This is a genomic window from Butyricicoccus porcorum (assembly GCF_002157465.1).
Classification (GTDB): domain Bacteria; phylum Bacillota; class Clostridia; order Oscillospirales; family Butyricicoccaceae; genus Butyricicoccus_A; species Butyricicoccus_A porcorum.
The window spans coordinates 1-53,329 of sequence record NZ_NHOC01000014.1 but is presented as its reverse complement, the minus strand read 5'-3'; the positions used below and the strand labels follow the sequence as shown (position 1 = coordinate 53,329).

Genomic DNA, 53,329 nt, shown 5'->3' with positions numbered 1-53,329 from the left:
TCTTCAGGACTACCTCGGCAGATACCAGGATSKKSGTGATGAATGGAAACGCAAACGTGAGGAAGAAGGCGGTGATAGCACCGACATCACAGACGATATTGTATTTGAAGTTGAACTCATCAAGCAGATTGAAATCAACATCGACTATATCCTCATGCTCGTGAAGAAGTATCACGATACCCATTGTGAGGATAAGGAAGTCCTTATCACCATCAAAAAGGCTATCGATGCCAGCCCTGAGCTGCGTAGCAAGAAGGCGCTTATTGAAACCTTCATCGCAGGTATCAATGATGTTGAAGATGTCATGACCGAATGGCATGATTTCGTTGCAGAACAGCGTGAACAGGATCTGGTTGCCATCATCAAGGAAGAAAAGCTGAAAGAGGCTGAAACCCGTAAGTTCCTCGATAACTCTTTCCGAGAAGGTGAAATCAAGATTGTCGGTACGGACATCGAAAAAATCCTTCCTCCTGTCAGCCGTTTCGGTGGCGGTAACAGAGCAAAGAAAAAGAAGGTGTAATCAGCAAGCTGAAAGCTTTCTTTGAGAAATACTTCGGTATTGGTGGTTCTGTTAAGTTCTCCGATGAACCGTAAGAGAAAAGGTTATTACATACGATTTTGCTCCACAGGCACCGCTTATGGTTGCGGATGGAAAAACTCCGTATGGTGCAAAAAAGGAGGATTAAAGAATGGATTTTGATGCGTTAAAAAACTTATCAGCATCTTTCAAACCTATTGACATATCACGTATTGCTATGCCTGAACCGATATATCCTAAAATTGAAATGCCTGAACTTCCAATTATAGATCCGGAAGATACTATAATGGGTGATATTAAAAGGAAAATCGAGGAGCAAAATAATCTTACAACTCAGCAGATAAATATACTTGTTGAACAGAATAAACTGCTGGCTGATAATTATAATAAATTAAAGGAAATGTATGATGCTCAGGCGGAGTCATACAAAGCTGCTCAAGAGGATTTGAAAAGCAGTAGAAGATACAATACTATCATGATGATTATCGCAGCTGTCGCTATGATTGCTGCGATTACAGGCCCAATAGTAACGATACTCGTAAGTCAATAATAACGAAAATGACCACAACAGAGGCGATTGCCAATGCTGTGGTCATTCTTTTTGCTCCGCTTGAGGGCTGTCAGCACTCATATTTTACTTGTTCTGTAAAATCCCTGTGTTGAACGCCCTTTTGGGCGTCTGCTTTTTTGCGCGGATTACGTGGCGAGGTGCATCGTGCGGACGGCGTCCATCAGTTCGATCACCTCGGCAGGCAGGCTGCTGGTATCGGTGCCCAGCGTGCCCGAATAGCGGACAAAATAGCCGCTGTCGGTGATGGCAAAGCCATCGCGCTCGCTCTGTTTCAGTGTTTCTACGTCGGGATACAGCACGAATTTATCGGCATACGGCGTGAAGCCGAAGGGGCACAGGCTTGCACAATTGCCGCAGTCGTTGCACGGGCCGTCCAGATGGATGACCTTTTTCTGCAAACCGTCGATGAAATAATTTGCGCGGTTCGGGCAGACATCAACGCAGGTCGTACAGCACCCGCAGGCGAACGGCGGTGTCTGTCCGGCGGCAATTTTGCGCGGCTTGCGGCGGAGATGGTCGTCGGCCGTGCTGCGCTCTGCCAGCTCGCGGACACGCGCCGTGTCAATGCCGTAAAAATCCGGTTTGATGTTTGCGCACTTTTCCACCAGCTTGCGCAGGTTCTGATAGCCGTGCGGCTTGAGCAGGACAGTGGCGACGGTAATCGGATAAATACCGGTCGAATAGATTTTGTCGATGTTGTCGATGTCTGCGCCGCCGGAATATGAAATCGGCAGACAGCCTTCAAACGCCTCAGACAGCAGCGCCGCCGTGTGCATGGACAGCGGGAACAGCGCCTTGCCGGACATGTACATGTCCGTGCCCGGCAGTTCACCGTGCGTAATTTTGACAGGGAAGGTGTTGGTCAGCTTGACACCGAAGCGCAGGTCGAGCGATTCCGCGACCTCCAGCAGGCGGCCAATCATGGTGATTGCGTCCGGCAGCTGCATGTCGTGCTCAAAGTGCTCGCGGCCAAATTCCACGTCGGTATAACCCAGATTGTCCAGCAGTTCGCGCGCCTTGTCGTAGCCGATCAGTGTCGGATTGCATTTGACATAGGTGTGCAGCCCCTTTTCCCGCAGCATGTATTCGGCAATTGCCTGAATCTGCTCCGGCGGACAGCCGTGCATTGTGGAAATCGTGACATTGTTGCTGATGTGCGGCGAGATGGAATCGATATAGTCGTCATCTACCACATCGAAGATCATATCCTTCGCCTCCGCAATGCATGCCTTCCAGACCGGGGAGGAGGAGGCGTCCTTCATGGTTTCGATGAATGCATCGACCGATGGGCTTTTGATGCCCTCGAGGTCATAGCCGACCGACATGTTGAACACAAAGGCATCCGGTTCACCGAGCCGGAATTCCTTCAGCAGAATCTTGATGGCAATCCATGCCTTGATGTATTCCGCTGCGGCCTGCTCCGGACTGAGCTCCGTCGACCATTCCGTGTTGTAGGCTTCGTCGCGTACATAGATGCACGGGCGCTGGATGCCGAGCTGGTCGCCCCACAGCTTTTGTACCGTCTTGAGCTCGAAAAATCGTCCGCCTGCGGCATAGGCCGCAATCAGGTTTTGTGCGAGCTGGGTGTGCGGGCCTGCCGCCGGGCCGACCGGGCTGTTCAGCGTCTTGCCAAACAGCGGTGCATAATTGCGGAATACGATGATAGAAGTGGCAGGCACGCCGAACATTGTTCCCTTGAACCGGTATTCCTTCCATGCCTGGTCGAGCAGCGCTCGAAACGGGATTGGCTTCATTTCAATGCTCATATGGATACGCCTCCTTTGGACGTGGCTATTTGTGGAAAAAAGAAAGGGAGTGCTTCGGGCAGTGAGAGATGCACATGCCGCAGTGCAGGCAGGCATCCGGATCCATTGCCCACGATTTGTCCGACCGGCTGACGCAAATTGCTTCTGCCGGGCAGCCGCGCATGCACATGCCGCAGAAGATACAGGTTTCCGGGTCGAATAGGATATCACCATTCTGCAGGACAAGTGCGGTATATGGCAGCTTTTCCTTCGGCGCATACGGCGTGTTTTCCAGCGGCAGTGCGGTGCGCAGCTGTTTGTCGAGCGCATAATAGGCGCCTGCAATGGCCGGGGCAGTCGGAATGGATGTGATTTCGCCGCAGCCGACGGCGCCGAGCGCGAGTTTTTCTTTGTTCTGTTCGACGATGATCGGAATGATTTCCGGCGCTTCAAGCGCACGCGGTACGCGCAGCGAACCGTATTTGACCTTCGGAATGCCGTTTTCCAGCGGAAAGCGCTCTTGTATGGCGTAGCCCATGCCCATCAAAACACCGCCTTCAATCTGCCCCTCGACGTTGAGCGGGTTGATGGCGCGCCCGACATCGTGTGCGGCATAAATCTGGGAAATACGGCGCGTTTCCGGGTCGACGACAGCGAGCTGGGTCGCGTAGCCGTAACCGACATGCGAAACCGGGTTTTTCTTGATTGACCCCATCTTGTCGGTCTTGGCGAGATACGTGCCGAGGTATTCCTTGCCGTTCAGTGCTTTCAGCGAGCGGTAATTTTTGAGATCACGATTGAGCAGTTCACAGGCGCGGCGCAGCGCTTCGCCGGTGACGAGTGTCTGGCGCGAGCCGGAGGTCACACCGGAGTCGGGAGCGTTGATGGTCTCCGCCGGGACATAAACAATCTGACTTTCGTCCAGCTGTGTGCACTCGATGGCGACCATGGTCAGAATCGTGCCGAGTCCCTGCCCGATGCAGCTGGCACCCGAACGGATGTAGACTTTGCCGTCCTCGACTGTCAGGCGGCAGCGGCCCCAGTCGGCCAGACCGACGCCCGTGCCCGCGTTTTTCATGCAGCAGGCGATGCCGACGTGCCCGCGGTTTGCGTCGAAAACGTCCTTGACCGCGAGCAGCGTTTCTGCGAGCGCAGTGCCGGGAAAGGCCACCTGGTTGTTCGGCAGCACCTGTCCGGGGCGAATGGCGTTGCGGAACCGGATTTCCCACGGGGTAATGCCGACCATCTCCGCCAGCAGATTGAGGTTGCTTTCGGATGCAAAACAGGTCTGCGTGACACCGAAGCCGCGGAACGCACCGGCGGGCGGGTTGTTGGTATAGACGGCGATGCCGTCGATGTCGATATTCTGGAAGTTGTACGGCCCGGCGGCATGGGTGCAGGCGCGCTGCAAAACCGGTGCGCCCAGCGACGCATAGGCGCCGGTGTCTGAAATGACGGTTGCCTTGACTGCCTTGATATAGCCGTTGTCGTCACAGGCGGTCGTCATGTCGATTTCCATCGAATGGCGCTTCGGATGGATCATCAGCGATTCCTGGCGGGACAGACGCATTTTGACCGGCTTACCGGTGTGCCATGCCATAATGCAGGCGTAATGCTGTACCGTCAGATCCTCCTTGCCGCCGAAGCCGCCGCCGACCAGCATGTTGACCACGTGCATCTGGTCGGGTTTCACGCCCATGATATTGCAGCATTCGTGCTGGGTCGCGTAAACGCCCTGGTCGGTCGAGTAAATGGTGCATTCGCCGGTAGTTTTATCTGCAATGGCGACCGCACATTCCGGCTCGAGGAAGGCATGCTCTGTCCACGGCGTGGAGTAGTGGCGGGTGACGACGTGCGGCGCGCGGGCAATTTCCAGTTCGACATCACCGCGCACGAGATGCTGGTGCGACAGGATGTTGTCCGCATGCCCTTCGTGGACAATGGGCGCGCCGTCTGCCATTGCCTCCACCGGGCTGAATACACCGGGAAGCTCTTCGGCCGTGACACGAACCAGCTTTTTCGCTTTTTGCAGCGTTTCGTCGTCGTCCGCTGCAATCAGGCAGACCGCGTCACCGATGGTGTGGCTGATGCCGCCGCGCGGGACGAGTACCGTCCAGTCCTGCATGATGTGGCCGGTGACATTGGAGCCGGGGATGTCCTCGGCAAAGTAAATGCCGCGCACACCCGGCAACGCCTGTGCCTTGGATACGTCGATATCGAGGATACGGCAGCGGGCATAGGGGACGCGCACAGCGCCGCCCATCAGCATGCCGTCGAGATACAGATCATCGGGATATTTGCCCGTACCGAGCACTTTTTCACGCGCGTCAATGCGCTGGGTGCGTGTGCCGATACCGGTGCACGCTGTCCGCTCCGGAACCGGCAGGTTTTCGCGAATGAGCTTTGCCGCGAGCCGGATGGCGGCTTTGATTTTCACATAGCCGGTACAGCGGCAATAATTGTCGCGGATGGCGTAGGCAATCTGTTCATCGGTCGGGTCGGGGATGCGGTCGATGAGTGCTTTGCCGCACAGTGTCATGCCCGGAATACAGAATCCGCACTGGACAGCGCCCGCCTCTGCGAATGCATAGGCATAGACCTCCTGTTCGCGCGGGGTCAGTCCCTCAATGGTTGTGATAGCTTTGCCTGTGAGCTGTGACAGCTTCCAGACGCAGGCACGTGCGGTTTCGCCGTCTATGATTACGGTGCAGGCGCCGCAGGCGCCCTCACTGCACCCGTCCTTTGCAGCGGTCAGGTGCAGGTCGTCGCGCAGAAAACGGAGCAGGGATTTGTCCGCTGTGGACTGGTATGTCTGCTCGTTTATGGTTACGGTAAACATGCAGCAGCCTCCTTTTCTGAATAAAGCCATGAAGTTACAGATTGTAATAACAGTATACCATGCTCCCGTCGGATATTCCAGACGGGGAGCGAAAACAAGGGTGCGGACCGCGCACGGCAGCGCCAATGGAATCCATCGCACCGCATGCAGGCCAACACCCTTGTCGGAATTGCTGTAAAGTTTTTGTGGGGATTTACTGCGGGCCGCCGGTTTTGCGGAATGCCTCAAGCAGCAGATCCATATCCGGTGCGATGGCGATGGGTTCTCCCGCAGCTGCAATGGCATTTGCGGTGTCCTTCAGCCCATTGCCGGTAACAACGCTGGTCACTGTCGCGTCAGACGGGATCAGGCCGAGCTCCACGGCTTTTTTTACACCCGCTGTGCCGGTGACACCGGCAGGTTCACCGAACACGCCGCATGTCCTGCCGAGCAGGCGCATCGCGGCGAGAATTTCCTCGTCGGAGACATTGACGCAGATGCCGTTGGATTCACGAATGGCACGCAGCGCCTTGTCGGGGTTGCGCGGCACGCCGACGGCGATGGAATCCGCAATTGTGTTCTCCTCCATCGGCTCCCATGCGGTGTCTGTCTGGATGGCGCGGTTGAGCGGGCAGCAGCCCTCCGCCTGTACAGAGATCAGCCGCGGCAGTTTGTCGATCAAGCCCGCCGCATACAGATCGGTAAAGCCCTTCCAGACACCGGAAATGGTACAGCCGTCGCCGACGGAAATGGCGACATAATCCGTCATGTTCCAGTTCAGCTGTTCTGCGATTTCCAGCGCGACGGTTTTTTTCCCCTCCATCAGATAGGGATTGATCGCCGCATTGCGGTTATACCAGCCCCAGCGGTCGATGGCCTCCGCTGACAGGCGGAAGGTGTCCTCATAGGAGCCTTTGACCGAAATGACATTTGCGCCGAAAATCATCAGTTGGCTGACTTTGCCCTTCGGCGCGCGCGACGGCACGAAGATATAGGTGCGGAAGCCTGCGGCGGCGGCATTGCCCGCGAGCGAGGAGGCCGCATTGCCGGTGGACGAGCACGCGATGGTGTCCGCTCTTGCTTCTTCCGCCTTGACGACCGCCATAGCAGAGGCACGGTCCTTGAGTGATGCGGTCGGATTGACGCCGTCATCCTTGACGTATAACTTGCGGATACCGAGCCGGTCGGCGAGGTTCTGACAGTCATACAGCGGGGAACCGCCGACGCGCAGCCGCGGGCGGCGAGCCGTCCCTTCCACCGGAAGGAACTCGCGGAAGCGCCACATGGTGCGGTCAGAACGGCGTTCCAGCGTTTCCCGCGTTACATGCGCGGAAATCCATTTGTAGTCGTATTTGATATCCAGAATGCCGCCGCACTTCGGACAGGTTGTGATCGTAGGTGTTGCCTCGACCTCATGCCCGCAGTGGATGCAGACGGCGGAAATCACCTGTTTCATCCAAAGCTCCTCCGCTTACAGTTCTTTGAGCAGACCGGTGCGCTCGTTGAATTCATTGATGAGGTCATCGAGGTCGGCGGCCTGTGCGTGTACGGTGTCCCAGGTGCCCTCAGTGTCGTACCACAGTGCATCCAGCTCTTCGGCGGTCTTGCCCTGCTGTTCGACCCAGGTGTAGTACTTGAGGTTGTGCACGCGCTTGCGATCGCGGTAGGTCAGCTCCTGCATGTTGTCGGTCTTGAGACCGAGCATGTGCAGGTTGTGGTCGAGCAGCGCGTCGTTGCAGCTGTATGCGCCGTATTCTCTGTTCAGCTCGGCAATGCGGCTGCCGTACATGACGGCGGAGTCGGTCAGGACGGTGCCGACGATGTCGCGCTCGGTGAACTCATAGTATTTTGCCATCTTGATGCAGCACAGGACGTTGGCGATGCCGGAGATGCCGAGCCAGGTCAGCTGTTCGATCAGCGTGTCGTCCAGCTTCAGTTCCTCGCGCAGGTATTGCTGTCCCTCCGGCGTGTTGAACAGGCGCAGCAGGCGCTGGGAATCCTCATCGTCGATGGCAATTGCCATGTCGGTATTTTTGACGTTGTGAATCCATGGAATGTGCTTGTCGCCGATGCCCTCGATGCGATGGCCGCCGAAGCCGTTATTCAGAATGGTCGGGCACTGGAGTGCCTCGCCGACGCCCAGCTTCAGCCGTGGATACAGCTCCTTGAGGCGGTCACCGGTGGACATCGTTCCGGCAGAGCCGGAGGTGAAGCATGCGCCCGCAAAGCGGTCGCCCGGCCGTTTGACGGCTTCAAAGACATCTGCCAGCGCGTTGCCCGTGACGTTGTAATGCCACAGCGGGTTGCCCATTTCCTCGAACTGGTTGAAGATCATATAGCTCGGATCCTGCTTCAGCTCATTGGTCTTGTCAAAAATCTCCTTGACATTGGACTCACAGCCCGGCGTTGCGATCACTTCGACACCGATGGAGTGCAGCCAGTCAAAGCGCTCCTGACTCATCTCCGCCGGCAGGATGGCAACGCCCTGCGCACCGAGCAGCTTGGAGTTGAATGCACCGCCGCGGCAGTAGTTGCCGGTGGACGGCCAGACCGCCTTGTGCTTTTTGACGTTAAACTGTCCAGTGACCAGGCGCGGCGCCAGACAACCAAACGATGCGCCGACTTTGTGGCAGCCGGTTGGGAACCACTTGCCGACCATCGCAATGATGCGGCACGGCACGCCGGTCAGTTCACTCGGAAGCTCAATATAATTCGGCACACTGCGGAACAGACCGCCGGATTCTTTCGGTTCATTTTTCCACGTGATGCGGAACAGATTGAGCGGGTTGACGTCCCACAGGCCGACCGTCTTGAGCTTTTGCTGAATCGCTTCCGGCACGGTCTCCGGGTTCTTCATCTGTGCAATGGTCGGAATGATGATGTGGTTTTCCCTTGCCGTCTGGATGTTGCAGGCAAGGGCGTCTTCCTCGCGGGTCAAATCTATCATGCGGGTAATTCCTCCAAAAATATTCCAGAAAACAGTGGGTTTCTTGTGCGACTTTGTGGTAAGTTGTTCCTATTGTAGCACGGTGTGGGGGATTATGCAATGAAAAATCAAATTAAATTTAAGGTTATCTAAAAAATTTTTATCGAATTTCCCCGAATGCCGGAAGACGGCGCGGGAGATACCGGCCGATGCATCCGGCTGTCAGCGCACCGTCCTGTGCGGCGGGCGTACCGCGCAGATAAACGCGGTCAATCGAGCAGGTGAGCGGCGTACCTTCCAGCGGCTCGTAGTCCGATGCACTGTGGTGAGCGGCGGCGGAGATGACCGACGGGCGGTTCGGGTCGAGGACGACAATATCCGCGTCCGAACCGGGTGCGAGCACACCCTTCTTTGGATACAGGCCGAACAGCTTTGCCGGATTTTCGCTCAGCAGACGGCACAGATCGGCAGGGGTCAGCCGTCCTTCGGAAACGCCGAATGTGTACAGCAGCACGCCGCGCGTCTCGACGCCGGGCAGGCCGCCCGGAATTTTGCGGAAATCATCTGCGCCGAGTTTTTTCTGTTCGGTCGTGAAGGAACAGTGATCTGTGGAGATAATCTGGATTTCGCCGGTTTTGAGTGCGTCCCACAGCGCGTCCTGGTCTTTCTTCGTGCGCAGAGGAGGCGCGCAGATGAATTTGTCTCCGTCTGGGCGGGAGAGCATGCCCTCGTCCATCAGCAGATACTGCGGGCAGGTTTCCGCAATGACGGTCTGTCCGCGCCTGCGCGCACGGCGGATTTCCTCCAGCCCTTCCTTTGTCGAGAGATGTACAATCCATACCGGGGCATGTGCGACCTGTGCAAGGCGCAGCAGGCGGGAAATCGCCTCCGCCTCCAGTGCAGCGGGGCGGCTGGCGGCATGGGAGTGCGGACCGGGAGCCGGTTTGCGCAACTCCTCCTCCTGCAATTCCTTGATGACCTCGTTGTGCTCGCAATGAACACCGCAGATACCGCCCATCGGGGCGAGCTCCCGGAGGATTTCATATACCGCGCGGTCGCCCACCATCATGTTGTCATAGGTCAGGTACAGCTTAAAGGTGCTCACGCCCTGCGCGAACATTGCGGGCAGCTCACTGCGCACACCGGCATTCCAGTCCGCGATGGACATGTGAAAGCCGTAATCGCAGCTGCACTTGCCATCTGCCATCGCATGCCAGTTGTCCAGTCCCTGCTGGAGCGTTTCGCCTTTGTACTGTGTGCCGAAATCGACAATGGTTGTCGTGCCGCCCGCAATGGCGGCCTGTGTGCCGGTGGCGAAATCATCCGCTGTCACCGTGCCTGCAACAGCGAGATTCATATGGGTGTGCCCGTCGATGAAGCCGGGGAACAGCAGCCGACCGGAGACATCGACGGTCGGCGCACCGTCTGCACACAGCCCGGTGCCGATAGCTGCAATTTTTTCTCCGTCGATCAGCAGGTCGGCGCGGGTGACGCCGGACGCGGTGACAATGCTTCCGCCCTGTAACAGTGTTTTCATAACCAATCTCTCCTCTGTACACAGCTCTCAGATATGCAAACAGGGGCGCACATGCTGTGCGCCCCTGTCGAAACACATATGGATTCTGAAGTGCAGGTTACGCAGCTTCGTCTTTTTTCTTGTCCTTTGGAAGGATGATGTTCAGCAGAATTGCTGCAAAGGCAGCCGGGACAATACCGGAGCCGCCGAAGATCAGCTGGACGTAATAGGGCAGCTGACCGGTTGCGCCCGCAGTGGAGCCGAGGCCATAGCCGAGGCCGAGGGCAACCGAAATGATGGTAATTTCGCGGGTACCGATCGGATCGCGGGTGACCAGCTGAATGCCGGAAACGAGAATGGATGCGAACATGATGACAGCGGCACCGCCGAGCACCGGCTGCGGCATGATGGAAACACATGCACCGATCTTCGGGCACAGGCCGCAGAGAATCAGGAAGATGGCGCCGCAGGTCAGTGCGACACGGTTGACAACCTTGGTCATGGTGACCAGACCGACGTTCTGGGAGAACGAGGTGTTCGGCAGCACGCCGAACAGAGCTGCCAGCGAGGAGCCGAGGCCGTCACACACAACGCCGCCGGACAGCTCGGAATCGGTCGCCTCCCGCCCCATGCCGCCTTCGATGCAGCCGGAGATATCGCCGACTGTTTCGACAGCCGTTACAATGAACATGATGGCAATCGGGAGAATGGCCTGCATGCTGAACGACAGATGGATATCTGCCAGCTTGCCGAAGCCGATGAAGCTCGGAAGCGCAAACCAGGACGCATTTTTCACCTGATCGAAATTGACGACCCATGCATAGGTATATTCCACGCCGTCGGCATTGACACCGGTGTGCGGCAGGGTCAGCGTCATGATGATGGCGACGACATAACCGACCAGAATGCCGATCAGGATGGATGAGGTGCTGAGCATGCTCTTCGGGTTGGTGAAATGCTTGAGCACCAGAATGACAACGAGCACCAGCAGGCCGAGGCCGATATTATACAGGGAGCCGTAGTCGTTGACGCCGTTGCCGCCGCACAGGTAATTGATGCCGACCGGAACGAGCGAAAGACCGATGGACATGACCACACAGCCGGTGACAACAGCCGGGAAGAACCGGCGCAGCGGTTTGAGGAACAGACCGAGTATGCCTTCAAAAATGCCGCCGACCACGCATGCACCCATGATTGCGCCATAGGTCAGTATGCCCGTTCCCAGAGTGGCCGCAAGGCTCTGGAATACACCGAGGAAACCGGATGAGGTGCCCATGACAATCGGAACCTTGCCGCCGCACGGGCCGATGGAAAACAGCTGAACCAGCGTGACAATGCCGGCGAGGGTCATGGCATTTTGCAGCAGCGCCGTGCGCAGGTCACCGAAGCCGGAATCTGTGGTCAGACCGCAGGCACCCATGACAATAATCAGCGGGGTGAGGTTGCCGACAAACATCGCCATGACATGCTGAAGACCCAGCGGGATTGCCTGCTTCAGCGGGATTTTGCCATAAAAGGTATACGGCGTTCCGGCTTCCGCAGGCCTGGTGTTTTTACTCATTTGAATCGCTCCTTATGATGAATTTCCCCTCCGGCGGAGGCGGAGAAAACAGACCGGAAAGAGATCCCTGACCGCCGGGAAAAGGAGAAGCTGCTGAGAAACTGCAAGAGAGTAGACAACCGCAGTAACGGCACTGCGTGCTACTCTCCATCGAACAGTCCTCTTTGTTTACTTTCTGTTAACAGAGTAACATAGCACCTGACGGAAGTCAACAAGTTTTTTCAAGCCCGCTGCGGGTATGATTGGATAAAATATACAAAAACGGATCGGTGGAATATCGGAAAAAGTGACGAAAAAGAAGAGGATTGGGGCGAAAAAAGAGAACAAATAGCCGCTCGATGCAGTACAACTGTTCAAAAAAATTTTTAGGATTCACAAAAATTTTTGCTTTTCGGCATTACCGCCCGCTGTTGATGCGATTCCACAGCTTTTGCGCACACTGGCGGGAATCGGACAGGATTTTTTCCTCATCCAGTCCGGTGAGCACGCGGTCACGCATAAGGACTTTTCCGGCGGCGATGGTGGTCGTGACGCTCCGGCCGGTCATGCCGAACAGAATATGTCCGTTGCAGTTGGTTTCGTCCATCGGCGTGATCGGATTGTAGTCGAGGACGATGACATCTGCTGCCGCGCCCGCGCGCAGCACACCCAGTTCCTGCTTAAAATATCGGTTCGCCATGACTGCGTTGTTGTGGAACAGCATATCCGGCACTTCGCTCCATGCTGCCTGTGCGTTGTGCAGATGGTGCTTGTGCAGGATGTTCGCAACTTTATAGGATTCGGTCATGTCGTGCGTATAGCCGTCGGTGCCGAGTCCGGTCAGAATACCCTTGTGGTACAGCTCCATCGTGGGCGGACAGCCGCAGGCGTTGCCCATATTGGATTCCGGATTGTGGACAACCATCGTATCGGTGTGCTTCAGCACCTCCATCTCGTGGTCATTGATGTAGATACAGTGCGCGCACATTGTCTGTCTGCCGAGCATGTCAAAATCCATCAGGCGGTCGATGATGCGTTTGCCGTGCTGTTCGAGACAGTCGTACAGGTCTTCGATGCCCTCCGCAACATGGATGTGATAGCCGGTGTCCGGCGGGAGAACGGAGGCACAGGTCTCCAGCGTGCGGTCGCTCAGCGTAAAGCTGGCATGCATGCCCATCATACCGGCGATCATGTCGCTGTCGTCTGCGCGGGCGTGGTTGATGAAATCGACGTTTTCCTGAATGGCGGCATCACATTTGTCCTGTCCGTCGCGATCCGAGATTTCATAGCACAGGCACGAACGGATGCCCGCCTGCTTCGCAGCGTCTTCGATGCGGAACAGACTGCCGCGGATCTTACCGAAGCTCGCATGGTGGTCGAAAATTGTTGTCACGCCATTTTTGATGCAGTCGATATAGGTGACCATTGCGCTCAGCCAGGTGCTCTCATGGTCGAGATTGCGGTCGAGGGTCCACCACATGCCGTCCAGAATGTCCAGAAAGCCGTGCGGGTTATAGCCTTTGACGCTCATGCCGCGCGCCATTGCGCTGTAGATGTGCTCGTGCATGTTGATGAAGGCGGGCATGATGACACCGCCCTTCGCGTCGATGAACTCTGCCTGCGGGTAGGCGGCACGCAGGTCGTCCAGCGCGCCGACTGCGGCGATGGTGCGGCCATCGATGGCGACCGCGCCGTCTGCATAAAACGGTGCGTCCGCGTTGCGTGTGATGAGTGTTCCGTTGCCGACTAGAAGCATAGCGATACCTCCCAAACTGTTTTTTTTATTGTAAAACAAATCTTGAGGGATTGCAATGCAGCGGACAGGATTTAGAAAAGGCGGGGATGCGCGGGGAAAGAAAAAACGCTGACCGAACAAACATGTTCCGTCAGCGTCTGCTGTTTGGTGGAGACGAGGGGAGTCGAAATTTACTCCTGTTAAAAAGTTAAAAAAATATTTTTTATTACTCCATCTGAAAACAAACAAATGACGGTTTTACAGCGTCTCGTTGAAAGCAAATCAAAGTAATACACATGGCTATGTGGTCAAATTTGTGGTCAGATAGCAAAGGACGAAAGGAAATGAACAATGCCAGTCATCCGCGTTGAGAAGAATAAGAACTATACTGCAATGAGCAATTATCACCTAAAAGACAAGCGCCTCTCTTTGAAAGCAAAGGGACTGCTCTCTATGATTTTGTCTTTGCCGGATAAATGGGATTACTCCGTTCGTGGCCTTGCAAGCATCTGTAAGGAGGGAAAAGATAGTATCGCACGCACATTGCGTGAATTGGAAGAATTTGGATATGTGTGCCGGGAACAGGCGCGTGCGCAAGGACGTTTCGCCAAGATTGAATATGTCGTATTTGAGCATCCCGACTTTAACACGTACCTCAACTGTGGTGAAGCAGATACATCGTGTTCTGCTGATTCGTATACTGCTGATCCGGGTACTGAATCACCGTGTACCGAAAATCCGAATACGGTGAATGAGGACGGTAATAAAGTAAAGAAAGAATCAAAAACTAAGAGAAAAAGTACTAAAACAATCAAGTACTTTCTCAATCAAGAAGCAGACGGACAGACGGATACAAGATTAAAAGACCTCGTGAATTATTTTTCACAGGTGTTTCATGCATCACCATCTAAGCAGCTAGCGGCGGCTATGAAGGACGCTCTCAAAGCGGGACTGACATATGGCGCGGTACAGCAGGCAATCGACGATGCTGCTGCACGACAGCCAGACCACCCATCGGCATACACTGCAACACTGGTGAAGGACTACATACAGCGTGGCGGCGCACCTACACTATCTCCAGCAAACCAACAGTCACACCTAGATGACCCGTTAGCAGACTGGGAGCGAGACTGGCTGGAGGAATTTAATGCAACAAGACAGTGAACAGTAACAGGAGGACTAAACCCATGACGAATTACGGCGCATACACGCCTTCAGGGGAAGTTTTCTCTCAACGTGTAATTCCATTCGCAATCGAAAATATGCCATTACAGACCGTCTCATCGCGTGGGACGGGCATATAGAGCAGATGATCAAGATAGGGGTGAGACTCCGCACCCCATATGGAGCGGAATCATGACCTGGGACTTCCATCGACAGGAAACTAGATAACGATTTGTTAGCGAGTTTTTGAAAGGGTGAGGCGGGGAACGAATTGTTCCCCGTCGAGCGCCAGACCTCCGCTGGCCAATTCACCTCAAAGCCATTCGGTACTACTGAAATGAAATAACACATGGGGTTAGCACTATGGAAAAATACATCTTATAGTCGTATTCCATCATCGGTATTGATGGAATGAATTTACCTTCATTTTTTTCGTTTCTTTTGGTCCTCCACATGAACACACAGAGATAGACAAATAATAGTTTCTCGCACAATATGCATCAATTCCAGTGTTAATGCAGAAAGGTCACATACAGAGCAAGATCATCTATCTCTCCATTGGTTACTTTCACATATTTGTGCTCGAATGTATTGCGTATATCACTTGTTCGCTTTAGTCGAGGATTCGGAGAGTTTTCAAACTTATCATAAAACTCTGCTAATCCAATACAGAGATAGAGATGCCAACGCAAAATTCTCGTTGTGGTTAAACATATTTTTAGAGGCGTAATGATTTTTTCCAAATCCAGTCAACCATATGCGACTCAAACTTACATCTGTTTCATGTATTTCAAGAAAGATAGATTTAGCATATATTGAAACAATCATGCTTGGAAGCTGCAATACATCAGTAGCAAAGCACATTTCTGCTACACGTACTATTCACTATGCAGCTATATGAACCACTTGAAGAACGACCTTCTGCGGTGTAAGATTATTGAAAACGGGTAAGAGAGGAGAAGAATGGATGAAAGTATTGTTTTCCTGTGTCGGTACCACCGACCCCATCCGCGGCATGCATGACGGAGCGATGCTGCATATTATGCGGCATTACCGTCCGGATGCTGTTGTCATGTATGTATCCCCGGAAATGAAGGCTCATGATGCAAAAGATAACCGATATGCGCTGGCTTTTGAGAGTATCCAGCAGCGTTATCCGGACTATCATCCCGAAATTCATCGCATTGATGGAGATGCCGTTGATGTATCGGAATTTGACAGCTTTTATGAGCCGTTTCAGAAAATCGTAAAAGACTGGAGTGCACAGTATCCTGACGCAGAAATTCTGTTAAATCTCAGTTCCGGCTCGACACAGATGAAAATGACAATGGCATTGCTGGCTATGGATCTGCGTTATCGAACAAAAGGTATACAGGTGAAAAATTTTGAACAACGTTCGGGAACCTCTGAACGAAGTTCTGAGGATAACTATGATATTCATGCTGAAATTGAATTAAATGAAGATGATGACGATGCTTCGCCCAACCGCTGCAGTGAACCTGATTTATTTTTGATCCGCAGAAATGAAGAACGGCAGCGAGTCAAAGCCATGCTTGACCAATACGATTACAAAGCATTGGAAGCCATGCGGGATGCGATTCCGGCGGACTGCCGGAAACTGGTCAGACATCTGGCACACCGGTCAGATTATGATTTCGCTCAAGCAGAACAACTTGCAGAAAACCTTCCGGTTCCCTTTTGCCTGTTTCCAATGCGTCCGTGCAAAAGCTGGGCAACAAAGCGGGCATACCGGGAAGAATCAGAGTATCTTCTCTGTCTCGAACTAATGCAGAAAACTGGTGCACTGACAAATTTTGTTTTGCGATTAAATCCACTGGTTTTACGTCTGCAGCAGGCATATTTAAAGCAAATCTGTTCCTTTGACTGTGGACAAATTACCATACGCAAAGGGAGCCATGTCCTGATCAGTCGGGACAAAATACGCGCATTGCATCCTGCGCTGGAAACATATCTGGATCAGCACTTTAATATTTTCCGTGATAATACTGATATCAGCATTGTGTTCTGTAACGCACTGCTGGCTTATCTCGGAAAGGCTGACACAGAAGAAGGAAGGCTGTTTACTGCATTGGAAAAGCTCAACCAGAGCCAGCGAAATGCCGCAGCGCATACCCTCAACAATACTACAGAGCAAGATATTTATGACCTCATTGGCTTCGGCAGCAAAAAGCTGGTGGAAAAGCTGGAGGCTCTGATACAGGAAATTTATGCAGACCTGTGCGATCCAAAGTTGTTCCGCATTTATGACACCTGCAACGAGTATATTTATCAAAGACTGTAATACAAGTCCATAAAAAGAGCAAAGCAGTGATCTGTCAAACAAGGCAGACCACTGCTTTTTTGTTGTCCCCCGCAGGGGTATGAGTCGGTTCAGCAGTATCAGGTATTCACGCTGTATTTTCTGGCTTTTCGTCCCCCGCAGGGGTATGAGTTGGTTCATGTGAGAAAGGATGTTTTATATGAAGTACGAAATTTTTCGTCCCCGCAGGGGTATGAGTTGGTTCTTGGCAGAATTGCCTGCCACGAAGATACGTGCAAGTTTTCGTCCCCCGCAGGGGTATGAGTTGGTTCCGGAAGAAACAACCAGCGAGCAGATAACAAAGCTCTTTTCGTCCCCCGCAGGGGTATGAGTTGGTTCGGAATCAATAAAGATAAAATTGATAAATACTCTGTTTTCGTCCCCCGCAGGGGTATGAGTTGGTTCTGCGGGCTTTACTGTAACTTCAACATCAGTAAGCCTTTTCGTCCCCCGCAGGGGTATGAGTTGGTTCGGCAATCCGTTCAAAAAGTTGAAGACCGCGTGCCGTTTTCGTCCCCCGCAGGGGTATGAGTTGGTTCCTCATAATACAATTTCCAGATTATTCGCTTCCGTTTTCGTCCCCCGCAGGGGTATGAGTTGGTTCTTATGCCGTACAGAACGGCTCAAGTTTTGATTGGTTTTCGTCCCCCGCAGGGGTATGAGTTGGTTCCGGATTGCGGCGCTGGAGCAGGGCGGTGTTCCGGTTTTCGTCCCCCGCAGGGGTATGAGTTGGTTCAGAAAAATACACAATGGTTATCTGCACAATGCAGGTTTTCGTCCCCGCAGGGGTATGAGTTGGTTCCGGAAAAAACTGTGGAACGTGTGCGGCAGGCAATTGTTTTCGTCCCCCGCAGGGGTATGAGTTGGTTCGGCGCATCAGTACAGCAACCATACAACGGTGAAGTTTTCGTCCCCGCAGGGTATGAGTTGGTTCGTCGGATGCAGTTGTTTCCGGGGCAGAAGAACCTGGTTTTCGTCCCCCGCAGGGGTATGAGTTGGTTCGCCTTTGCGGTTACTTCATCCTCGCCACAAAAACGTTTTCGTCCCCCGCAGGGGTATGAGTTGGTTCGAAAGGAGAATGATTATGAAACCGAAGAATGCATTTTCGTCCCCCGCAGGGGTATGAGTTGGTTCCGAAAGGAACATGGAGGAATGGTATTGGATTCGTTTTCGTCCCCCGCAGGGGTATGAGTTGGTTCCCGAATCCCTGAGAAATTCCCTGAAGGAGGGTACGTTTTCGTCCCCCGCAGGGGTATGAGTTGGTTCCTCTCCGCTTGTATTACTATTTGATGGCGTTTAGGTTTTCGTCCCCCGCAGGGGTATGAGTTGGTTCTCCACGCAGAACTGTAGAAAATTGGGAACGCAAGGGAGTTTTCGTCCCCCGCAGGGGTATGAGTTGGTTCGCTTGGAACCGTGGAAGCCGGTCAGGGTTTTGCATGTTTTCGTCCCCCGCAGGGGTATGAGTTGGTTCAGAAAAAATACACATACTGTTATATCTGCACAACTTTTCGTCCCCCGCAGGGGTATGAGTTGGTTCAGCAGAAATCGCCCAAAAGAATGAAACTCTCCGGCAGTTTCTTGTCTTTTATTATAATCAGTTTGAAAGTCAAACACAAGTTTTTCTGTCAATCCTCCTGAAAACGCGTTAAAAATCAGTGCGAACCGCGCTGATGGCAGAAAAATTTCAGGAGATTTTTACTATATTCGCACATTTTGTTGAAAAACTGCATAAATCCTGCTATAATATACCCGTTGATTTTTGTGCAAAAGAGAGGTGCTTGCCTGTGCATTTCAATCATCAAACAGTAAAGATTACCTTCAGCAGTCTGTTGCATGATATCGGTAAAGTGGCATATCGCGCCGGAGAAACCGGGTCACACAGTGAAAGCGGCTATCGCCTGCTGAAAGATATCGTAACCGATTCGGATATTTTGGACGGTGTCCGATATCATCATGCCAGAGATTTGAAGCAGGCTTCTGTACCGCTGGATTCACTGGCATATATTGTCTATCTTGCAGACAATATTGCAGCAGCGACAGACCGCAGAAAAAAAGAAGAGAACAACGATTCTCAGCAATTCCGCAGGGATTTACCTCTGACCGCTGTGTTCAGCCATATGAATGGAAATTCACGGAACTATGAACTTCCTTTGACGCGGCTGGATGAAACCTGCACCATGCCGAAGCCGTTCGGCACCTTCCACCTCACAAGCGTGGAATATCAGGCTTTCCTGCGTGAACTGCTTCATGGTCTGGAAGGTATTGTGATCGAGGCTCCGTGGATGAATTCCGCGCTCTCCCTTTTGGAAGCATATACAAGCTCCATGCCCTCCAGTACCAATACAGAGGAAAGTGCGGATATTTCTCTGTTTGACCATGTAAAAATAACCGCCGCAGTTGGCGCCTGCATCAGCGAATATCTGCTGGAGCAGAACGAAACTGATTACAAAAAGCGATTATTTACACATCAGGATGTATTTTGGCAGGAACAAGCATTTTTGCTCTATTCCGCTGATTTCTCCGGCATTCAGAGCTTTATCTATACCATTGCTTCATCCAAAGCATTAAAGGCTCTGCGAAGCCGTTCCTTTTTCCTGGAACTGCTGATGGAGCATTATATTGATGAGGTTCTGGAGGGCTGTGGTCTGTCCCGTGCCAATTTGCTGTACAGCGGCGGCGGACACTGTTATCTGCTCCTGCCCAACACGTCAAAAACCATTGACGCATTGCACAACACAAAACAGGTGCTGAATACTTGGCTCCGGCAAAATTTTGGAACCCGATTGTATCTGGCAGATGGTTTTACAGCATGTACTGCAAATGAGCTGACCAACCAGCCTGCCGAACAGGCGCCTTATAAAGAGATTTTCGCACGGGTTTCCCATGCGATTTCCATGAATAAAATGCACCGCTATTCAGCAGATGATCTGCGTGAACTTAACGACGGGAAAATTCCCACAGATGGAAGGGAATGCAAAATCTGTGGCATAACCTCACATTTAACCGGCAGTGGCGATGCCTGCAAGTGCAGATGGTGCACCCGGTTCGAGGCTCTGTCTACCCGGATTCAAGATGCAAACCGGGATATTTATGTAATATTCCGCGGTTTCTCTGAACAGGCTGACCTTATTCTTCCTTCGATTGACGGGGTGGTATCCGTTACATTAACGGACGAAGGCTGCGCAAGAAAGCTGCTTGCGGAATCTGCAAATATTGTCCGGGTTTATACAAAAAACAAGCTGTATACCGGCTTAACCTACAGCACAAAGCTGTACATCGGTGATTATCATGACAGCAATCTCATGGACGAACTTGCAGAAAAAGCAACTGGTATTTCCCGGAATGCTGTCTGCCGTATGGATGTGGATAATCTGGGTATGGCACTGGTCGCAGGCTTTGAACAGGAGCATCCGTCACCGGAGAAACGATATCAATACGTGACGCTGTCGCGTACGGCAGCTTTTTCCAGACAGATGTCATTGTTCTTTAAATATCATATCAATTCGATTCTGCATGGACTTGCGGTTACGATTGTTTATTCCGGCGGTGACGATGTCTTTTTGGTCGGTGCTTGGAATGATATTCTGGAAGCAGCACAGATAATACAAAGCAAATTTGCGGAATTTACCTGCGGCACGTTGACACTGTCAGCTGGTATTTTGATCCACGATGTCAAAGATCCCATTCGCCGCGCAGCGGCGAAGTCGCAGGAGTTGGAGGCTTTTTCCAAACAGCAGCCGGGCAAAAATGCAGTGACTGTTTTTGATGCTTCTCCGGATTTCTGCTATACCTGGACGGATTTTTCCGAAAAGGTAATGGGAGAAAAGTTTGAGCTGCTCCGAGCCTTCTTTGATGCACAGAAAAAACAGGAAAATGGTAGAGGAAAGGCATTCCTATACCGCCTGCTTGACCTGCTGCGAAACAGCAACGAGCAGATCAATCTGGCCCGTTTCGCCTATCTGCTCGCTCGTATGGAACCGACAAAAGATAAAAATGCACAACGGCTCTATAAAAATTTTTCAGAAAACATGTACCGTTGGTATATGCAGCCAGAGGATCGAAAGCAACTGATTACTGCAATTTATATTTATGTTTACCTGACAAGAACGGGGGAGAAAAACGAATGACATACAACAGTTACGGAAACCGTTCCTCCCGCCCGCAGAGAAATGATCGCAGCGGGCCGCGGTATGACAGGAAGGAACAGTCGTCCGCTGTTCCGGAAATCAAACCGCTGGATGTCCCGGAAGACTATGTAGATGCTGCGGAACAAGTTATGAAGCATCTCGGGCAGCCGGATCGCCAAAATCCATCCCGGCTGCGTTTTTCCATCACGACAAGCAAAATTAGAAATATTTTGACGCTTGTGAGTGATATTTATAACGTTGAGAGTCGCCGGACTGCAGAAACTATGCTTCCAGAGAGCAATGCAAAGCTGCAAATGCTTCGTATTCGCATTTTATATGAGGCAGGACGTGATGAGCGCGATGTGAAACCGTTTGTTGAAAAAAGCAAACTGCTCGAATATATCAAGGGCATTCAGATGAATCGTGAAAAATTCATCCAATTTGCTCATTATATGGAAGCGCTGGTTGCCTATCACCGGTATTACGGCGGTCGAGATTAAAGGAGGAACTTTTGCATGTATGGTAAATTGATTCTGGAATGCGAGCTGCTGGTTCGCACGGGTATGCACATCGGCGGAAGTTCTGTATTCTCTGCAATCGGTACAGTGGATAGCCCGGTTATCAGTGATCCCTATTCCGGCAAGCCAATCGTTCCAGGCAGCTCGTTAAAAGGCAAGCTTCGTACGCTTCTGTCGCGCAGCATTCATCAGGATATTGAACATATGCCGGATTTTGATGAGGATGCAGAAGAAATCTGCAAATTATTCGGTTCCAGCAAGCCTGTCCGCACTGCACGGCTTCAGTTTGCAGATGCCTTTGTCTGTAACGAAGAGGAGTTGTCTTCCATTGGACTGACGGAAATTAAATTTGAAAATGCAATCAACCGCAAAAATTGCGTCGCAAATCCCCGGCAGATTGAGCGTGTTGTTCCGGGCGTAAAATTTGCTGTCCGCATCGTTTATGATGTACAGGGCTCACAGGAGGATGCTGAAAAGGATATGCGTCTGCTGGCAAAGGGCATGAAGTTGTTGCAAATGGATTATCTCGGCGGACATGGCACACGCGGCAGCGGCCGTGTCAGCTTTCAAAATTTCCATCTGAAAAATTTTGAAGCAGTCCTGGACACCTCTGCATTGGAGGATATCTTTAAGGAAGTTGAAACGTATGAATTACTGCCTGTTTAATTTATCCTTTACCTCTCCGGTGCATTTCGGCGATAGCGAACTGGCGCACAGTCTGGATACCAGCGGAATGACCTGTCATGCAGACACTTTATTTTCCGCACTGTGTCATGCGGCCTATTCTATCGGTGGGACACAGAAAGTAGAATGGCTGATCAATGCAGCCAAACAGGATCGGCTTCGCCTTTCCGATTGCATGCCCTTTGACCGGAAGCATTTTTATCTGCCCCGTCCGTATTGGCTTCCGAAAAAGAAGCTTGAGCTACAGTCCGGTGACAGAAAAGCATTGAAAAAAGCGGAATGGATTCCTGCTTCTGAAATGGAATGCTGTCTGGCTGCCCTGCGCGGAGAACGGGCATATGACTGGCTGAATGCGAAAAACAAGAGCAGCTTTGGTAAAGATATTACTACAGAACGCGCGGCTGTGATTGAAAGTGAAGATGCCAACCCCTATGCTGTTGGAGCGTATTGCTTTGCGGAAAACACCGGTCTCTATTTCATCCTGCAGTATCAGTCAAGCGAGGAAAAAGATACAATCGAAACTCTGGCAGAAGCTCTCGGTTACAGTGGGATCGGAGGAAAAAGCAGTTCAGGTTACGGCAAGTTTACGTTGGATGATCCTATTTTGTTAAACGATCCGGAAGATCCATACGATGACGACACCGTTTGGCTGTACACGGCACTCCACAACGAAGCCGCAAATCACTGTCTTCTTGTATCCACAGCACTGCCTGCTGCCGGAGAATTGGATCATGCCCTGGAAAACAGCAATTTTCAGCTTTTGCGCAGAGGTGGTTTTTCACATCCGATTTCTTCCAATAGCTCGCTACGTAAAAAGAAAACGCAATATCTTTTCTCCCCTGGTTCCGTCTTTACGTATCGCTTTTCCGGCGACATCTTTGAAGTCGGACAAACGGAATTACATAAAATCTACCGTTATGGAAGACCGATTTTTCTGGGGGTGACGCTATGAAAACGCTCGCACATTTGCAGGAATATACGCTGACACTCACTGCACTTTCACCAGTTTTTGTCGGCTCCGGTGACAGCTACCAAAAGACCGAATATCTGTTTGATCCCTCCCGGAAGCTGGTGTCCTTTGTCGATAAAAACCGGTTTTTCCGTTTTTTGTTAGAAAACGATCTGACCGATCGGTATGAAGCTTTTATTTTAGGTCCGGGAAATAAAAATCTCAGTGCATTTCTGAAGCATACATGTAGATTATCTGAAGAGCAGATTGGCAGCTTTACCGGAAAATCCGTATCTGCCGCGGATGCAATCGATGAATCGCATTCTTTGAAAGAAATCCAAGCATTTGCCAAATTACCCGACGGAAGGGCATATATACCTGGGAGTTCTGTCAAAGGATGTCTACGCACAGTTCTGCTGACGGACATGCTCCTGCGAGATACAATGCTCGACCGCACGGACTCTTCCGACAGCAAATGGGCAGAGCACCTTGAAGAACAGTATCTGCATACACTGCATTGTACCTCAAAGCAGAGCAACGCCGTCAATAGCATCATGCGAGGACTTGCTATCTCTGATAGCGCGCCAATTGATGAAGAAGATATGATTCTCTGTGGAAAGATTGATCTGCTGATCAACAACGAGGAGAATGTGATCAATGTGGTCAGACAGTGTGTTGCTCCGGGAACAAAGATTTCTTTCCAAATCACTCTGGATCAGTCAGTCCTAAAAAATGAGATTACGTTGGAATCCATCCAAACTGCGATTGATTGCTTCGATTCTTTTTATCGAAAAACCTACAACGCAAAGTTCCCGCAACCAAGCGCCTATGATACAGCCGACTCGTTTCTGATTCTCGGTGGCGGCAGCGGATTTTTTAGCAAAAATCTGATATATCCCTTTTACAAGGACACTCCCCAAAAAGCTGTCAAAGAAGTCTCCCATATTCTGTCTCGAAGCTTTAAAAAGCATGGGCACGAGAACGATCACAACATCGGTATCTCCCCGCACACACAGAAGCTCACGGAATATATGGGAGAAGAATATGCATTGGGTTTATGCAGGGTGGAATTGTCATGATACAGAAATTCAAACTCACAGTCAAACAACAAAACGGAAATCCGGTTCCCTCCTTCTGGTCATACCGGATGTATTCCGCCATACTGGAGCAGTTTCCACCTGTATTTGTCGATCTTCTGCATGAGCAAGGATATACTGGTATCAGCCAGTACATCTCTTTTGAGCGTGAAACAGGTCAGAGTATCTGGACGATTTCCCTGCTGCAGGACACAGCTATTGAATCGGCAGCGCCGGTATTAATGGATTTGGATTCACTTGACCTGCACGGTGGGACTATATCCATCGTAAAAAAGGAAATCTATCCGTCTTTTTCTGCGAAAGAGTTGCTTGAATTCTCGGCGAATAGTCCAGATGCAAACCTGATCAAACTGATCTTTCCGAATACTACATCATTTAAATCAAATGGACGGTATGCTATCTTCCCCAGCGAGGAACTGATCCTTCACAGCCTGATGGACAAATGGAATGCTGTTTTTCCGGAATGTGCTATGCAAGATATGGATGCGTTTCGACTGCTCTTACAGGGAATTCACATCCGTGAATATAAGCTTCGAAGTAGCCGATATCGTTTAAAACAGACAGCAATTCCTGGATTCAATGGAGAACTGATACTTGGAGCAAGACTTGCAGCGCCAATGATGGAACTATGGAAACTCCTATGTGCGTTTGCTCAATATTCTGGCATCGGTATCAAAACAGCATTAGGCATGGGTGGAACACAGATTGATTATGTCACGATCTAATACAGATAAGAAATCTTTTTCAGTCAAAACCACCGGTTGAACCGGTGATTTAAACAGGACCTACAAGGCCCCGTTCTTGTGATCCTCCTCCAAAGTCAATCAGATTATTATTTCTGCGGCCTCCCACTCGGGGGGCTGTTTTTTTGCAGCTTTTTGCTTGCTCTTTTGCCTCGCGGTCTACAAACCCCTTCATACTCAATTGATCATTCATTATCTCTTCCTGCAGTTAATTGCGAATTGGATGTATGTTAAAAGTGGACAAGTGAAGTATAATAGTGGACAAATCAAAAGGAGTGATAGCATGTCTGCCAAGAAGCAAAACAAATATACCCTAGAATTGAAACAAACGATCTTAAAAATTTTTATCATTCAAAGTCATTGATTATCGCGTTTCGCAAAAAATGGATCGCTTTCTGGCAATTGCTACCCTCCGTGATGCTGTTGCTGCCAGAAATCCTTTTTGAAACAAAGTCTTTTTGCTTACATCAATGGCTTCTACAATTCTCTCAGACCCGATTCTCATAATCGCAGATTGTCTTCCATTCAGAGAGAAAATCTATTTTTCTCCTGATTTTTACCTGTTCGCTTCATTGGCTATGATTCAACGAGATTCTCAGTTGTCGGAGCGGATAAAAACTAAATTTTAGGAATGTATCTTTTTGGCAAATTCGAAGGATGAAACGATTTGCGGTGAGCGAAAAAAATATCATTTGTGCAAATTACACAAACTAATTTGCGATTATTTATACAAATTAACCATAGAACATGAGAATAGTGATGCTATAAATACATGGCAATATCAAACAATAATGTGCAAAAATATACGGAAAGTATTGTACAATATTCACAAACAAAGGGGCGCTTCACAACTTACTGATGGCCGTAAGGGCGCAGATGAGTTGTGGACAAAGATTTTTTGCAACACACAATGGAGAATTAACAGAAAGTGGAACATAAAATTTTGCCTTTGTTTCTGAAAGAATGCAAATATGTTCTAATAATCAGCAAAATATGGGGTAAATCGGCGGATTTTATTCGCAAAAAGTTGAATCATGGAAAAGAAAGTGCTTTTTTAAAAAATATCTTTTAATTTTTTTGCAAAACGAAAACAGAAAATCACACGCTTTGTGTAATTTTTCAAGGGAGGCTCTTCTCGTGTATATGAATACATAATATGTATGGTGTGAAAAAATGGCTTCAAAAAATGGCGTAAATAAATGGCTTGAAAAAATGGCTTCGGAAAAAGCAGATGAGACTGTACAGGCCAGATTTGCTGATGATAGTGAGGTTACGCTTTCCAACGGGGTCATAATTTCCGTGACCCATTTGTCTTTGTTGTTTTCATTTTTTTAATACCCACGAGAGGAGGTGCCAGAGTGAAGAGATATTACATTGTGCGCGAGCGAAAATATAAGAAATTTACCAGCTACGTCATTTATGAACGTGAATACCGGACGGAAATCTGGAAACGGATTCGCAAGGTTCGTTATCACGAGTACTATGTTGGCAGTTACAGAGACTACCAGTTAGATAATTTACAGGATAACGACATAAAAGAGGCTATTACAAATTACAAAGAGCGACATTCAAAATAAAAGGAGAGATATAGAAAATTGTCAGAAGTTTGCGTTGTTGACTCAATCATGGGAACGGGGAAAACTCGCTGGGCTATCCAATATATGAATGAGCATCCGGAAGAGAATGTTCTGTTCGTCACGCCATTTCTGGACGAATGCGAACGCATAAAAGCAGAGGTAAACCATACGGTGTATATCCCAACGGTTAAATCACAGGATCACATGAAGCTGGATGATGTAGCGGAGTTGCTAGCGGCAGGTAAAGATATCGCATCCACCCATGCGCTTTTCCGCCGCTACGATGATAGATGCAGGACAGCCATACGACAAAATGAGTATGTGCTGTTTCTCGATGAGACGCTCTCGGCGGTGGAAGAGTACAAACTGAGTCGTAAAGACGATATTCGCAGCCTAAAAGAACATCAAGATATCGTCGTTGAACCGGATGGAATGTTGAAATGGACAGGCGACGAACTGGATACATCATATAATGAAATCCGCACAGTTGCCAAAAATCACTGCTTGTTTGAGGTTAATTCGACCTTTTATGTTTGGCAGTTCCCGCCAGATATTTTCCAGCTATTTAAGCGCGTGTACGTGCTGACCTATCTGTTTGAAGGAAGCATTCTCAAGACGTATTTTGATATGCACGGAATTGAATACAGCACTGTGAGTGTTGCCAGTACAGGGCAAGGCTATACTCTGATTGATTATTACAAGCCAGATAAATCGGCGTTTCGGGAGAAGATACACGTATCAGGAGAAATATTCGGAGCAGCGAATAGACTACAGAAGAACTCGGCTCTTTCTGTCACATGGTATAAAAATGCCTCAAAGCAGACGCTTAAAGACTTGCAGGATAGCATTTACAATTTTTTGCACAACAAATGCCATGCAAAAGCTGATGAGATTCTGTGGACAACTTTTAAGGATTATAAGTCAAAACTCAAAGGGAAGGGATATACCTCATCTTTTTTGGCTTGTAACACTCGCGCAACGAATGCTTACGATAATAGAAAGTATCTTGTTTATGCTGCAAACATTTATTCCCATCCCGGTATCGAGAATTACTTTTTTCAGCACGGGCATGAAATAGATGAAAACAAGTACGCTTTGAGCGAGATGATACAGTGGATTTGGAGAAGCGCTATCAGAAATGGGGAAGATATCTACATCTATATCCCGTCCAGACGGATGAGAGATTTGCTTTTAGAATGGCTGAATGATTGACTGTAACACCACCGAGGTGTTAAACTTGCAAATTTTCTTCACGTTTTGTGGCGTTTTTACGGATTTTCGTTAAAAGGAAAAGAAGGGTTTAATGAACAGATTGAAATAGAAGTAACCGCGCACGACTCGTGCGCGGCTGAAAAGATATTACTCATTAAAAAGGGGGTGCTTATCATCGCAGACATCAAGATACCAGAAGGACTGTTTTACGCACTGGAAGCATATTTTCTGCAAGGACGTTTTGACAAACAGTCTGAATGTGAAAATGGCGTGTATTTGAAGAAACAGCAGATGGACGCGCGTTACTATTACGAGCAATTCAGAAATGCAGAGTCCGATAAGGAGGCTAACGCATATTGGAAATTTTACACAGACGCGAAATTAGAGGTTGCACGGATGAAGGAACTGTTGAATTATCCCTCTGGATGAGATTTCAGATACAGAAGCGGAGGTACTACAGTTTTATCCATTTTTTAAAATTTGTTTTTGAATTATAATCACAGGTTCGCAGGTTGTGTTATAATAAAACGAGGTGATATTATGTATCAGTATTATAATCCGCATCCCAAGGGAAGCAAAACCGCCAAAGATTGTGTCAAACGAGCTGTGTGTAAAGTAACCGGTATGGATTACATGTCAGTGCAGCGCATGTTGAACCGCATCAAAAATGAGATTGGTGCAGAGCATTTTAGCTGTAAAAGCGTAGGAGAAGAGCTTGGAAGACGAAGTGGTTGGGGACGCATTATCTTTGACAAGTGGGGTGACTACAGTATGATGGATGGAAAAACGTTTTGTAAAGAGCATCCACATGGCAAGTACATATTGAAGATGCCGCGTCACTGGGTAGCATGTGTTGATGGAGTTTTATACGACACATGGGATTGTTCTGATGAAGGCGTTTGTGATGCATGGGTTATCGAGGAGGCACAGTGATGTTAGATTTAGCAGTTGCACTGGCGATTGGTGTGTTTTCAAAGGCCGCTTTTACCGATCCGAAACGGAAGCAGGCCGGAGAACATTTGGATATGATGAAAAGGCAGGAAAAAGAAAAAGATGAGTGGGAAGAGCTGCAATACTTTAGAAAGATCCGGCGCAGTGTAGAGAAAATTGCAGAATTAAATGACAACCCTATTTCTCTTATCTATAGTGTAATCCGAGGTAATCATTATAATAGTAAATATGTATCCGGGATGGGAACGCAACCAACATATCGCTCAGATAAAATTTTAAAGCAGATCGGCATGACAGAAGAAGAGTTTTATGTGTGGATCGTAAACCTGTGGGCGAATGACGAGAATGTAAAACATATATACAGAAAGAAATGTGATAATACCGCTTATATTTCGATTCACTATGACAAAGTTGTGGCAGGAAGAAAAATGAATGGAGGAAGTATTTATATTCCTCTAGCCAATACAGCATACTGGGAGTGTAGGGACTCTCTTGACATTGATCGTTCACGAGAGTGGGATGAAAAATCGTATGGATACAAACTGGAAGATAAATTTATTCAGCTCGATCCAGATGCGCTGCTGCGTAAGTATCCAAAGGATTTAATGGACATCGTAACAGGCAACACAGAGTGGCGCAAGTACGAAGATAAGTGTGGGTTCTTATTGACTGCTCCTCCGCGTCCAAAAGTAGCTCCGCATTACGATTGGGAAGATGAAGAAGAATGGCAAGATTGTGATTGAGAGGTTGCAAATACTTTCATCATATTGAAGCGGTGTAACTCACCGCCCTATTTTTTATATTGAAGTTGAAAAGCCTGTCCCCATACTGACAAAGAATCGAGTATGGGAACAGGCTTTATAGTGACTGCTTTATTATGTGTACATCCAAGTAATGCTTAATTTCTCATCATCACAAGATAAATTGATGTAATAATGCGTATTATTCAGGCTCCAAGTATGTTGCCCTTCCTGCGGTTCTTTATAATGGTCTCATAAATTAAGACACTTTTTCGGACAGATTTTAATGAATCTGATATACTTAAACCAGTATGTAAGAAAGGAGCCATTATCATGTCCAGACAGAGAAGAAGTTTTAGTGCCAAATTCAAATCAAACCTTGTAATTGAGCTGCTTAAGGGTGAGAAAGATCTCAATACCCTGGCAGCTGAAAATAGCATCCAACCAAATCTGCTCCGTAACTGGAAAAAGGAGTTCCTGAACAATGCTTCGGTTGTGTTCGACGACAAGCGCGAGGAAAACCTCAAAGAAAAGCTTGCCGAAGAGCGAAAAGAGAAAGCGGAGTATGCCAAAAAGGTTGGTCAGTTAACCATGCAGGTTGACTGGCTCAAAAAAAAATCTGAAGAAATTTGTGGACCTGACTACGAGAGTAAGTTTAGTCCAAAACCTTTTGACGACTAAGGAAATTCCGGCTTCCGTTGGTGCCAGGTTGCTTGACATCAACCGTACAAGCATTTATTACACGGGCACCCCTATTTCAGATGAGGAACTGGCCTGCAAAGAGATCATTGATCATCTCCATACAGATAATCCCACTTGGGGCGCAAGACAAATGTCTGCACAGTTAAAAGCCCGTGGTTACCAGGTTGGGCGCCGCAAGGCAAGACGCTACATGAATGAGATGGATATTTACCCGATCTATCCAAAGGTGAATCTTTCCAAGCGAATGCAGCAGGCGAAAGTATGTCCATATCTTCTTCGTAATGCGGTCATAGACAAGCCAAATCAAGCATGGTCTATTGACATTACATATATCCCGATCAAGCGCGGATTTCTGTATCTGACAGCCGTGATCGACTGGTATAGCCGTTGTATTGTCGGCTGGGAAGTGGATGACACACTTGATACCAGAATGGTTATCAGTGCCCTGAAAAAAGCTTTCAAAGTGGCAAAACCTCAAATCCTGAATTCAGATCAGGGTTGTCAGTTTACAAGTCAGCAATACATTGACTTTGTAAAGGAAAACGGCATCCGTCAGAGTATGGATGGAAAAAGTCGCTGGGCAGACAACATCATGATTGAACGCTGGTTCCGCAGCTTCAAGTATGAGGAAGCCTATCTGACACAGTACAACAACATCAGGGAAGCAAGAGCTGCTATCGGACAGTATATCCACATCTACAACTTTGAGCGGCGCCATTCTGCACTTGATTACCAAACACCGGCTGAATGCTACTATCCGGCAATGTTGATGCCATATGTAGCTTAGCATATATTGAATCTGGGGAGTGCTCCACTGTTCTCCACATGTTCCTTGTAACTTGTCCACTATATCAGTTCATTATAAAAATCTTAGATTTTTGTCTTGACAACTGAGCCACTATACTTTCGGTTGATATTCTTCACCATACAATAGTGTCATTTGTTCCACAAATTTCTCTATGGAAGCATCGTCGGGTTTATCAGCTTGCCACGAAATGTAGTCGAATACGCCAACTGAATTATGCATTGCGCTAAAAGATACGGTTCCAGTGATTCCGTTGATATCAGTCGTTCCGGATAAAAGTGTTTTTCCAAACAGTGAGTAATCTTTTACTGTTATATTAGATGGTATATGTTCTGAGGTTTGATTTAAGCAATTTGCAAAGGAATAGGCTTCAACGATTTCTTTGGTTTCATCATCGAAATAGGGACGATCTTTTTTGGATGGAATAAGCATAGAGAGAGTTTGCTCTGCTGTCAGATAAGCATCCACCTTGCTTTGCTCTGAACTGTTATACGAGGTCAGAGTTCCGGTAGGTGTGAGCGCTAACTCAGCCAACGAATTGAAAGCTGTGCTTAACTCGACAGCGGCGTCATAGCATTTATTCATTTCGTCCGGGCAAGATTGTAATTCCTGCATGATTTGTCTAATGCTGCTTTGAGTATCTTCAATATCAGATAAATTTTTCTTGATTTCTGTATCGGCATATATGTTTTGAACAGCGTCATTGAAATCGGAGGTGTTCTTCAGATATTTTTCGGTTTCATCAGAAGAATCATTATAGATTTTGTCATGCCATACATTATAGGTCAGCACACAGACACTTTCAGCTGTAGAAGCTCCTTGATGAGCTTGCAGGTATAGACGGTAAAAGTTATCGATATAGTCATTATACTGTTGGACAGCTGCAATTTCAGCTTCTTGCTCTGCTTGGATTTTAGAATTTCTGTAAGTAATTGCTGTACAAGATATGATACAAATCAAAACAACGATCCCGGCAACAATGCCGATTTTCTTTTTATTTAGTGGCTTGCGTGTTGGTTGTGTGCTGGTGTCCTGATCATTGGTGTCAGCAGGAGCAATGTCGATTGTGACCGGATTTTCTATTGAAGAAGTTGTGGGATCAGATGGAAGTTCTAAAGGAGCAGAGGCTTCCAGCTGGCGTTTTTTTGCGCGAGAAATGCGCCGATGGAGATAGATGCCCAGTGCGATTAAAACAATGCCAAGGATATCGCCCGCAACGCATGTTTCGAGGAAACCATCAGATGCAATATCCTCATACAGCAGTGATTCGTATGTCGCAAGTCCAGAAATCGCCAATGTGCAGATTCCAGCAGCCAGAAGCATGATTTCAATGATTCGTGAAATTATGGTTTTAACTTTTTGCTGATTCATTTTTATCCCTCCCTGAATAATCTTTCTCCATTATACTCAATATATTAAGCATAGTCAACAAATTAAGTATGGTAATCTTGATGCGGTGATTGGTTATGATCTCGTATCGACCGTTCTATGATACGTTGTTTAAGAAAAATATTACGGAATATCATTTGATTTTTAAGGAAGGTATATCTGCCAATACGTTGCATCGGATGAAAAAAGGGCTTCCGATCACGACGAAGACCTTAGATACACTTTGTTTTATTCTGAATTGCGAAGTATCAGATATTATCTGCCATGATAAAAGCAAGTGATTTTAGTACAGATACTATAGAAACCCGTGTTCTGCAAAGAATACGGGTATTTTTTTGCTGTTAAGGAGGATGTTTGTATGTATAAACAATATCAGCCGGGGAGGGAGCAAGGAAAGTCTTGCTTTACTCTTCATGGCGCTGGACAAGACATTTGAAGTAAAACTAAATCAAAGTAAACCGTTTGTCATTCTCGTAAAGCAATGCCTGGCGGATTACGGTTATGAAGCGAAAAGCGTTCCTTTGTCAGAAGAGCATAAAGGAGACCTGCATGTAACAGATAGATTGACAGGGGAACGATTCTATTTAGAGGTCAAAGCGGATTCGAGCATTGCAAACACACATAACATGTATATCGAATTACGGGTTGACCGCAACGGAAAAAAGTCCGACGGATGGTATCACTATGATTACTCACGGATTGCCGTAGTTGATTCATCGGCAAAAGTAAAGAATCCTGCAAACAAAAAGAGTATTTACATTATCGACTGGGAGAAAATGAAAACAGAATTGGATTTGGATGATTCACGCTGCAAAAAAATCCGACATTTAGTGGATGGTAATTATAATACGGCACTGCTTGTTCCTTTACGGTATATTATCGCGCGTGGATGGCTACTGGACGAATTTTTTATGATGTAAATGACTGGCGGCGGGCGGTCGAAGAAGCTAAAAATTAAAACTCAATTTTTAGAAATCCTGTATGAGAAACAGACCTATTTCTTTCAGCTTCAAAATGTGGTACAATATCAAAAAACAAGGAGGGGGATAAATTCATGGCTTTAATTACGTGCATCGACTGTGGGCAAAGTGTATCCGATCATGCAGAAATCTGTCCGCATTGCGGATGTCCTATATCTTTGTCTTTAGAGAATCAGAAGACCAGCACCAACAATAATATTTTCTATAAATGTCCTTTATGCAAAAAACCATATCCAAATGGTGCATTAAAGTGCAATGTGTGTGGATATACAACTTTGCATACGCCACCAAAACCCAATACTCCAGAATGCCCATATTGTCATTCTCACGACACGAAGAAGATTGGATCGGGTGGTAGGACGCTGTCGCTACTAACTCTCGGACTGGCGGGCAGCAAGATTGGAAAGCAGTGGCATTGTAAACACTGCGGCAGTGATTTTTGAAAAGAAATTTCATGTTCGTTGAAATCATTGACAACGCAAACTGAAAATGATGGTATAATAAAAAAGAGGCACACATGACAAACGGTGCGTCCTCATCAAGATGGTTAAGAATTAACCGCCTGGTTTCCTACGCTGGGGCGGTTACTTCTTTTTATATACAGTTATCACAAGCGTGTATTGGAACGTTGCTTCATCGTAGAACATAAAAGAAACTGCCCTCTGGAAACAACCGCAGGTGGTAGTTTGAACACATCTGTCATCACATAATTATTGTGATTATAATCTCATTTTTATGTACTTTGGCGTATTGGAAGGTTTGCTTTCTTTGTGTAAAACTTCCGGATGCGGCAAAAACACATGGCATTGAAACTAAATCGGTTGAATTTATTGCCGATAATGTGCTATACTATACAGTAGAAAAGTGTGAAAATCATTTTGAGATAAGTGGAGGAGAGCAGATGCGATACCTTTCAGTTACTGAAATAGCAAAGAAATGGAATATCTCGGAACGCAGTGTGAGAAACTACTGCGCTCAGGGGCGTGTTCCGGGTGCTTTCCTTACCGGCAAGACCTGGAATATCCCGGAGAATGCAGAAAAGCCGGAGCGCTCCAATAAGAGAAAGGAACCCCCCGTCACTTTGCTGGATATTCTGCGGGAAGAAAAAACAAACAAATATTCCGGCGGTATTTACCATAAGACACAGATCGAGTTGACTTATAATTCCAATCATATCGAGGGCAGTCGCCTGACGCACGATCAGACCCGGTACATTTTTGAAACCAATACCATCGGTGTGGAGAATGAAGTCCTCAATGTAGATGATGTGCTTGAAACGGCAAATCACTTCCGGTGCATTGATATGATAATTGACAATGCAAAAGCGGCACTGAGCGAGAAGTTTATCAAGGAGCTTCACCTGATTTTGAAGAATGGAACCAGTGATTCCAGAAAAGAATGGTTTGCTGTAGGCGATTATAAAAAGGTGCCGAATGAAGTGGGCGGCATGGATACGGCCTTGCCGGAAGAAGTTGCCGATCGAATGAAAGCTCTGCTGACGGAGTACAACGCAAAGGAAGAAAAGACTTTTGAAGATATTTTGGACTTCCATGTAAGATTTGAGCGAATCCATCCGTTTCAGGACGGCAATGGACGTGTGGGCAGACTGATTATGTTTAAGGAGTGCCTGAAATACAATATTGTTCCGTTCATCATTGAAGATAATCTGAAGATGTTCTACTATCGTGGTCTGAAAGAGTGGGACGATGAAAAAGGCTATTTGACGGATACTTGCCTATCTGCACAGGATCGATATAAAGCGTATCTGAATTATTTCAGGATTGAATATTAAGCGGAGGAAGTTTCGTGCATGTGCTATTTGAAATTCTGCACTTTCCTCAACGAAGCGATTAAAAAAGGAGAAAAACAACATGATCGATACAAAGAAAGAACAGGAGCGTGACGAGCTGCATCGTGCGATCTGGGCAATCGCTGATGAGCTCCGTGGTGCCGTGGACGGATGGGATTTCAAAAACTATGTCCTTGGCACGATGTTCTATCGATACATTTCTGAAAACCTGACCAATTACATTAACGACGGCGAACAGGAAGCCGGAAACGCAGCGTTTGATTATATCCAGATGAAAGATGACGAAGCCGAAGAAGCCCGTGAGGGCTTGGTGGAAGAAAAAGGCTTTTTCATTCTGCCGTCTGAGCTGTTCTGCAATGTCACTCGCAGAGCGGACAATGACGAAAATCTGAACGAGACCTTGGAGCGTGTGTTCAACAACATCGAAGCATCCGCAAAGGGTTCTTCCTCTGAAAGCAGTTTTGCCGGTTTGTTTGATGACTTTGATGTGAACAGCAACAAGCTCGGTTCTACCGTGGCAAAAAGGAATGAGCGCCTCGCCAAACTTCTGCATGGTGTAGCCAATATGAACCTTGGTGATGTGAAAGACCATGATATTGATGCGTTTGGCGATGCTTACGAATATCTGATGACCATGTACGCATCGGGTGCAGGCAAGTCCGGCGGGGAATTCTTTACCCCTGCCGATGTTTCTGAACTGCTGACCAGACTCGGTACAGTTGGCAAGACGGAAATCAATAAAGTGTATGACCCTGCGTGCGGATCGGGTTCTCTGCTTCTGAAAACTGAAAAAATACTTGGCAAAGATGCAGTCCGAAACGGCTTCTACGGACAGGAAATCAATATCACAACCTACAACCTGTGCCGTATCAATATGTTCCTCCATGATATTGGATTTGATAAATTTAATATCGCCTGTGAGGACACTTTGACCGCACCGCAGCATTGGGACGATGAGCCGTTTGAGTTGATTGTCTCCAATCCTCCGTATTCGATCAAATGGGCGGGAAGTGACAATCCACTGCTGATTAACGACCCTCGTTTTTCTCCGGCCGGCGTTCTCGCACCGAAGTCCAAGGCTGACCTTGCTTTTATCATGCACTCCCTTTCCTGGCTTGCGTCCAACGGAACGGCGGCGATCGTCTGTTTCCCCGGCATTATGTACCGTGGTGGTGCAGAGAAGAAAATCAGAAAGTATCTGATTGACAATAACTATATTGACTGTATCATCCAGTTACCGAGCAACCTGTTCTTCGGAACTTCCATTGCGACCTGCATCATGGTTTTGAAGAAGGGGAAACCCGACAACAAGACCCTGTTTATTGACGCATCCAACGAGTGCATCAAGGTTACGAACAACAATAAGCTGACCCCGGAAAATATTCAGCGCATCGTGGACACTTTTGCCAATCGCGAGGAAGTGGCACACTTCTCCCATCTGGCAACCTGTGAGGAAATCGAGGAAAACGACTACAATCTTTCTGTTTCCACCTATGTGGAAGCAGAGGACACCAGAGAGAAAATCGACATTGTGAAGCTCAATGCCGAGATTGAGGAAATCGTTGCCCGTGAACAGGTTCTGCGTGATGAGATTGCGAAGATCATCGCAGAAATTGAGGTAGGATGATGAGCAGACTGGCAGAATTGATACAGGAGCTTTGTCCTGATGGAGTAGAAATTCTTTCTCTAAGTGAAGTGGCTCATTATGCAAAATCGAGGATTGACGCTTCTGAAGTCAATGAAGATACTTATGTTGGAGTAGGAAATCTCCTTCAGAATAAGCAGGGAAAAACGGTTGCAAGCTCTGTCCCTACATCCGGTGCAGTTATTGCATTTAATTGTGGAGATATTTTGATTGGCAACATTCGCCCATATCTCAAAAAGATATGGTTGGCAGATTGTGACGGTGGAACCAATGGTGATGTTTTGACGGTTCAAATAAACGAACTGGAAAAACTCATGCCAAAATTTCTCTACTACGTCTTGTCTTCTGACCAGTTTTTCCTTTACGATATGCAGAACTCGAAAGGGGCAAAAATGCCGAGAGGGAGCAAGGAAGCGGTTATGAAGTATTCCGTTCCAGTGCCACCGTTGGAAGTACAGAGTGAAATTGTCCGGATTCTGGACAATTTCACGGAGCTTACAGCGGAGCTTACAACGGAGCTTGCAGCCAGACAAAAACAATATAGCTATTATCGTAATCACTTGCTTTCATTCAATTCAGAAATTCCCTTTGTCAAATTAGGTGATTTCTGTGATCTGCTTACCGGATTCCCATTTGATAGTTCGCAGTTTGTGAATCAAGGAATTTGTTTGATGCGTGGAATGAATATAAAGCGTGGCATTTTAGAGTTTAATGATGATATAGACCGTTACTGGGAAAATAGCAATGGACTGGAACGCTTCTTGCTTGAAGATGGTGATATTGTAATTTCTATGGATGGTTCTCTTGTTGGAAAGAGCTACGGAATGGTTCGTCAGGATAATTTACCGTTGCTTCTTGTTCAACGAGTAACACGAATTAGGACAGAAAAAGCCAATATCAGATATGTGTACCATTATATAGCCAGTGGTTCCTTTACATGCTATGTTGAGAAGAAAAAAACCGGAGGAGCAATTCCACACATCAGCTTGAAAGATATTGCTAATTTCTCAATTCCGCTGCCCGAACTTGATGTTCAGAACAGGCTTGTGGATATTCTGGACAACTTCGATGCCATCTGTTCTGACCTCAATATTGGTCTCCCTGCGGAAATCGAAGCAAGAACAAAGCAATACGAATATTATCGGGATAAGCTGCTCACGTTCAAGGAGAAATAAACAAAGGGGGATACTGTATGAGCACTTACAACATCATTGCCGCAAGCAATGAAAGTACCGTGGTCGCTGAATATACGCCGGAAAGCTCACGCTCTGACAGTTTTCAGAGCGAGGCGGCTCTTGAAAAGGAATTCGTCCGCCTGCTGACCGAACAGGGATATGAGTACCTTACCATCCATGACGAGAACGGTCTGATTGCCAACCTCAGACGGCAGCTGGAACTGTTGAACAGCTATACCTTTACGGACAGCGAGTGGCAGCGCTTCTTCACGGAAACGCTTGCCAACGCCAACGAGGGCATTGTTGAAAAGACCCGAACCATTCAGACCGACCATGTAAAGGTACTTCGCAGGGATGATGGAACTTCCAAGAATATTCAGCTCATCGACAAAAAGAACATTCACAATAATCGTCTGCAGGTAATCAACCAGTATGAAGAAACCGAGGGCAATCACGACACACGATATGATGTGACCATCCTTGTCAATGGCCTGCCCCTTGTCCATGTGGAGCTGAAACGCCGCGGTGTGGCAATTCGTGAAGCCTTTAACCAGATCAAACGCTATCAGCGCGACAGCTTCTGGGCAGCAAGCGGACTGTATGAGTATGTTCAGATTTTCATTATCTCCAATGGTACGCATACCAAATATTATTCCAATACCACCAGAAGTAGCCACATCAAGGAGATGGGCCAATCTGAAAAGCAGAAATCAAAGAAAACAAGCAACAGCTTTGAGTTTACTTCTTTCTGGGCAGACGGCAACAACAAGGTCATTGCAGACCTTATTGACTTTACGAGGACATTCCTTGCCAAACACACAATTTTGAATGTGCTGACCAGGTATTGTGTGTTTACCACGGAAGATATTCTGATGGTTATGCGGCCTTATCAGATTGCGGCAACAGAACGTATTCTGAACCGCATTGAGGTTTCAACAAACTACAAGAAGATGGGAACGATAGATGCCGGAGGATATATCTGGCACACCACAGGAAGCGGAAAAACGCTGACTTCATTTAAGACGGCACAGCTTGCGTCTGCCCTCCCTTATGTGGACAAGGTTCTGTTTGTGGTCGATCGAAAAGACCTTGACTATCAGACCATGAAAGAATATGACCGTTTTGAAAAAGGCTCTGCCAACAGCAACGCTTCCACGAAGGTGTTGCAGAGACAGCTTGAGGACAGAGACGAAAAAGGCGGCTTCCACAAATACAAAATCATTATTACTACCATTCAGAAGCTGGATAACTTTGTAACCAAGAATAAAGGACATGAAGTATTCAGCAAGCATTGCGTTATCATCTTTGATGAGTGCCACAGAAGCCAGTTCGGAGATATGCACGCTAAAATCGTGAAGGCGTTCAAGAATTATCATCTGTTTGGCTTTACAGGCACACCGATTTTCGCAGCCAATGCAGCGAAAGGAAAGCATATGGCGATGCTGACCACGCCGCAGACCTTTGGCGACCAGCTTCATACCTATACCATTGTGGACGCGATCAATGATGGCAATGTTCTTCCGTTCCGTATCGACTATGTGAACACGGTCAGGGAGAAAGACAACATCAAGGATAAAAATGTTTCTGCCATCGACATTGAAAAAGCAATGGGTGCGCGGGAGCGTATTCGGGAAATCGTCAAATACACGCTGGAACATTTCGACCAGAAAACCAAACGCAATAGCTTCTACTCCCTGCAGGGCAAACGCATGGCAGGGTTTAACGCCATGTTCGCTGTCAGCTCCATTCCCATGGCAATGAAGTATTACAAGGAGTTCCAGAGACAGCTTGCGGAAAGCCACCGTCAGTTTACGATTGCTACGATTTTCAGCTATGCCGCGAATGAGGATGACCCGGAAGATGTTCTGCAGGAGGAAGGCTTTGACACCGATGCTCTTGACCAGACTTCCCGTGACTTCCTTGAAAGTGTCATCCGGGATTATAATCGGGTATTCAACACCAACTTCGACACTTCTTCTGATAAGTTCCAGAATTACTACAAAGACCTGTCCATGCGTGTGAAGAACCGGGAAGTTGATCTGCTGATTGTTGTGAATATGTTCCTCACAGGCTTTGATGCTACAACGCTCAATACCTTGTGGGTAGATAAGAACCTCAAGATGCACGGACTGATTCAAGCGTATTCCAGAACCAACCGCATTTTGAACTCTGTTAAGACCTACGGTAATATTGTCTGTTTCCGTGACTTGCAAAAAGCTACGGACGATGCAATCGCCCTCTTTGGTGATAAAAATGCAAGCGGCATTGTGCTTCTCAAGAGTTTCAATGACTACTGGAACGGCTACGAGGACAACGATGGCAAATACCATCCCGGCTATATTGATTTGCTTGAAAAGCTGGAAACGGAATATCCCTTGGGAGAGCAGATTGTCGGAGAACAGGCAGAGAAAGAGTTTATCAGGCTGTTCGGCACAATCCTGAGTATGAGAAATATTCTTGCATCCTTTGACCAGTTTGCCGAAATGGACAGTATTGCCGCAAGGGATTTGCAGGACTATCAGAGTATATACCTTGACCTCTACGACAAGTACCGCAGAAAAGGCGCTGGAGAAAAAGAAGATATTACAGATGATATTGAATTTGAAATTGAGCTGATCAAGCAGGTGGAAATCAATATCGACTACATACTGATGCTGGTTGAGAAGTATCATGACGGCAACTGTGAGGATAAAGAAATCCTTGCTTCCATCCGCAAAGCGGTTGATGCAAGCATACAGCTCCGCAGCAAAAAAGAATTGATTGAAGCCTTTATCAGTCAGGTGAATGTCGATACACAGGTTACTGCCGATTGGCGTCGCTTTGTTCTGGAACAGGAAGAAAACGACTTGAAAGAAATCATCACAACGGAAAAGCTCAAGCCGGAAGAAACCAGAAAGTTTGTTGACAATGCGTTCCGTGACGGGGCATTGAAAACAACGGGAACAGAGATTGATAAACTCATGCCCCCTGTATCACGCTTTGGTGGCGGTGGCAGAGCCAAGAAAAAGCAAGGGATCATCGAGAAGTTGAAAGCGTTCTTTGAAAAATACTTCGGACTGGGAATTACAGAGTTCAGAGCCGAGTGTTCTGATGAACTGAAGCTGTAACAGAATGCTTATTACAACTGCCGGAAACATCGGAAGGCGGATTCACGATACCCGGAAAGCTGCGGTTCGGCCGGAGATTGATGGAATATACCATATCCGTGCTGCAGCGCGATTGCAAGAAGCACAAAGATGTTAAACATTGTGTGCGGAGACTGCAATGAACAATTCATAGAGGCATAAGGAATGGGCGGCGCAAGCCGCCCGACTTTTTGTAAGTTGTGTTTGTAAAAGTATACTTTAACGAACAGAACAAAAGAGAATGCTTTTGTGTTCGTAAAATACGGCAAAATAATTTGCAAACATGTTCGGAAAATAATTGATATTTACGAACACATTTGCTATAATAAAAACAGGAAGAGGGTGCAAACCATGAGCAAAGAAGTTGGATATGTTAGAGTGTCGAGCGCGGGACAGAATTTAGAGCGACAGATTGAAGCGTTGCGGAAATACGTGCCGGACGAGATGATCGTAACTGACAAGGTCAGCGGCAAAGATTTCAATCGTCCGGGCTACCAGTCGTTGAAGGTAGGTATCGGCAAACTGGTGGAAGGTGACACGCTCTACATTAAATCACTCGATAGACTTGGGAGAAACAAAAGCGAGACGATAGAAGAACTGCGCTATTTCAAAAATATCGGTGTTCAGGTAAAGGTGCTCGATATCCCAACGACAATGATTGACAGGGTTGAAGGGCAAGAATGGGTGTTCGACATGATAAACAACCTGCTGATAGAAGTGCTGGCAAGTGTGGCCGAACAGGAGCGCAAGACAACTAAGCAGAGGCAAGCTGAAGGGGTAGCGTGCATGCCGGTAGATGAGAACGGCAAGAAATACAGCGCGAAGACAGGACGTTATAGAGGGAGACCAGCGTTGACTGCTCCCAAAAACTGGAATGAAGTGTATGCAGCATGGAAAGCTGGAGAAATTACTGCCAAAGAAGCGATGGAGAAAACAGAAACAAAGCGAACCAGCTTTTACAAATTGGTCAAGCTGACCGAGGAAGAGCAGAATAAAAATTAACATTCAAAAAGTACAGATAAAAAGGACAGCGTACGAAGCTGTCCTTTTGTTATTCTGGAGAGAGTAAGGATGGAGCGTTCAGTCGCAGACACCGCGAACGAAGTAAGGAATATGACAACATCATCGGTTTTGTATAGGGGTATATTTTACATTTTTCTGAAAACAGAGTTTTCTATAAATATACTGTTGCGACCGTTAAAAATATTCGGACAGTTTTAAGAAATAACAATAAACATACTTGAGCGTCCGGTATAATAAACCTCTTGCGTGAATATTTATCTAAAAAGCATGATATAAAAAGAGACACAGCTAATAAACTATGTCTCTATAAATGAACGTATATGATGGAAAAATTAGTTGCTGCCAAGATTACTTTTTTTTTAATTTCTTAGGTTCTGGTAATTCCACACATATATCAACGGTATCGTATATCGACTCATCAGACTCGCAAAAATATTCTTGGTGCCAGAATATTACACTTGCATTAGCAGCTTCTTTTGAGGTGTGTTTGACACCTTTTCTAAATGAATCACATATTTTTGAAATTTCTTCAGGAGAGAGCGAAGTATTTTTTAATGAATCTAAAACATCTTTGGGAACAAAACCATCCGGATATAAAACGTACTGTAGGAAATCTCCCAGTGGAGTATATTGATTGTTATATTCACTTTCGAGTATGCAATTTAACATGCCGATGCAATCGTAAGTTTCTGAACTATTATCTCTGACTTTCTGAATCCCTTTGATTGCTTGCTCGGATAAGCCTGTATCAATACAAACAGAGCGATATTCTTCATCTTTATAATCGACTCTTCCGGTCAAATAATCAAGAGAAACTCCATAATAATCCGCAATTTGAATGAGAGTTTTGTAATTTGGAATGTTGATGCCGTTTTCCCATTTATTGTAGTTTGCAAATTTTACACCTAGGTTTTCAGCACATTTACGTTGACTAATAGAACCACGCAACTCTTGAAGCCTGTCTTTTAACTCCATAATTTGACAACACCTTTTAAATGATTAGATAAGAGTTTGAAATAAGTTTAGCAGGATTAGCAGAAAAGTCAACCAAAATATATTTTTATTTTTGAAGATTATAAATCTAATAAAAAAATAAAATGCAAAAATAAGATTAACAATTGACAATCTCGAGGAGGCGTGATAAAATATTTTCAAAAATAGCGAAAGGAGTATTTTTATGGCGTTAAGCAGAGGCAGTACTTTATCCATGCGGCAATGTGCCGACATTCTGGGCATCTCTTTGCCGACGATGTACAAACTGTCAAACAGACCGGATTTTCCGGTGATCGCAGTTTCATCACGTCGAAAGATTGTTCGTGCTGAATCGTTGGAGCGCTGGATGGACGAACAGGAGAAGAAGAGCATGGGTTGCATGGATACAGATGGCTTCTAAAAATAACAATCATCCGGGGATACGTCTACGAGATGATGGTCGATGGGAATATCGAGTACAAGTCCCGGACCCAAAAACTGGGAAGAAAAAGACAGTTTCTCGGTATGCCACCAGCTGTGAGGAGGCCAAGCGGAAACGAACTGACTGGTTGTATGAAATCAATCACGGTGTATATACATCTACAACCCCAATAACGGTTGAAGAGTGGTTTCGGCAATGGCTTCACGAGTATACTGGAAACTTAGCAGCCAGTACATATGACTCCTATGTCAAAAAGACGGAACGATTTATCATTCCTGCATTGGGACATATCAAACTGCAGAAGCTTACGACGCAAGACGTTCAAGGGCTTCTCAATGATATGCAACGAAATCAAATGAACTGGTTGGAGGGCAAAACGCCTGACCATTCGTATTCGGCAAAATATATTCATAACGTACATGGAATTATTCATGTCAGTTTAAAGAAGGCAGTTGGAATCGGATTGATTTCAAAAAATGTTGCCGATGAGTGTACTCTGCCTAAAAAACTTGCTCCGGAAATTGAATCGTTGACCGAAGAGCAGGTTTTGGCTTTTTTAGATGCTGTTGCAGGTCACGAGTATGAGCTTTTGTATAAGATCGCATTGTTTACAGGTATGCGTCAGGGGGAAATTCTAGGGTTAAGCTGGGGAGACATTGATTTTAGGAACGGCTCTGTCACCGTTCGCAGGCAGTTACAGAGGAACGATCATGTGTATGATCGTATCCTTCCGAAGTATGGCAGCGTCAGAAAAATGTATCCCGCACCAATAGTAATGAACCTTCTCAGACAGCAGAAGGAGAAACAGGCTTTATACAAAAAGCGAGCAAAAGAAGCGTGGAATAATCCCATGAATCTTGTCTTTACAAAGCCGAACGGTGAAAACGTGAGCCAATCGACAGTATACAAGCAGTTTAAGAAACTGGTGGAAGCAATCGGGTGCCCGAATGCAAGATTTCATGATTTGCGACATACATTCACTGATATGTCGTTTGCGGCGGGCGATGATCCCCGGACTGTACAAGGAAATCTTGGACATAAGACTGCAACCTTTACGCTGGAACGATATGCGCATTTCAATGCAGACAGCGGCAGACGTTCAGCGCAGAGAATGCAGCATTATATCGAGAATTTGGGTGTTGCAGATGAGGAAGCAGTGGAAGATACAACTAGCATGCCATTAAAAGACGAATAAGTCAAATGTGGTCATAGTTGTGGTCAAACAAACACGGACGGAACGAAAATGACTGTAAAATGCTATAAAAATAAAAAACCATCCAAAATGCAAAACATTTCAGATGGTTTAAATGGTGGAGACGAGGGGAGTCGAACCCCTGTCCGAAAGCACTTCCTCAAGGACTTCTCCGGGCGCAGTCATTTGATTCAAATTCCCTCTGCCGCACGCCAAATGACAGGCTTACGGGGTTGGTAGCTTCATCATTCATGGGCGGGGCAAAGCTTACCCGCCGCACGTTCACCGCTAAATGACGCTCTGTCCCGAGCCGCGATACTCTCAGGCAGAACGGGCTCGCCTAATTAGGCAGCCTGTAAAGAATAATCGTTGTTGTTTAATTTATAAACAGTTGAGGCTTTTAACGCAGCGTCCTCACTGCGGCCCGCTATCCCGGATTCCGCACCTCCGTCGAAACCGGTACGTCCCCGGATAGACATATCAATATCATGGTACTGAACGAAATTACCGGCGCGATTTGAGTGCGCGATCCATCTCGCGTTTTGCGTCGCGCTTTGCGGCGTCGGCACGCTTGTCGTACAGCTTTTTGCCTTTGCACAGGCCGAGCTCCACCTTGACGCGTGCATTTTTAAAATACAGCGACAGCGGGATGAGGGAATAGCCGTCCTGCTTGGACTTGCCGTAGAGCAGCATGATTTCCTTTTTGTGCATCAGCAGCTTGCGCTCGCGCAGCGGGTCTTTGTTAAAGATGTTTCCCTTTTCATAGGGGCTGATATGCATGCCCTTGACGAAAATTTCCCCATCGCGGAAGATGCAGTAGGAATCCTTCAGGCTGACTGTGCCCTGCCGGATGGACTTGACCTCCGTGCCGGACAACTCGATGCCGCACTCATATGCCTGCTCGACAAAATAGTCGTGTCTGGCTTTTTTATTGGCGGTAATCTGCTTTGTGCCCTTCTTGTCAACAGCCATGACAGCGACCATCCTTTCATTTCAGTATCTTATATCATAACGGGATTATAACAGAAAGTCAAGCGAAAAAGATGCACTTTTGCGGCGAAATCCGGCAGGTATGGAAACATTTTACACAGCTGCGGAAAAACAGAGGGGATTGGGCGGGAGATATGGATAATTTACATAGATTTGTTTGGAAACTCTTGTACTTATGCCGCAAACATCCTATAATGTCAGTATACTCCACCTCCCATGCAGCCGGGACAGAGGCTGCCCAAAACATTGGCCAATGGACTGAAAATGGAGGCTGATCTTTATGAAAATACTGACACTGGGATCAATCAATATCGACTTTAACTATTCTGTTGCACATATTACAACGCCGAAGGAGACCCAGGATTCCACCGGTCTGAAGATGTTTCCGGGCGGCAAGGGACTGAACCATGCGCTGACGCTTGCGCGTGCAGGTATGGATGTACAGCTTGCCGGTATGATCGGCGAGGACGGCGTGCAGATGCTGCACATGATTGAAGAGGCCGGCGTGGATACCTCACTGGTGCGCACGCTGGAAGGCGAACAAACCGGACATGCCATCATTCAGGTGGATGAGGTCGGACAGAATGCAATCCTGCTCTACGGCGGTGCCAACCGGAAGATCGATGAAGCATACGTCGACGAGGTGCTGGAAAATTACGGCGAGGGCGATATCCTGGTCTCTCAGAATGAGATTTCCTGCCTGGAGTATATTATCGACCGTGCGTATGAAAAGGGCATGTATATCGTGCTCAATCCGTCGCCATGTACGCAGGAGCTGCTGCGGCAGGATCTGACAAAGGTTTCCATGTTCTTCCTCAATGAGGTGGAAGGACGCGCGATGACCAGCTATGTTCAGCCGGGCGATATCCTGATTCATCTGGAGGAACTGTACCCGGACAGTGAGTTCGTGCTCACGCTCGGCTCCCAGGGTGCTTTTTATAAGAAGGGGGCAAGCCAGTGCTACCATCCGGCACTTTCTGTTCCGGTTGTCGATACAACGGCGGCGGGCGATGTGTTTGAGGGCTATTTCCTCAAGGCACACCTTCAGGGAAAGAGCCCGGCGGAGGCACTGAAATATGCGACCTATGCGGCAGGCCTTGCCATCTCGCATCCGGGTGCGGCATATATCTCCGCGCCGACTGCGGATAAGGTGGATGCGTTTATGCAGCATCCGAAGCACACCACCGACGCGTAAGGCAGGAAAAATGCATAATGGCAGCTGGAAGACTGCAAAAACAGGGTGCTGTACCCGGGAACTGTCTTGCGGGATGCAGGACGGTGTGATATACTATTGTAGATAGACCGTGCAGCAACAGGCTGTACACTGATTATAGGGAGACTATTAGGAAATGAAACAGTTGACAGAGCGCATTGAGCAGCTCAAGAAAGAAAAGGATGTCGTAGTGCTTGCGCACTTTTATGTGGAAGATGACGTGCAGGACATCGCCGATTACATCGGGGATTCCTATTATCTGAGCAAGATTGCGGCAGACGCTCCGCAGAGTACCATCCTGTTCTGCGGTGTGCGTTTTATGGGCGAAAGCGCGAAAATCCTCAGCCCGGAAAAAACCGTCCTGATGCCGGATCTCACGGCGGACTGTCCGATGGCACATATGATTACGCCGGAAGATGTCGCAAAGATGCGTGAGCAGTATCCGGGCTGTGCGGTTGTCTGTTATATCAATTCGACCAGCGAGACCAAGGCAGTGTCCGATGTCATTGTTACCTCGGCAAATGCAAAGAAAATCGTGGAATCGCTGCCGAACGAGGACATCTGTTTCATCCCGGACTGCAACCTCGGCCGTTTCCTGCAAAAGGACATGCCGGGCAAGCGCTTCCATTTCCATAACGGCTGCTGTCCGATTCACAGCCGCGTGACGCCGGAGGGCATTGCCGCAGCAAAGGCGGAGCATCCGGAGGCAAAGGTACTGATTCATCCGGAGTGTGTGCCGGAAGCCGTCGCCATGTGCGATTATGCAGGAAGCACCTCGGGCATCATCAAGTATGCGACTGAATCGGACGCAAAGGAATTCATCATTGTCACCGAACCGGGTGTCATGCATCGCCTGCGCACACAGAATCCGGACAAGACCTTCTATCCGTTCGAGCAGATGGGTGTCTGCGAGGACATGAAGAAGATCACGCTGGAGAAGGTTCTGCACGTGCTGGAGACATTTGACAATCAGGTCGAAATGCCGGAGCAACTGCGCGAGGATGCAAAGAGCGCACTGGTTCGCATGCGCGAGCTGGCACAGTAAGGGGGAGCCACTATGGAGACTGCTGACATTTTGGTTGTCGGCACCGGTGCTGCCGGATTGTTCAATGCTTTGCAGCTTCCGCAGAGCATGGACGTTCTTGTTATCACCAAGGAAGAAGCCGACCACAGCGATTCCTTCCTTGCACAGGGCGGCATGTGTGTGCTGCTCGACGAAGACGATTACGACAGCTATTTTGAAGATACCATGAAGGCCGGCCATTATGAAAACAACAAGGCATCGGTCGATATTATGATCCGTTCCTCGCAGCACATTGCGCAGGAGCTGGTGGATTACGGCGTGGATTTCCAGCGCGATGAGGACGGCTGCTTTGTCTTCACCCGTGAGGGTGCGCATTCGGAAAACCGCATCCTGTTCCATGAAGACCTGACCGGCCGTGAAATCACCGGCAAGCTGCTGGAGCGCGCGAAGGAACGCGAAAACATCCGCATCGAAGAACATACCACACTGGTTGATCTGCTGTGCGATGAAAAGGAAAACCGCTGCTGCGGCGCCGTTGTGCGCGATGCAGACGGCACCATCCGTGAAATTCGGTCGCGTGCGGTTGTACTGGCAACCGGCGGACTGGGCGGCCTGTTCCGCTTTTCCACCAATTTCCCGCACATTTCCGGCGACGCGCTGGCAATTGCCATGCGCCACGGCATTGAAATCGAGCACATCAATTACATCCAGATTCATCCGACCACACTGTACACAACCAAGCCGGGACGCCGATTCCTGATTTCCGAGTCAGTGCGCGGCGAGGGCGCTTATCTGCTCAATGCAAAGGGCGAGCGCTTTGTCAATGAACTGCTGCCGCGCGATCTGCTCGCAAAGGAAATCGGCAAGCAGATGAAAATTGACAATCGCCCGTATGTCGAGCTTTCGGTTACGCATCTCGACCCAAATTTTGTCAAAAAGCGTTTCCCAAACATTTACAAGCAGTGTCTCGAGGAAGGCTACGACATGACAAAGGAGCCGATTCCGGTTACACCGGGGCAGCACTATTTCATGGGCGGCATCAAGGTCGATCTGGACAGCAAGACATCGATGGACGGCCTGTATGCGGTCGGCGAGACCAGCTGCAACGGCGTGCATGGACGCAATCGACTGGCGAGCAATTCGCTGCTCGAAAGCCTTGTATTTGCGGAGCGTGCAGCGAACCATGCGGCGGCTCATGTTTCTACTGAACAGCCTGTGTCGACGGAAAATATTGCATTTAATGCGGATGAGTATGCCGATATCGACCAGAGAAACCGCAAGGCGGTATTAGATGAAATCAAGCGAAAGGACGAAGCATTTTATGAGCAGTGGCTCCACTATGATTCTTAATATGGACCCGGCGATCCTCAACGCGCTGCGCGAGGACGTCACAAGCGAGGATGTCAGCACCAATGCCATTATGCGTGAGCCGCAGCAGGGCAAGGCAGAGCTGATCTGCAAGCAGGACGGCATTATCTGCGGTCTGGATGTTTTTGCCCGCGTGTTTGAGCTGCTGGAAAGCGGTTCGCATTTCGAGACCTCCTGTAAGGATGGCGACGAGGTGAAAAAGGGCCAGCTGATCGGCGTGATTTATGCCGATATCCGCACGCTGCTGACCGGTGAGCGCACCGCGCTCAACTTCCTGCAGCGCATGAGCGGCATCGCAACCAACACCAACAAGATGGTCAGGATTCTGGAAGGCAAGCACACCAAACTGCTGGATACCCGCAAGACCACACCGGGCCTGCGTATTTTTGAAAAGTATGCGGTTCGCTGCGGCGGCGGCACAAACCATCGTTACAACCTGTCCGACTGCGTCATGATGAAGGACAACCATATCTGTGCAGCCGGTTCGATCACCAAGGCGGTACAGATGGCGCGCGACTATGTCTCCTTTGTCACCCAGATTGAGGTGGAATGCGAGACACTTGAGCAGGTAACCGAAGCGGCTTCCTGCGGTGCAGATGTCATCATGCTGGACAACATGGACAACGAGACCATGCGCCAGGCAGTCAGGATCATTGACGGCCGCGCAAAGACCGAGTGCTCCGGCAATGTCACGGCAGAACGCCTGCTGGAAATTGCTGATATCGGCGTGGATTTTGTATCCTCCGGCGCGCTGACCTATGCGTCCCCGGCGATGGACATTTCGCTCAAGAATCTGACGGCAATCTGAAAACGCATTTCAAAACGCATTATTGTATGGAAAAGCACATGTTTCTCCTGAAACAGGCGCTTTTTTGCACATATTCAGGTGAATGTAATGGTGAAAGAAATGCCGGCATCGCAGTGACTGGTTCAAGGCAAAGGCACGCTGGAATCCGTTTGGATTTCAAGTGTTTTTCACGATAAAGCGGCCCGCATTTGTAGAAATAGTCAAGATTTTCGACTGTTCAGATACGCCTGACAAGCGGGATGCATGTGGCCGGGAAGACAGTTTATCGTGACGTCCGACCCGGTGATTCGGTCTTTGCAAACAGCTCTTTGCATCCCAGCACCAGCAGCAGCACGCCGAATAACCGCCGCAGCCATCCGGTTGGAATAGCGCCGGCAGCGAGCGAGGCCAGCGGGGAGGTGATACAGCCCGCGAGTGCGCACCAAAGCGCCGCACGCATGTCAATCAGATGGTTGCGGAAGTGTGACACCAGTGCGGCAGGTGCACAGCACAGGAAATACAGCAGGTTGATGCCTGCGGCGGCGTACTGCGCCGTGCCCTCAAAGATGGTCAGCCACAGGATGAGCAGTGAGCCACCGCCGATGCCAAAGCCGGATAAAATTCCGGTCGCCGCGCCGACGAGAAACCCGCTCACAGCAGCAGCACCGCGCGCACACCGCCCCACAGAAGCAGCAGCGCAAATGCCTTGCGCAGCAGGGGGACGGATGCTTTGGAAAACAGCAGGCCGGAGAGTATCCCGCCGACCACACCGCCGAGCAGATACGGTGCGGCATAAGACAGGGAAATACCGCCCTTCCAGAAATAAATGGCGGCACTCACCGCAGAAAGCGGGAAAATCACAGCCACCGAGGTAGCAAAGGCGGTTTTTTGCTGCATGCCGAGCCAGCCGGTGAACAGCGGCACAAGAAACAGCCCGCCGCCGGAACCAAAGAAACCGTTTGCGGCCCCGGCGCAGGCTCCGGTGACGAGGTATTTGGTGCGGTCAGTCATTTTACATCCCCCTTGTTTTGCATAGATTAGAAAAAGCACGCCGGGAGAAACGGCGTGCTTTTATCGTAAACAGAAAAGAGAGAGATTATTCAGTAAATGGGTGAAATTTACCGGATGAATGGCAGATGGAAGTCAATCAGCCGACAGATTCGCAGGACAGGATATTGGATTCACCGCGAATGACGTCGCCGCTGGTTACGTGAATGCTGGAGAGCGGTGCATTGGTGATGATGCACGGGAATTCGACCTGATAGCCGTGTGCGCGGATATCATCGACATCACAGGTGAACAGGGTCTCACCGGTCTTGACGGTCTGACCCGGCTCAACGCAGAAAGAAATCTTCGGATTGTGCATCTCACTGTCAACCTCAGCGCACAGCAGCATTTCAATGTCGCGGACGGTATCCAGAATGGTGACAGCATTCTTGGCTTCAGAAACGCGGCTGACAACACAATCGCACGGAGCGGAAACCGTGCCCTCACCGGAGGCCGGGAAAATGGCAACGCCATCGCCCAAAGCCTTGCTGCTCAGGGTCTTGTCATAGATCGCTTCAATCGGAACGCACTTGCCGGTAGCCGGGGAAACAAACTCATAGGTAGTCATAACAATCTTCTCCTCGTGAAGAAATTTTAGTATATTTATGGACGTATGCTGCGTCTTTGCTTTTCGCAAGAAAGAGTTTCGCATAAATGACCCATCTTTTCAATAGGCAAGTTTCACAACGAAAAAATGAATTTTAAAATTGTGCTGTGCGGGTTGACGAAAGCACACGTTTGTTATCAAACAGGACGAAAATCTGTTGAATAGATACAAAATAATTCGGCTTGTTTTATACAGTGTGCACAGTTTTAAAGAAAAACACCGCATAAGTCCATGCGGGCAAAGCAAAAGCCGGAAGGGGGAATTTTCCCGCCTTCCGGCTGTGTAAAAGCTGTGTCAGTCCTGCCTGGTGAGCATGCTGCTGACGCCGCTGTCCAACAGGGCGTTCAGCTCTTCTGTGAGTTTTTGCGCACTGTCCGGGACGGGCGCGCCACTCTCCTCCAGTGCTTCCACACCGTAACGCAGCTGGTCGAATGCATCGACGGCATCCGGCAGCAGCCCGACGGCGGCAGAACGCAGGGCTTCACTGTTCTGGTTTTTGTCCGCGAGCAGCTCGGTCACCGTGTCTGCCATGGAACCAAACGATTCGGCAGCATTGGAAAAGTGTTGCTGTACTTCGGAAAGACCCTCCGGTGCGTCTGCGGCGGCGAGTGCCTCCATCGGCGAACGGATGGCTTCGATGGCGTCGATCAGCACCTCGCGGTCAGAGCTTCCCGCCTGCTGCTGCTTCGCCATGCGGTCGAGCAGGCCGGCCTCCATTTCATACAGTGCGTCAAAAGAATCCGTCAATTGAGCGCTGTACGCTTCGAGCTGCTGCTGGCGCTCCAGTTCTGCCTGATGCTGGTTCCATTTGCTCACGCCTGCCATGGCGCATACGCCGATGACGGCGGCGCACACAAAGCAGAGCAGAATCGTGACTGCGGTTTTCCGGCTCATCACTTGGTCTCCAGCTCACCTGTGGCCTGTGCGGTCAGGTAAGCGTTGATGAATCCGTCGATATCGCCGTCCATGACAGCGTCGATGTTGCTGTTTTCAAAGCCGGTGCGTGTGTCCTTTGCCAGCGTGTACGGCATGAAGACATAGGAGCGGATCTGGCTGCCCCATTCGATCTTCTTCTGGTCGCCCTTGATGTCGGAAATTTTGTCGAGGTGCTCGCGTTCCTTGATCTCGACCAGCTTTGCGCGCAGCATTTTCATACAGTTCTCACGGTTCTGGAACTGGCTTCGCTCGGTCTGGCAGCTGACGACAATGCCGGTCGGCTTGTGGATCAGGCGGACGGCAGAGGACGTCTTGTTGATGTGCTGGCCGCCTGCGCCGGACGAACGGAATACCTGCATATCGATGTCCTCCGGGCGGATGTCGACTTCCATGTCGTCATCGATTTCCGGCATGACCTCGACTGCGGAGAAGGAGGTATGGCGGCGGCCGGACGAGTCAAACGGCGAAATGCGAACAAGGCGGTGTACGCCGGACTCACTCTTGAAGCCATAAGCATTTTCCCCCTCAATGAGGATAGAAGCGGACTTCAGGCCTGCGTCATCGCCTTCAAGATAGTCCATGATTTTGTACGTGAAGCCGTGGCGTTCGGTCCAGCGGTGTACATG

At 48.5% G+C, this 53,329-nt stretch carries 45 protein-coding genes, 1 other RNA gene and 2 CRISPR repeat arrays; of the genes, 30 read left to right on the top strand and 16 right to left on the bottom strand.

Features of this window, described 5'->3' with window-relative positions; translation table 11 throughout:
- Both CBW42_RS12490 and CBW42_RS12485 read left to right on the top strand, forming a co-directional pair.
- A partial coding sequence (locus CBW42_RS12490; RefSeq protein ID WP_407922978.1) for a type I restriction endonuclease subunit R, EcoR124 family occupies positions 1 to 520 on the top strand: 520 nt, incomplete at its 5' end.
- A gap of 169 nt (positions 521 to 689) precedes the next feature.
- Positions 690 to 1,088 carry a hypothetical protein gene (locus CBW42_RS12485; RefSeq protein WP_087018644.1) on the top strand — a complete coding sequence of 133 codons (399 nt, stop codon included), beginning with the start codon at positions 690 to 692 and terminating at the stop codon, positions 1,086 to 1,088.
- Positions 1,089 to 1,234: 146 nt separating this feature from the next.
- On the opposite strand, the gene CBW42_RS12480 is transcribed toward CBW42_RS12485, so the two are convergent.
- From CBW42_RS12480 to ssnA, 7 genes are all read right to left on the bottom strand, one after another.
- The gene (locus CBW42_RS12480) at positions 1,235 to 2,875 is read right to left on the bottom strand and encodes a hypothetical protein (RefSeq protein ID WP_087022131.1); all 1,641 of its coding nucleotides are present in this window, start codon (positions 2,873 to 2,875) and stop codon (positions 1,235 to 1,237) included.
- A 25-nt stretch (positions 2,876 to 2,900) separates the two neighbouring features.
- A complete protein-coding gene (gene xdh, locus CBW42_RS12475; RefSeq protein WP_087022128.1) occupies positions 2,901 to 5,693 on the bottom strand; it encodes a selenium-dependent xanthine dehydrogenase in 2,793 nt (930 codons plus the stop codon).
- 193 nt (positions 5,694 to 5,886) lie between these two features.
- Positions 5,887 to 7,128 carry a threonine synthase gene (gene thrC, locus CBW42_RS12470; RefSeq protein ID WP_087022125.1) on the bottom strand — a complete coding sequence of 414 codons (1,242 nt, stop codon included), beginning with the start codon at positions 7,126 to 7,128 and terminating at the stop codon, positions 5,887 to 5,889.
- A gap of 15 nt (positions 7,129 to 7,143) precedes the next feature.
- Positions 7,144 to 8,619, bottom strand: a complete 1,476-nt coding sequence (locus CBW42_RS12465) for a pyridoxal-phosphate dependent enzyme (protein ID WP_087022122.1) — start codon at positions 8,617 to 8,619, stop codon at positions 7,144 to 7,146.
- A gap of 139 nt (positions 8,620 to 8,758) precedes the next feature.
- On the bottom strand, positions 8,759 to 10,135 hold the full coding sequence (gene hydA / locus CBW42_RS12460; RefSeq protein ID WP_087022119.1) for a dihydropyrimidinase: 1,377 nt from the start codon (positions 10,133 to 10,135) through the stop codon (positions 8,759 to 8,761).
- Between the two features lie 97 nt (positions 10,136 to 10,232).
- Positions 10,233 to 11,675: a uracil-xanthine permease family protein gene (locus tag CBW42_RS12455; RefSeq protein ID WP_087022116.1), complete on the bottom strand. Its 1,443-nt coding sequence runs from the start codon at positions 11,673 to 11,675 to the stop codon at positions 10,233 to 10,235.
- 397 nt (positions 11,676 to 12,072) lie between these two features.
- Entirely contained in the window at positions 12,073 to 13,410 is a 1,338-nt protein-coding gene (gene ssnA, locus CBW42_RS12450) for a putative aminohydrolase SsnA (protein WP_087022113.1), read from the bottom strand.
- Positions 13,411 to 13,740: 330 nt separating this feature from the next.
- Between ssnA and CBW42_RS12445 the strand changes: the two genes are divergently transcribed.
- The 15 genes from CBW42_RS12445 to CBW42_RS12380 all read left to right on the top strand — a co-directional run bounded on the left by CBW42_RS12445 (position 13,741) and on the right by CBW42_RS12380 (position 30,960).
- The gene (locus CBW42_RS12445; protein WP_087022110.1) at positions 13,741 to 14,553 is read left to right on the top strand and encodes a helix-turn-helix domain-containing protein; all 813 of its coding nucleotides are present in this window, start codon (positions 13,741 to 13,743) and stop codon (positions 14,551 to 14,553) included.
- A 967-nt stretch (positions 14,554 to 15,520) separates the two neighbouring features.
- Positions 15,521 to 16,855 (top strand): type III-A CRISPR-associated CARF protein Csm6, encoded by a 1,335-nt coding sequence (gene csm6, locus CBW42_RS12440; protein WP_087022107.1) that lies wholly within the window; start codon positions 15,521 to 15,523, stop codon positions 16,853 to 16,855.
- Positions 16,856 to 16,914: 59 nt separating this feature from the next.
- Positions 16,915 to 17,743: a CRISPR direct-repeat array (repeat unit 32 nt; unit sequence TTTTCGTCCCCCGCAGGGGTATGAGTTGGTTC).
- 99 nt (positions 17,744 to 17,842) lie between these two features.
- A CRISPR array of direct repeats spans positions 17,843 to 18,410; the repeat unit is 32 nt; unit sequence TTTTCGTCCCCCGCAGGGGTATGAGTTGGTTC.
- Between the two features lie 247 nt (positions 18,411 to 18,657).
- Complete coding sequence (gene cas10 / locus CBW42_RS12435; protein WP_165761179.1) at positions 18,658 to 21,000, top strand: type III-A CRISPR-associated protein Cas10/Csm1; 2,343 nt, start codon at positions 18,658 to 18,660, stop codon at positions 20,998 to 21,000.
- A gap of 98 nt (positions 21,001 to 21,098) precedes the next feature.
- The gene (gene csm2 / locus CBW42_RS12430) at positions 21,099 to 21,500 is read left to right on the top strand and encodes a type III-A CRISPR-associated protein Csm2 (protein WP_330395863.1); all 402 of its coding nucleotides are present in this window, start codon (positions 21,099 to 21,101) and stop codon (positions 21,498 to 21,500) included.
- Between the two features lie 15 nt (positions 21,501 to 21,515).
- On the top strand, positions 21,516 to 22,184 hold the full coding sequence (csm3, locus tag CBW42_RS12425) for a type III-A CRISPR-associated RAMP protein Csm3 (RefSeq protein WP_087022100.1): 669 nt from the start codon (positions 21,516 to 21,518) through the stop codon (positions 22,182 to 22,184).
- Positions 22,165 to 23,154, top strand: coding sequence for a type III-A CRISPR-associated RAMP protein Csm4 (csm4, locus tag CBW42_RS12420; RefSeq protein WP_087022098.1), 990 nt, complete (start codon positions 22,165 to 22,167; stop codon positions 23,152 to 23,154). Before csm3 ends, csm4 begins: the two co-directional genes overlap by 20 nt.
- Positions 23,151 to 24,230, top strand: coding sequence for a type III-A CRISPR-associated RAMP protein Csm5 (gene csm5, locus CBW42_RS12415; RefSeq protein WP_087022094.1), 1,080 nt, complete (start codon positions 23,151 to 23,153; stop codon positions 24,228 to 24,230). The genes csm4 and csm5 overlap by 4 nt, the downstream gene beginning before the upstream one ends.
- Positions 24,227 to 24,973: a CRISPR system precrRNA processing endoribonuclease RAMP protein Cas6 gene (gene cas6 / locus CBW42_RS12410; protein ID WP_165761178.1), complete on the top strand. Its 747-nt coding sequence runs from the start codon at positions 24,227 to 24,229 to the stop codon at positions 24,971 to 24,973. The genes csm5 and cas6 overlap by 4 nt, the downstream gene beginning before the upstream one ends.
- A 1,376-nt stretch (positions 24,974 to 26,349) precedes the next feature.
- On the top strand, positions 26,350 to 26,568 hold the full coding sequence (locus CBW42_RS12405) for a hypothetical protein (RefSeq protein ID WP_087022088.1): 219 nt from the start codon (positions 26,350 to 26,352) through the stop codon (positions 26,566 to 26,568).
- Between the two features lie 18 nt (positions 26,569 to 26,586).
- On the top strand, positions 26,587 to 27,780 hold the full coding sequence (locus CBW42_RS12400) for a hypothetical protein (protein WP_087022086.1): 1,194 nt from the start codon (positions 26,587 to 26,589) through the stop codon (positions 27,778 to 27,780).
- 45 nt (positions 27,781 to 27,825) lie between these two features.
- Complete coding sequence (locus tag CBW42_RS12395; protein ID WP_087022079.1) at positions 27,826 to 28,209, top strand: hypothetical protein; 384 nt, start codon at positions 27,826 to 27,828, stop codon at positions 28,207 to 28,209.
- A 111-nt stretch (positions 28,210 to 28,320) separates the two neighbouring features.
- Positions 28,321 to 28,713 (top strand): hypothetical protein, encoded by a 393-nt coding sequence (locus CBW42_RS12390; RefSeq protein ID WP_087022076.1) that lies wholly within the window; start codon positions 28,321 to 28,323, stop codon positions 28,711 to 28,713.
- The gene (locus tag CBW42_RS12385; RefSeq protein ID WP_087022073.1) at positions 28,713 to 29,474 is read left to right on the top strand and encodes a hypothetical protein; all 762 of its coding nucleotides are present in this window, start codon (positions 28,713 to 28,715) and stop codon (positions 29,472 to 29,474) included. The genes CBW42_RS12390 and CBW42_RS12385 overlap by 1 nt, the downstream gene beginning before the upstream one ends.
- Before the next feature lie 330 nt (positions 29,475 to 29,804).
- Complete coding sequence (locus CBW42_RS15055) at positions 29,805 to 30,152, top strand: transposase (RefSeq protein ID WP_242969783.1); 348 nt, start codon at positions 29,805 to 29,807, stop codon at positions 30,150 to 30,152.
- The gene (locus tag CBW42_RS12380) at positions 30,103 to 30,960 is read left to right on the top strand and encodes an IS3 family transposase (RefSeq protein WP_242969879.1); all 858 of its coding nucleotides are present in this window, start codon (positions 30,103 to 30,105) and stop codon (positions 30,958 to 30,960) included. The genes CBW42_RS15055 and CBW42_RS12380 overlap by 50 nt, the downstream gene beginning before the upstream one ends.
- A 111-nt stretch (positions 30,961 to 31,071) precedes the next feature.
- On the opposite strand, the gene CBW42_RS12375 is transcribed toward CBW42_RS12380, so the two are convergent.
- Positions 31,072 to 32,349, bottom strand: coding sequence for a hypothetical protein (locus CBW42_RS12375; RefSeq protein WP_087022070.1), 1,278 nt, complete (start codon positions 32,347 to 32,349; stop codon positions 31,072 to 31,074).
- 95 nt (positions 32,350 to 32,444) lie between these two features.
- Between CBW42_RS12375 and CBW42_RS12370 the strand changes: the two genes are divergently transcribed.
- The 7 genes from CBW42_RS12370 (at position 32,445) to CBW42_RS12340 (ending at position 42,104) form a co-directional block, all read left to right on the top strand.
- Entirely contained in the window at positions 32,445 to 32,648 is a 204-nt protein-coding gene (locus CBW42_RS12370; RefSeq protein ID WP_087022066.1) for a helix-turn-helix domain-containing protein, read from the top strand.
- A gap of 69 nt (positions 32,649 to 32,717) precedes the next feature.
- Positions 32,718 to 33,287 carry a hypothetical protein gene (locus CBW42_RS12365; protein WP_087022063.1) on the top strand — a complete coding sequence of 190 codons (570 nt, stop codon included), beginning with the start codon at positions 32,718 to 32,720 and terminating at the stop codon, positions 33,285 to 33,287.
- A 961-nt stretch (positions 33,288 to 34,248) separates the two neighbouring features.
- Positions 34,249 to 35,139 carry a Fic family protein gene (locus CBW42_RS12360; RefSeq protein ID WP_087022060.1) on the top strand — a complete coding sequence of 297 codons (891 nt, stop codon included), beginning with the start codon at positions 34,249 to 34,251 and terminating at the stop codon, positions 35,137 to 35,139.
- Positions 35,140 to 35,218: 79 nt separating this feature from the next.
- Complete coding sequence (locus tag CBW42_RS12355; RefSeq protein WP_087022058.1) at positions 35,219 to 36,784, top strand: type I restriction-modification system subunit M; 1,566 nt, start codon at positions 35,219 to 35,221, stop codon at positions 36,782 to 36,784.
- Entirely contained in the window at positions 36,784 to 37,977 is a 1,194-nt protein-coding gene (locus CBW42_RS12350) for a restriction endonuclease subunit S (RefSeq protein WP_087022055.1), read from the top strand. The genes CBW42_RS12355 and CBW42_RS12350 overlap by 1 nt, the downstream gene beginning before the upstream one ends.
- A 17-nt stretch (positions 37,978 to 37,994) precedes the next feature.
- Entirely contained in the window at positions 37,995 to 41,084 is a 3,090-nt protein-coding gene (locus tag CBW42_RS12345) for a type I restriction endonuclease subunit R (protein ID WP_087022052.1), read from the top strand.
- Positions 41,085 to 41,453: 369 nt separating this feature from the next.
- A complete protein-coding gene (locus CBW42_RS12340; protein ID WP_087022134.1) occupies positions 41,454 to 42,104 on the top strand; it encodes a recombinase family protein in 651 nt (216 codons plus the stop codon).
- Between the two features lie 369 nt (positions 42,105 to 42,473).
- Here the strand turns inward: CBW42_RS12340 and CBW42_RS12335 are convergent, their stop codons facing one another.
- Positions 42,474 to 43,100, bottom strand: a complete 627-nt coding sequence (locus tag CBW42_RS12335) for a helix-turn-helix domain-containing protein (RefSeq protein WP_087022049.1) — start codon at positions 43,098 to 43,100, stop codon at positions 42,474 to 42,476.
- Between the two features lie 202 nt (positions 43,101 to 43,302).
- On the opposite strand from CBW42_RS12335, the gene CBW42_RS12325 reads away from it, so the two are divergent.
- Positions 43,303 to 43,518: a helix-turn-helix transcriptional regulator gene (locus tag CBW42_RS12325; protein WP_108721064.1), complete on the top strand. Its 216-nt coding sequence runs from the start codon at positions 43,303 to 43,305 to the stop codon at positions 43,516 to 43,518.
- A gap of 148 nt (positions 43,519 to 43,666) precedes the next feature.
- Positions 43,667 to 44,734, top strand: coding sequence for a tyrosine-type recombinase/integrase (locus CBW42_RS12320; RefSeq protein ID WP_165761177.1), 1,068 nt, complete (start codon positions 43,667 to 43,669; stop codon positions 44,732 to 44,734).
- Between the two features lie 113 nt (positions 44,735 to 44,847).
- Here CBW42_RS12320 and ssrA read toward each other — a convergent pair.
- Positions 44,848 to 45,200, bottom strand: a transfer-messenger RNA (tmRNA) gene (gene ssrA / locus CBW42_RS12315).
- 35 nt (positions 45,201 to 45,235) lie between these two features.
- Positions 45,236 to 45,703 (bottom strand): SsrA-binding protein SmpB, encoded by a 468-nt coding sequence (smpB, locus tag CBW42_RS12310; RefSeq protein ID WP_087022037.1) that lies wholly within the window; start codon positions 45,701 to 45,703, stop codon positions 45,236 to 45,238.
- A gap of 298 nt (positions 45,704 to 46,001) precedes the next feature.
- On the opposite strand from smpB, the gene CBW42_RS12305 reads away from it, so the two are divergent.
- From CBW42_RS12305 to nadC, 4 genes are all read left to right on the top strand, one after another.
- A complete protein-coding gene (locus CBW42_RS12305) occupies positions 46,002 to 46,916 on the top strand; it encodes a ribokinase (RefSeq protein WP_087022034.1) in 915 nt (304 codons plus the stop codon).
- A 154-nt stretch (positions 46,917 to 47,070) separates the two neighbouring features.
- Positions 47,071 to 47,979, top strand: coding sequence for a quinolinate synthase NadA (gene nadA, locus CBW42_RS12300; RefSeq protein WP_087022030.1), 909 nt, complete (start codon positions 47,071 to 47,073; stop codon positions 47,977 to 47,979).
- 12 nt (positions 47,980 to 47,991) lie between these two features.
- On the top strand, positions 47,992 to 49,308 hold the full coding sequence (locus CBW42_RS12295) for an L-aspartate oxidase (protein ID WP_087022027.1): 1,317 nt from the start codon (positions 47,992 to 47,994) through the stop codon (positions 49,306 to 49,308).
- Positions 49,298 to 50,134, top strand: coding sequence for a carboxylating nicotinate-nucleotide diphosphorylase (gene nadC / locus CBW42_RS12290; RefSeq protein WP_205703641.1), 837 nt, complete (start codon positions 49,298 to 49,300; stop codon positions 50,132 to 50,134). Before CBW42_RS12295 ends, nadC begins: the two co-directional genes overlap by 11 nt.
- Positions 50,135 to 50,396: 262 nt before the next feature.
- On the opposite strand, the gene CBW42_RS12285 is transcribed toward nadC, so the two are convergent.
- The 5 genes from CBW42_RS12285 to CBW42_RS12265 all read right to left on the bottom strand — a co-directional run.
- Positions 50,397 to 50,768, bottom strand: coding sequence for a sulfite exporter TauE/SafE family protein (locus tag CBW42_RS12285; protein ID WP_087022022.1), 372 nt, complete (start codon positions 50,766 to 50,768; stop codon positions 50,397 to 50,399).
- Positions 50,765 to 51,124, bottom strand: coding sequence for a sulfite exporter TauE/SafE family protein (locus CBW42_RS12280; RefSeq protein ID WP_087022019.1), 360 nt, complete (start codon positions 51,122 to 51,124; stop codon positions 50,765 to 50,767). Before CBW42_RS12280 ends, CBW42_RS12285 begins: the two co-directional genes overlap by 4 nt.
- Before the next feature lie 136 nt (positions 51,125 to 51,260).
- Positions 51,261 to 51,728 carry a PTS sugar transporter subunit IIA gene (locus CBW42_RS12275; protein WP_165761176.1) on the bottom strand — a complete coding sequence of 156 codons (468 nt, stop codon included), beginning with the start codon at positions 51,726 to 51,728 and terminating at the stop codon, positions 51,261 to 51,263.
- A 333-nt stretch (positions 51,729 to 52,061) separates the two neighbouring features.
- On the bottom strand, positions 52,062 to 52,661 hold the full coding sequence (locus CBW42_RS12270; protein ID WP_087022013.1) for a hypothetical protein: 600 nt from the start codon (positions 52,659 to 52,661) through the stop codon (positions 52,062 to 52,064).
- Positions 52,661 to 53,329, bottom strand: a 669-nt coding sequence (locus CBW42_RS12265; RefSeq protein WP_133058313.1) for a peptide chain release factor-like protein, incomplete at its 5' end; no start/stop codon positions are given. The genes CBW42_RS12265 and CBW42_RS12270, both read right to left, overlap by 1 nt.

Bases quoted from the DNA above. Each gene is read 5' to 3' on its own strand.
- CBW42_RS12335 (WP_087022049.1), bottom strand. From the start codon at position 43,100: ATGGAGTTAAAAGACAGGCTTCAAGAGTTGCGTGGTTCTATTAGTCAA.
- CBW42_RS12295 (WP_087022027.1), top strand. From the start codon at position 47,992: ATGGAGACTGCTGACATTTTGGTTGTCGGCACCGGTGCTGCCGGATTG.
- smpB (WP_087022037.1), bottom strand. From the start codon at position 45,703: ATGGCTGTTGACAAGAAGGGCACAAAGCAGATTACCGCCAATAAAAAA.
- CBW42_RS12370 (WP_087022066.1), top strand. From the start codon at position 32,445: ATGATCTCGTATCGACCGTTCTATGATACGTTGTTTAAGAAAAATATT.
- CBW42_RS12270 (WP_087022013.1), bottom strand. From the start codon at position 52,661: ATGAGCCGGAAAACCGCAGTCACGATTCTGCTCTGCTTTGTGTGCGCC.
- CBW42_RS12340 (WP_087022134.1), top strand. From the start codon at position 41,454: ATGAGCAAAGAAGTTGGATATGTTAGAGTGTCGAGCGCGGGACAGAAT.
- CBW42_RS12465 (WP_087022122.1), bottom strand. From the start codon at position 8,619: ATGATAGATTTGACCCGCGAGGAAGACGCCCTTGCCTGCAACATCCAG.
- CBW42_RS12280 (WP_087022019.1), bottom strand. From the start codon at position 51,124: ATGACTGACCGCACCAAATACCTCGTCACCGGAGCCTGCGCCGGGGCC.
- CBW42_RS12350 (WP_087022055.1), top strand. From the start codon at position 36,784: ATGAGCAGACTGGCAGAATTGATACAGGAGCTTTGTCCTGATGGAGTA.
- CBW42_RS12485 (WP_087018644.1), top strand. From the start codon at position 690: ATGGATTTTGATGCGTTAAAAAACTTATCAGCATCTTTCAAACCTATT.
- cas6 (WP_165761178.1), top strand. From the start codon at position 24,227: ATGATACAGAAATTCAAACTCACAGTCAAACAACAAAACGGAAATCCG.
- thrC (WP_087022125.1), bottom strand. From the start codon at position 7,128: ATGAAACAGGTGATTTCCGCCGTCTGCATCCACTGCGGGCATGAGGTC.
- CBW42_RS15055 (WP_242969783.1), top strand. From the start codon at position 29,805: ATGTCCAGACAGAGAAGAAGTTTTAGTGCCAAATTCAAATCAAACCTT.
- ssnA (WP_087022113.1), bottom strand. From the start codon at position 13,410: ATGCTTCTAGTCGGCAACGGAACACTCATCACACGCAACGCGGACGCA.
- CBW42_RS12275 (WP_165761176.1), bottom strand. From the start codon at position 51,728: ATGACTACCTATGAGTTTGTTTCCCCGGCTACCGGCAAGTGCGTTCCG.
- CBW42_RS12365 (WP_087022063.1), top strand. From the start codon at position 32,718: ATGTTTGTATGTATAAACAATATCAGCCGGGGAGGGAGCAAGGAAAGT.
- CBW42_RS12480 (WP_087022131.1), bottom strand. From the start codon at position 2,875: ATGAGCATTGAAATGAAGCCAATCCCGTTTCGAGCGCTGCTCGACCAG.
- nadC (WP_205703641.1), top strand. From the start codon at position 49,298: ATGATTCTTAATATGGACCCGGCGATCCTCAACGCGCTGCGCGAGGAC.
- xdh (WP_087022128.1), bottom strand. From the start codon at position 5,693: ATGTTTACCGTAACCATAAACGAGCAGACATACCAGTCCACAGCGGAC.
- csm6 (WP_087022107.1), top strand. From the start codon at position 15,521: ATGAAAGTATTGTTTTCCTGTGTCGGTACCACCGACCCCATCCGCGGC.
- CBW42_RS12375 (WP_087022070.1), bottom strand. From the start codon at position 32,349: ATGAATCAGCAAAAAGTTAAAACCATAATTTCACGAATCATTGAAATC.
- CBW42_RS12355 (WP_087022058.1), top strand. From the start codon at position 35,219: ATGATCGATACAAAGAAAGAACAGGAGCGTGACGAGCTGCATCGTGCG.
- csm4 (WP_087022098.1), top strand. From the start codon at position 22,165: ATGAATTACTGCCTGTTTAATTTATCCTTTACCTCTCCGGTGCATTTC.
- CBW42_RS12455 (WP_087022116.1), bottom strand. From the start codon at position 11,675: ATGAGTAAAAACACCAGGCCTGCGGAAGCCGGAACGCCGTATACCTTT.
- csm3 (WP_087022100.1), top strand. From the start codon at position 21,516: ATGTATGGTAAATTGATTCTGGAATGCGAGCTGCTGGTTCGCACGGGT.
- CBW42_RS12345 (WP_087022052.1), top strand. From the start codon at position 37,995: ATGAGCACTTACAACATCATTGCCGCAAGCAATGAAAGTACCGTGGTC.
- nadA (WP_087022030.1), top strand. From the start codon at position 47,071: ATGAAACAGTTGACAGAGCGCATTGAGCAGCTCAAGAAAGAAAAGGAT.
- CBW42_RS12305 (WP_087022034.1), top strand. From the start codon at position 46,002: ATGAAAATACTGACACTGGGATCAATCAATATCGACTTTAACTATTCT.
- csm5 (WP_087022094.1), top strand. From the start codon at position 23,151: ATGAAAACGCTCGCACATTTGCAGGAATATACGCTGACACTCACTGCA.
- CBW42_RS12360 (WP_087022060.1), top strand. From the start codon at position 34,249: ATGCGATACCTTTCAGTTACTGAAATAGCAAAGAAATGGAATATCTCG.
- CBW42_RS12385 (WP_087022073.1), top strand. From the start codon at position 28,713: ATGTTAGATTTAGCAGTTGCACTGGCGATTGGTGTGTTTTCAAAGGCC.
- hydA (WP_087022119.1), bottom strand. From the start codon at position 10,135: ATGAAAACACTGTTACAGGGCGGAAGCATTGTCACCGCGTCCGGCGTC.
- CBW42_RS12445 (WP_087022110.1), top strand. From the start codon at position 13,741: ATGCCAGTCATCCGCGTTGAGAAGAATAAGAACTATACTGCAATGAGC.
- CBW42_RS12390 (WP_087022076.1), top strand. From the start codon at position 28,321: ATGTATCAGTATTATAATCCGCATCCCAAGGGAAGCAAAACCGCCAAA.
- CBW42_RS12325 (WP_108721064.1), top strand. From the start codon at position 43,303: ATGGCGTTAAGCAGAGGCAGTACTTTATCCATGCGGCAATGTGCCGAC.